The organism is Arthrobacter sp. 18067, assembly GCF_902706295.1.
Lineage (GTDB): Bacteria > Actinomycetota > Actinomycetes > Actinomycetales > Micrococcaceae > Arthrobacter.
Window position 1 is genome coordinate 1 of record NZ_CACSJJ010000007.1, and the last position, 52,969, is coordinate 52,969.

68 protein-coding genes, 2 tRNA genes and 1 pseudogene (1 of these 71 cut by a window edge) are annotated in these 52,969 nt (G+C 62.7%); 60 read left to right on the plus strand and 11 right to left on the minus strand.

The window, feature by feature from the left end:
- Nucleotides 1–218 precede the first annotated feature (218 nt).
- The 35 genes from GVL04_RS08295 (at nucleotide 219) to GVL04_RS08465 (ending at nucleotide 25,881) form a co-directional block, all read left to right on the plus strand.
- Entirely contained in the window at nucleotides 219–449 is a 231-nt protein-coding gene (locus GVL04_RS08295; RefSeq protein ID WP_159702411.1) for a hypothetical protein, read from the plus strand.
- Entirely contained in the window at nucleotides 446–790 is a 345-nt protein-coding gene (locus GVL04_RS08300) for a VRR-NUC domain-containing protein (RefSeq protein ID WP_235036217.1), read from the plus strand. Before GVL04_RS08295 ends, GVL04_RS08300 begins: the two co-directional genes overlap by 4 nt.
- Entirely contained in the window at nucleotides 787–1,602 is an 816-nt protein-coding gene (locus tag GVL04_RS08305; protein ID WP_159702414.1) for a hypothetical protein, read from the plus strand. The genes GVL04_RS08300 and GVL04_RS08305 overlap by 4 nt, the downstream gene beginning before the upstream one ends.
- Nucleotides 1,599–2,084 carry a hypothetical protein gene (locus GVL04_RS08310; RefSeq protein WP_159702417.1) on the plus strand — a complete coding sequence of 162 codons (486 nt, stop codon included), beginning with the start codon at nucleotides 1,599–1,601 and terminating at the stop codon, nucleotides 2,082–2,084. Before GVL04_RS08305 ends, GVL04_RS08310 begins: the two co-directional genes overlap by 4 nt.
- The gene (locus GVL04_RS08315; RefSeq protein WP_159702420.1) at nucleotides 2,078–2,362 is read left to right on the plus strand and encodes a hypothetical protein; all 285 of its coding nucleotides are present in this window, start codon (nucleotides 2,078–2,080) and stop codon (nucleotides 2,360–2,362) included. The genes GVL04_RS08310 and GVL04_RS08315 overlap by 7 nt, the downstream gene beginning before the upstream one ends.
- The gene (locus GVL04_RS08320; protein ID WP_159702423.1) at nucleotides 2,359–2,721 is read left to right on the plus strand and encodes a hypothetical protein; all 363 of its coding nucleotides are present in this window, start codon (nucleotides 2,359–2,361) and stop codon (nucleotides 2,719–2,721) included. The genes GVL04_RS08315 and GVL04_RS08320 overlap by 4 nt, the downstream gene beginning before the upstream one ends.
- Nucleotides 2,718–3,101, plus strand: a complete 384-nt coding sequence (locus GVL04_RS08325) for a hypothetical protein (protein ID WP_159702426.1) — start codon at nucleotides 2,718–2,720, stop codon at nucleotides 3,099–3,101. The genes GVL04_RS08320 and GVL04_RS08325 overlap by 4 nt, the downstream gene beginning before the upstream one ends.
- Nucleotides 3,098–3,337 (plus strand): hypothetical protein, encoded by a 240-nt coding sequence (locus GVL04_RS08330; protein ID WP_159702429.1) that lies wholly within the window; start codon nucleotides 3,098–3,100, stop codon nucleotides 3,335–3,337. The genes GVL04_RS08325 and GVL04_RS08330 overlap by 4 nt, the downstream gene beginning before the upstream one ends.
- Nucleotides 3,334–3,507 (plus strand): hypothetical protein, encoded by a 174-nt coding sequence (locus GVL04_RS08335; RefSeq protein ID WP_159702432.1) that lies wholly within the window; start codon nucleotides 3,334–3,336, stop codon nucleotides 3,505–3,507. The genes GVL04_RS08330 and GVL04_RS08335 overlap by 4 nt, the downstream gene beginning before the upstream one ends.
- The gene (locus tag GVL04_RS08340; protein ID WP_159702435.1) at nucleotides 3,504–4,040 is read left to right on the plus strand and encodes a hypothetical protein; all 537 of its coding nucleotides are present in this window, start codon (nucleotides 3,504–3,506) and stop codon (nucleotides 4,038–4,040) included. Before GVL04_RS08335 ends, GVL04_RS08340 begins: the two co-directional genes overlap by 4 nt.
- Nucleotides 4,037–4,264 (plus strand): hypothetical protein, encoded by a 228-nt coding sequence (locus GVL04_RS08345; protein ID WP_159702438.1) that lies wholly within the window; start codon nucleotides 4,037–4,039, stop codon nucleotides 4,262–4,264. The genes GVL04_RS08340 and GVL04_RS08345 overlap by 4 nt, the downstream gene beginning before the upstream one ends.
- On the plus strand, nucleotides 4,251–4,460 hold the full coding sequence (locus GVL04_RS08350) for a hypothetical protein (RefSeq protein ID WP_159702441.1): 210 nt from the start codon (nucleotides 4,251–4,253) through the stop codon (nucleotides 4,458–4,460). The genes GVL04_RS08345 and GVL04_RS08350 overlap by 14 nt, the downstream gene beginning before the upstream one ends.
- 577 nt (nucleotides 4,461–5,037) lie before the next feature.
- The gene (locus GVL04_RS08360) at nucleotides 5,038–5,229 is read left to right on the plus strand and encodes a hypothetical protein (RefSeq protein ID WP_159702447.1); all 192 of its coding nucleotides are present in this window, start codon (nucleotides 5,038–5,040) and stop codon (nucleotides 5,227–5,229) included.
- Nucleotides 5,230–5,688: 459 nt separating this feature from the next.
- The gene (locus GVL04_RS08365) at nucleotides 5,689–6,063 is read left to right on the plus strand and encodes a hypothetical protein (protein WP_159702450.1); all 375 of its coding nucleotides are present in this window, start codon (nucleotides 5,689–5,691) and stop codon (nucleotides 6,061–6,063) included.
- A gap of 16 nt (nucleotides 6,064–6,079) precedes the next feature.
- Nucleotides 6,080–6,568: a hypothetical protein gene (locus GVL04_RS08370; RefSeq protein WP_159702453.1), complete on the plus strand. Its 489-nt coding sequence runs from the start codon at nucleotides 6,080–6,082 to the stop codon at nucleotides 6,566–6,568.
- A 79-nt stretch (nucleotides 6,569–6,647) separates the two neighbouring features.
- The gene (locus GVL04_RS08375) at nucleotides 6,648–8,000 is read left to right on the plus strand and encodes a hypothetical protein (RefSeq protein WP_159702456.1); all 1,353 of its coding nucleotides are present in this window, start codon (nucleotides 6,648–6,650) and stop codon (nucleotides 7,998–8,000) included.
- 10 nt (nucleotides 8,001–8,010) lie between these two features.
- Nucleotides 8,011–8,154 (plus strand): hypothetical protein, encoded by a 144-nt coding sequence (locus GVL04_RS24505; RefSeq protein WP_200846795.1) that lies wholly within the window; start codon nucleotides 8,011–8,013, stop codon nucleotides 8,152–8,154.
- Nucleotides 8,151–9,326 carry a phage portal protein gene (locus GVL04_RS08380; protein WP_159702459.1) on the plus strand — a complete coding sequence of 392 codons (1,176 nt, stop codon included), beginning with the start codon at nucleotides 8,151–8,153 and terminating at the stop codon, nucleotides 9,324–9,326. The genes GVL04_RS24505 and GVL04_RS08380 overlap by 4 nt, the downstream gene beginning before the upstream one ends.
- A complete protein-coding gene (locus tag GVL04_RS08385) occupies nucleotides 9,319–10,002 on the plus strand; it encodes an HK97 family phage prohead protease (protein ID WP_159702462.1) in 684 nt (227 codons plus the stop codon). Before GVL04_RS08380 ends, GVL04_RS08385 begins: the two co-directional genes overlap by 8 nt.
- 111 nt (nucleotides 10,003–10,113) lie before the next feature.
- A complete protein-coding gene (locus GVL04_RS08390) occupies nucleotides 10,114–11,340 on the plus strand; it encodes a phage major capsid protein (protein WP_159702465.1) in 1,227 nt (408 codons plus the stop codon).
- 97 nt (nucleotides 11,341–11,437) lie between these two features.
- Nucleotides 11,438–11,842, plus strand: a complete 405-nt coding sequence (locus GVL04_RS08395) for a hypothetical protein (protein WP_159702467.1) — start codon at nucleotides 11,438–11,440, stop codon at nucleotides 11,840–11,842.
- Nucleotides 11,842–12,639 carry a hypothetical protein gene (locus GVL04_RS08400; RefSeq protein WP_159702470.1) on the plus strand — a complete coding sequence of 266 codons (798 nt, stop codon included), beginning with the start codon at nucleotides 11,842–11,844 and terminating at the stop codon, nucleotides 12,637–12,639. Before GVL04_RS08395 ends, GVL04_RS08400 begins: the two co-directional genes overlap by 1 nt.
- Nucleotides 12,639–13,121: a hypothetical protein gene (locus tag GVL04_RS08405; RefSeq protein WP_159702473.1), complete on the plus strand. Its 483-nt coding sequence runs from the start codon at nucleotides 12,639–12,641 to the stop codon at nucleotides 13,119–13,121. Before GVL04_RS08400 ends, GVL04_RS08405 begins: the two co-directional genes overlap by 1 nt.
- A 13-nt stretch (nucleotides 13,122–13,134) precedes the next feature.
- Entirely contained in the window at nucleotides 13,135–13,410 is a 276-nt protein-coding gene (locus GVL04_RS08410) for a hypothetical protein (RefSeq protein WP_159702476.1), read from the plus strand.
- Entirely contained in the window at nucleotides 13,407–14,435 is a 1,029-nt protein-coding gene (locus tag GVL04_RS08415) for a phage tail tube protein (RefSeq protein WP_159702479.1), read from the plus strand. The genes GVL04_RS08410 and GVL04_RS08415 overlap by 4 nt, the downstream gene beginning before the upstream one ends.
- Before the next feature lie 6 nt (nucleotides 14,436–14,441).
- A complete protein-coding gene (locus GVL04_RS08420; RefSeq protein WP_159702482.1) occupies nucleotides 14,442–15,035 on the plus strand; it encodes a hypothetical protein in 594 nt (197 codons plus the stop codon).
- A gap of 2 nt (nucleotides 15,036–15,037) precedes the next feature.
- Nucleotides 15,038–15,448: a hypothetical protein gene (locus GVL04_RS08425; protein ID WP_159702485.1), complete on the plus strand. Its 411-nt coding sequence runs from the start codon at nucleotides 15,038–15,040 to the stop codon at nucleotides 15,446–15,448.
- 191 nt (nucleotides 15,449–15,639) lie between these two features.
- Nucleotides 15,640–18,486, plus strand: a complete 2,847-nt coding sequence (locus tag GVL04_RS08430) for a phage tail tape measure protein (RefSeq protein WP_159702488.1) — start codon at nucleotides 15,640–15,642, stop codon at nucleotides 18,484–18,486.
- Nucleotides 18,486–19,289 (plus strand): hypothetical protein, encoded by an 804-nt coding sequence (locus GVL04_RS08435; protein ID WP_159702491.1) that lies wholly within the window; start codon nucleotides 18,486–18,488, stop codon nucleotides 19,287–19,289. Before GVL04_RS08430 ends, GVL04_RS08435 begins: the two co-directional genes overlap by 1 nt.
- Before the next feature lie 5 nt (nucleotides 19,290–19,294).
- Complete coding sequence (locus GVL04_RS08440; protein ID WP_159702494.1) at nucleotides 19,295–21,538, plus strand: hypothetical protein; 2,244 nt, start codon at nucleotides 19,295–19,297, stop codon at nucleotides 21,536–21,538.
- Nucleotides 21,535–23,748: a polysaccharide deacetylase family protein gene (locus tag GVL04_RS08445; protein ID WP_159702497.1), complete on the plus strand. Its 2,214-nt coding sequence runs from the start codon at nucleotides 21,535–21,537 to the stop codon at nucleotides 23,746–23,748. Before GVL04_RS08440 ends, GVL04_RS08445 begins: the two co-directional genes overlap by 4 nt.
- A gap of 15 nt (nucleotides 23,749–23,763) precedes the next feature.
- On the plus strand, nucleotides 23,764–24,237 hold the full coding sequence (locus GVL04_RS08450; RefSeq protein WP_159702500.1) for a hypothetical protein: 474 nt from the start codon (nucleotides 23,764–23,766) through the stop codon (nucleotides 24,235–24,237).
- Nucleotides 24,234–24,683, plus strand: a complete 450-nt coding sequence (locus tag GVL04_RS08455; protein WP_159702503.1) for a hypothetical protein — start codon at nucleotides 24,234–24,236, stop codon at nucleotides 24,681–24,683. Before GVL04_RS08450 ends, GVL04_RS08455 begins: the two co-directional genes overlap by 4 nt.
- A complete protein-coding gene (locus GVL04_RS08460; RefSeq protein WP_159702506.1) occupies nucleotides 24,680–25,588 on the plus strand; it encodes a CHAP domain-containing protein in 909 nt (302 codons plus the stop codon). The genes GVL04_RS08455 and GVL04_RS08460 overlap by 4 nt, the downstream gene beginning before the upstream one ends.
- A gap of 2 nt (nucleotides 25,589–25,590) precedes the next feature.
- On the plus strand, nucleotides 25,591–25,881 hold the full coding sequence (locus tag GVL04_RS08465) for a hypothetical protein (RefSeq protein ID WP_159702509.1): 291 nt from the start codon (nucleotides 25,591–25,593) through the stop codon (nucleotides 25,879–25,881).
- 43 nt (nucleotides 25,882–25,924) lie between these two features.
- Here the strand turns inward: GVL04_RS08465 and GVL04_RS08470 are convergent, their stop codons facing one another.
- The gene (locus GVL04_RS08470) at nucleotides 25,925–27,496 is read right to left on the minus strand and encodes a hypothetical protein (protein ID WP_159702512.1); all 1,572 of its coding nucleotides are present in this window, start codon (nucleotides 27,494–27,496) and stop codon (nucleotides 25,925–25,927) included.
- Between the two features lie 323 nt (nucleotides 27,497–27,819).
- Between GVL04_RS08470 and GVL04_RS08475 the strand changes: the two genes are divergently transcribed.
- A tRNA-Arg gene (locus GVL04_RS08475) sits at nucleotides 27,820–27,892 on the plus strand.
- A 48-nt stretch (nucleotides 27,893–27,940) separates the two neighbouring features.
- Here the strand turns inward: GVL04_RS08475 and GVL04_RS08480 are convergent.
- The 3 genes from GVL04_RS08480 to GVL04_RS08490 all read right to left on the minus strand — a co-directional run bounded on the left by GVL04_RS08480 (nucleotide 27,941) and on the right by GVL04_RS08490 (nucleotide 30,405).
- Nucleotides 27,941–28,846: a site-specific integrase gene (locus tag GVL04_RS08480; protein ID WP_159702515.1), complete on the minus strand. Its 906-nt coding sequence runs from the start codon at nucleotides 28,844–28,846 to the stop codon at nucleotides 27,941–27,943.
- Between the two features lie 691 nt (nucleotides 28,847–29,537).
- Entirely contained in the window at nucleotides 29,538–29,792 is a 255-nt protein-coding gene (locus tag GVL04_RS08485) for a hypothetical protein (RefSeq protein ID WP_159702518.1), read from the minus strand.
- Between the two features lie 175 nt (nucleotides 29,793–29,967).
- Nucleotides 29,968–30,405 (minus strand): SRPBCC domain-containing protein, encoded by a 438-nt coding sequence (locus tag GVL04_RS08490; RefSeq protein WP_159702521.1) that lies wholly within the window; start codon nucleotides 30,403–30,405, stop codon nucleotides 29,968–29,970.
- Nucleotides 30,406–30,501: 96 nt separating this feature from the next.
- Here GVL04_RS08490 and GVL04_RS24645 point away from each other — a divergent pair, with 96 nt between their 5' ends.
- Together GVL04_RS24645 and ettA are read left to right on the plus strand one after the other, a co-directional pair.
- A complete protein-coding gene (locus tag GVL04_RS24645; RefSeq protein ID WP_235036218.1) occupies nucleotides 30,502–30,990 on the plus strand; it encodes a hypothetical protein in 489 nt (162 codons plus the stop codon).
- 56 nt (nucleotides 30,991–31,046) lie between these two features.
- Nucleotides 31,047–32,729, plus strand: a complete 1,683-nt coding sequence (gene ettA / locus GVL04_RS08500) for an energy-dependent translational throttle protein EttA (protein ID WP_105693031.1) — start codon at nucleotides 31,047–31,049, stop codon at nucleotides 32,727–32,729.
- 90 nt (nucleotides 32,730–32,819) lie between these two features.
- On the opposite strand, the gene GVL04_RS08505 is transcribed toward ettA, so the two are convergent.
- Nucleotides 32,820–33,725, minus strand: coding sequence for an acyl-CoA thioesterase II (locus tag GVL04_RS08505; RefSeq protein ID WP_159702524.1), 906 nt, complete (start codon nucleotides 33,723–33,725; stop codon nucleotides 32,820–32,822).
- Between the two features lie 63 nt (nucleotides 33,726–33,788).
- Between GVL04_RS08505 and GVL04_RS08510 the strand changes: the two genes are divergently transcribed.
- Nucleotides 33,789–34,460, plus strand: a complete 672-nt coding sequence (locus GVL04_RS08510) for a hypothetical protein (RefSeq protein ID WP_159702527.1) — start codon at nucleotides 33,789–33,791, stop codon at nucleotides 34,458–34,460.
- Between the two features lie 3 nt (nucleotides 34,461–34,463).
- Here GVL04_RS08510 and GVL04_RS08515 read toward each other — a convergent pair whose 3' ends face one another.
- Nucleotides 34,464–34,940 (minus strand): globin, encoded by a 477-nt coding sequence (locus tag GVL04_RS08515; protein WP_159702530.1) that lies wholly within the window; start codon nucleotides 34,938–34,940, stop codon nucleotides 34,464–34,466.
- Nucleotides 34,933–35,628, minus strand: coding sequence for a mechanosensitive ion channel family protein (locus GVL04_RS08520; protein ID WP_159702533.1), 696 nt, complete (start codon nucleotides 35,626–35,628; stop codon nucleotides 34,933–34,935). The genes GVL04_RS08515 and GVL04_RS08520 overlap by 8 nt, the downstream gene beginning before the upstream one ends.
- A gap of 87 nt (nucleotides 35,629–35,715) precedes the next feature.
- Here GVL04_RS08520 and GVL04_RS08525 point away from each other — a divergent pair, with 87 nt between their 5' ends.
- Entirely contained in the window at nucleotides 35,716–36,714 is a 999-nt protein-coding gene (locus GVL04_RS08525) for an epimerase (RefSeq protein ID WP_159702536.1), read from the plus strand.
- Here the strand turns inward: GVL04_RS08525 and GVL04_RS08530 are convergent.
- Both GVL04_RS08530 and pepN read right to left on the minus strand, forming a co-directional pair.
- The gene (locus GVL04_RS08530) at nucleotides 36,711–37,190 is read right to left on the minus strand and encodes an OsmC family protein (RefSeq protein WP_159702539.1); all 480 of its coding nucleotides are present in this window, start codon (nucleotides 37,188–37,190) and stop codon (nucleotides 36,711–36,713) included. The two genes, GVL04_RS08525 and GVL04_RS08530, sit on opposite strands and share 4 nt — an antisense overlap.
- Before the next feature lie 58 nt (nucleotides 37,191–37,248).
- On the minus strand, nucleotides 37,249–39,810 hold the full coding sequence (gene pepN / locus GVL04_RS08535; protein ID WP_159702542.1) for an aminopeptidase N: 2,562 nt from the start codon (nucleotides 39,808–39,810) through the stop codon (nucleotides 37,249–37,251).
- A 133-nt stretch (nucleotides 39,811–39,943) separates the two neighbouring features.
- Here pepN and GVL04_RS08540 point away from each other — a divergent pair, with 133 nt between their 5' ends.
- Genes GVL04_RS08540 through GVL04_RS08550 form a run of 3 tightly spaced genes read left to right on the plus strand, consistent with a single transcriptional unit; the run spans nucleotide 39,944 to nucleotide 42,397 of the window.
- Nucleotides 39,944–40,939, plus strand: a complete 996-nt coding sequence (locus GVL04_RS08540; RefSeq protein ID WP_159702545.1) for a hypothetical protein — start codon at nucleotides 39,944–39,946, stop codon at nucleotides 40,937–40,939.
- A gap of 52 nt (nucleotides 40,940–40,991) precedes the next feature.
- Nucleotides 40,992–41,510, plus strand: a complete 519-nt coding sequence (locus GVL04_RS08545) for a ribose-5-phosphate isomerase (protein WP_159702548.1) — start codon at nucleotides 40,992–40,994, stop codon at nucleotides 41,508–41,510.
- The gene (locus tag GVL04_RS08550) at nucleotides 41,510–42,397 is read left to right on the plus strand and encodes an Fpg/Nei family DNA glycosylase (RefSeq protein WP_159702551.1); all 888 of its coding nucleotides are present in this window, start codon (nucleotides 41,510–41,512) and stop codon (nucleotides 42,395–42,397) included. The genes GVL04_RS08545 and GVL04_RS08550 overlap by 1 nt, the downstream gene beginning before the upstream one ends.
- Nucleotides 42,398–42,463: 66 nt before the next feature.
- Here the strand turns inward: GVL04_RS08550 and GVL04_RS08555 are convergent.
- A tRNA-Gly gene (locus tag GVL04_RS08555) sits at nucleotides 42,464–42,537 on the minus strand.
- Nucleotides 42,538–42,867: 330 nt separating this feature from the next.
- Between GVL04_RS08555 and GVL04_RS08560 the strand changes: the two genes are divergently transcribed.
- From GVL04_RS08560 to GVL04_RS08630, 15 genes and pseudogenes are all read left to right on the plus strand, one after another.
- Nucleotides 42,868–43,308, plus strand: a complete 441-nt coding sequence (locus GVL04_RS08560; RefSeq protein WP_159702554.1) for a hypothetical protein — start codon at nucleotides 42,868–42,870, stop codon at nucleotides 43,306–43,308.
- 466 nt (nucleotides 43,309–43,774) lie between these two features.
- Nucleotides 43,775–44,839, plus strand: coding sequence for a YqaJ viral recombinase family protein (locus GVL04_RS08565; protein ID WP_159702557.1), 1,065 nt, complete (start codon nucleotides 43,775–43,777; stop codon nucleotides 44,837–44,839).
- Between the two features lie 153 nt (nucleotides 44,840–44,992).
- Complete coding sequence (locus GVL04_RS08570) at nucleotides 44,993–45,598, plus strand: hypothetical protein (RefSeq protein WP_159702560.1); 606 nt, start codon at nucleotides 44,993–44,995, stop codon at nucleotides 45,596–45,598.
- A gap of 59 nt (nucleotides 45,599–45,657) precedes the next feature.
- A complete protein-coding gene (locus GVL04_RS08575) occupies nucleotides 45,658–46,401 on the plus strand; it encodes a hypothetical protein (protein ID WP_159702563.1) in 744 nt (247 codons plus the stop codon).
- Between the two features lie 54 nt (nucleotides 46,402–46,455).
- Complete coding sequence (locus tag GVL04_RS08580; RefSeq protein ID WP_024817003.1) at nucleotides 46,456–47,244, plus strand: DnaB-like helicase C-terminal domain-containing protein; 789 nt, start codon at nucleotides 46,456–46,458, stop codon at nucleotides 47,242–47,244.
- 30 nt (nucleotides 47,245–47,274) lie between these two features.
- Complete coding sequence (locus GVL04_RS08585) at nucleotides 47,275–47,520, plus strand: hypothetical protein (RefSeq protein WP_159702566.1); 246 nt, start codon at nucleotides 47,275–47,277, stop codon at nucleotides 47,518–47,520.
- 286 nt (nucleotides 47,521–47,806) lie between these two features.
- The gene (locus GVL04_RS08590) at nucleotides 47,807–48,319 is read left to right on the plus strand and encodes a Holliday junction endonuclease (protein ID WP_159702569.1); all 513 of its coding nucleotides are present in this window, start codon (nucleotides 47,807–47,809) and stop codon (nucleotides 48,317–48,319) included.
- A pseudogene (locus tag GVL04_RS24945) lies at nucleotides 48,246–48,518 on the plus strand (CHC2 zinc finger domain-containing protein); the annotation flags it as partial. The gene GVL04_RS08590 and the pseudogene GVL04_RS24945, both read left to right, overlap by 74 nt.
- Before the next feature lie 22 nt (nucleotides 48,519–48,540).
- Nucleotides 48,541–49,206: a toprim domain-containing protein gene (locus tag GVL04_RS08600; protein ID WP_235036219.1), complete on the plus strand. Its 666-nt coding sequence runs from the start codon at nucleotides 48,541–48,543 to the stop codon at nucleotides 49,204–49,206.
- Nucleotides 49,207–49,218: 12 nt separating this feature from the next.
- Nucleotides 49,219–49,554, plus strand: coding sequence for a hypothetical protein (locus GVL04_RS08605; RefSeq protein WP_159702578.1), 336 nt, complete (start codon nucleotides 49,219–49,221; stop codon nucleotides 49,552–49,554).
- Nucleotides 49,551–49,889, plus strand: coding sequence for a hypothetical protein (locus GVL04_RS08610; protein ID WP_159702581.1), 339 nt, complete (start codon nucleotides 49,551–49,553; stop codon nucleotides 49,887–49,889). Before GVL04_RS08605 ends, GVL04_RS08610 begins: the two co-directional genes overlap by 4 nt.
- 58 nt (nucleotides 49,890–49,947) lie before the next feature.
- Complete coding sequence (locus GVL04_RS08615; RefSeq protein WP_159702584.1) at nucleotides 49,948–50,247, plus strand: hypothetical protein; 300 nt, start codon at nucleotides 49,948–49,950, stop codon at nucleotides 50,245–50,247.
- Entirely contained in the window at nucleotides 50,244–50,513 is a 270-nt protein-coding gene (locus tag GVL04_RS08620; protein WP_159702587.1) for a hypothetical protein, read from the plus strand. The genes GVL04_RS08615 and GVL04_RS08620 overlap by 4 nt, the downstream gene beginning before the upstream one ends.
- The gene (locus tag GVL04_RS08625) at nucleotides 50,510–51,112 is read left to right on the plus strand and encodes a hypothetical protein (protein WP_159702590.1); all 603 of its coding nucleotides are present in this window, start codon (nucleotides 50,510–50,512) and stop codon (nucleotides 51,110–51,112) included. Before GVL04_RS08620 ends, GVL04_RS08625 begins: the two co-directional genes overlap by 4 nt.
- Nucleotides 51,112–51,339, plus strand: coding sequence for a hypothetical protein (locus GVL04_RS08630; RefSeq protein WP_159702593.1), 228 nt, complete (start codon nucleotides 51,112–51,114; stop codon nucleotides 51,337–51,339). Before GVL04_RS08625 ends, GVL04_RS08630 begins: the two co-directional genes overlap by 1 nt.
- A gap of 113 nt (nucleotides 51,340–51,452) precedes the next feature.
- Here the strand turns inward: GVL04_RS08630 and GVL04_RS08635 are convergent, their stop codons facing one another.
- Nucleotides 51,453–52,043, minus strand: a complete 591-nt coding sequence (locus GVL04_RS08635; RefSeq protein ID WP_159702596.1) for a hypothetical protein — start codon at nucleotides 52,041–52,043, stop codon at nucleotides 51,453–51,455.
- 197 nt (nucleotides 52,044–52,240) lie between these two features.
- Between GVL04_RS08635 and GVL04_RS08640 the strand changes: the two genes are divergently transcribed.
- Nucleotides 52,241–52,504 (plus strand): hypothetical protein, encoded by a 264-nt coding sequence (locus tag GVL04_RS08640; RefSeq protein WP_159702599.1) that lies wholly within the window; start codon nucleotides 52,241–52,243, stop codon nucleotides 52,502–52,504.
- Nucleotides 52,497–52,969, plus strand: the 5' portion of a protein-coding gene (locus GVL04_RS08645) for a hypothetical protein (RefSeq protein ID WP_159702602.1). Its footprint extends 58 nt past the window's final position; the window shows 473 of its 531 coding nt (coding positions 1–473); it begins with the start codon at nucleotides 52,497–52,499; the stop codon falls past the right edge of the window. The genes GVL04_RS08640 and GVL04_RS08645 overlap by 8 nt, the downstream gene beginning before the upstream one ends.

Consider the following 52,969-nt stretch of genomic DNA (forward strand, 5'->3'; position numbering starts at 1 on the left):
CCCGGAAACACGGCCCCCACAAGGGCAAATAACCGATCTGACAGAAATCCGCAGATCCCGCAGAACGACAGACTGCAGGATCTGGAAACGCCGGGACGGGCCGGGTCGGGACGGGTCGGGTCGGTAGTGGCAGGGGCCCCCGCTCCTGCTGCCACTCACACCCACAAGCAAACAAACAACACCAGCCGCACACGGCCACGCAAACGCAAGGGGAACCGATGATCTACCGGGCGCAGTTCGAAGTCATAGACCAGGGCAAACCACTCTCCGAACTCGGAACAGAAGGCCGCCAGAGAATCACGGCTGACATCCTGCAGTTGGGCATGGTTATCGAGGGCCCCATTTCCGAACCGAAACTGATTGATCTCGAGGGGCAGCCCTGGATCCAGCTCGAGGCCGAAGTCCGCGACGCCGGCCAACTGCTCGAATCTGTGGGGGTCAAAGCATGATCACAGCCGCCGAAGCCCGCGCGAAAACCATCCTCGCCTGGTCTGAAATCCAACTGCAGACCCATATCGTCGGCCTCGCCGAGGGGATCGGCTATCTGAGCTATCACACCTACAATTCGCGCCGGTCGAACCCGGGCTATCCCGATCTCCATCTGGTGCATCCCCGCTGGTGCGTCTCGATGTTCCGGGAGCTCAAAAGCCAAAAGGGCCGGATGTCGCCGGATCAAAAAACGTGGGGCGCCGGACTACTGGCGGCCGGCCATGACTTCGGAATATGGCGGCCGTCCGATGTCGTATCGGGAGCGGTCCTGGAACAACTGCAGGCAGGGGCCCGCCGATGACCGAAACAATTCCTGTCCGCCGCCCATCAGCGGCCCGGGCCGCGTGGATCCTCGCCAACGAACGCCGTTACGACATCGAGGGCCCGAACGCTGCCTGGGGTCCGCTGCCCTATTCGCAGGTGAAAAAGTGGATTGCCTACTCGCCCCAGTGCATCGGAAACCACTCCGACCGGGCTCGGCCGCCGGCTGACCGTCACGCCTGGCTCTGCGGCGACTGCACCGACGGGATTCGTCGGGACTTGTTTACCCTGGCTGGCTGCTGGGATTTCCTCGGCGAGATGCTGCAGCGCGGCCCGGGTAAGCAAGGCGAAAGGTCCGGGAGCAACGAAAACGCCGCCGCCCCGCTGGATCTCAACGTCGCCGACGTCCGCCGGCAGATTCAATCCTGGGCCTGCTCGATGCTCGAGCATGTGGCACACGACCTGCCCGCTATGTCGATGCCTGATGAACTCTCAGCACCGAAGATGCTCGCCTGGCTCGGCCGCTGGCACACGTTCTACATCGCGACCCACCCGCAGGACTCATTCCCGGCCGCGGTTCTGGTCGAGCTGTCCGACATGGTCGGCAAGGTCCGGGCGATGTCATTCCCTGACGGCGCCCGCCGCCGGCCGATATCCACCCGGTGCCTGCGATACGTCCCGGCCGTAGAGGACCAGGACCCGGTTATCTGCGGAGGTCGGCTGTCTGCGCTGATCCGCGAGCGAACCGACCCCCGCGGATCCGAAATCGTATGCGAAACAAATCCGAGCCACGTCATCCCCGAATATGAATGGCTCGCACTACTCAAAGCAAAGCAAAGGCGGCAAGCATGACCACCACAGAACAACCGTTCATCCTGCCGGACCACATCGACCCGGCAGAACTCGCCGGCCTCTCGAAAGCAGTCGGGACCGCCCTCGCGAAGCATCCCCAATGGATGCGCGATAACGACGGCCGCGTGATCTGCGCCGGCCGCGGTTGCACCTGGGAAAAGCCCGAGGGCAAGAGCATTCAAGACCGCTGGATCCGTCACCAAACATTCGCCGTATCCTCGGCCGTCCGGACCTGGTACGTCGACGGCATCCTGCCCGAACAAACGAACCTCGACGAAATCGCCGCGCCTGGCGTCTACGCGATCGCGAGGAAATCCGTATCTGCCCTCGCGCCGATAACATCCGTGGCCTACCCGCACACCGACCCGTCAACCGGCATCCAAACACTCGCCGAATTCGACCTAGATGGGAAGCTGCTCCGAACTTTCAAAAAAGCGCCGGACGCCGGCGCGCAGTGGACCGAGGTCGCCGCCACATGCTGAACTTTGAGATCCTGCGGGAATGCGCGAAGTCGTGGCCGAACCGTCCGACGATCGACCCGCGCGAAACTCTCTACACCCCGGACCAGCTCGAGGCGCATATCGACGTTGCAATGCAGCAGTTCGCTGATCTCGCGTCCCCGGAAGCGGTCGAATGGCTGCGGGCCGGCGTCGCCGCGTTCCGCGGGCTGGCCGACGCCGCCGAATCGCTGTTGCCGAAGCCGACCAAGAACCAGCAGCTACCCGCGTTCCGGCGCCCATCCTGGCAGCGCAAAGCATGAAGCCGAACGAGGTCCGCAAATTCGGCGGGACGATCAAACTCAGCGATGAGCAGTATTTCGAAGATATGGGCTGGCGGGATCCGCGTTACCTGCGCATGGGCAAAGTGACCAAAACGCCGGCCACACCCGAAGCCTGGGAACAATACCGGGCAGCAGTTGCCGGCCTCGCCGCGCTCGAGGCATACGACGGGACCCGCTGGGACTACGGCAGCGGCGCGCCGGATATCCCCGAACCTGAGCCGACGTCGACGATCGAATACCTCGAAACCGTCGACGAATGGCTCGACCGATGCCGCGCTATGGCGCACGAGGACGCCGCCAGCCGCAAGACCTCTAGGAGATTGGACCCGAAACCATGAGTCAAGAACCTTACTGCGATCACGGCCCCCTCGACGCCTGCCGATGCCTCGCCCCGGAAATCGTCATTGACTCCCGGCCGGATTCGGTCTACATGCGCGACAAAGTCGAGGCGGCCCGATCGATAACCGTCGAGCAGATTAGCGAAGCATTCCGATTCAGCGAGGCGGAAGCCGTGGCCGCCGGCCTCGCTGCCCACGAGCTATTCGCAACCGAGTACCCGGTCCCCGAACCCGAACCCGGGCCCGACGCTGAGGACATGCACGTCTACGCCCACGAATTCGACCCGATCGGCGGGTTCGTCTGCGGCGAATGCGGGACGCCGACCGAGACCGAACCATGCCAGGAACACCAGCCGATCGCGTACTCGAGGATGACATGAGCGTTACGACGCTGCCCTATATGGACGCGGTCGAGCAGACCGACAGCGTCCGGGAAGGCTGGTACAAACTCGAATGCCAACTGTGCGAGTTTGAGACTTTCGCCGGCGCTTTCCATGTCTGCGAAGATGAAGCGGCCGACCACCTGGACGAGTGCCACCCCAGAAAGCGAAAGCTCGCCGACGACGAGATGCGGGCCCGCCGGGCCCAACTGATCAGCAGGAGGACAACGAATTGAGTACGCAGGTAACACGGGCCACCGACAATAAAGCCGGGATGACGCTCGGGGATCTGATGCAGTTCGTCCAGGAAGCCGAGGCGGCCGGCGTCGACCCGCGCGAAACCGTGTTGGTCCGCGTCGGGTTCACTGCGCAGATCAAGCGGATCACCGTCGGCGGCAAGCTATGACGGCGATCAGCCCGGACTGCCGGGACGGCAACCATCGGAAATGCACCGGCGATGCCTGGGATATGGAGCTGGACAACGTCACGGACTGCCAGTGCCAAGAGTGCTTATGCCGCTACGCTGCGACGTCGGAACAGCACGCCGAGATCGCCGATAAGCTCGACGAATTGAGGCGGGTCATCGCCGCCCGTGAGCTGCAGGATCACATCCTGCGCCGCCGGATCCGGATCCTCGGCGCGATCCTCGCCCGCGATCTGCGGCTGCAGCGGATAGTCGAAGCGATCGACCGACCTGCAAACGCCGCCCTCGGCATCGTCCGGGGCTGGGCATACCGGGCCGGCCGCCGTCCGCTGCCCGGCTCGGTCCTTTACTCGCCGTCGGCAGCGCTGCTCTACGAATTCCGCGACAACTCGCCGGCTGATGCATTCCGTGAGGCATTCGAGCGGGCGAATGCAAGAGTGCGCAACGGTCAGTGTCCCGGCCTATGCCCGGGTAACGAACCCTGGTGTTGCCTCGACGTGGAGGGCCGCGCGTGATCCTTGAGATCGAGCTGCTCGGCGGCCCGCTTGACGGGCAAGTGATGGCGGTCGATGAATCAATGCGGCACGTCGTCATGCTGGTATCGCCGCCCCAGCCCGCGCCGTGTTGGGCGCAACCTGACGACATCTACCCAACACTCGAGGAACTGCCGCGCCTGATCTATAGCGCTCGGGATACCTGGAACCCTCGGACCCGCAGGCGGCAATATGTCCTCGACTGATCAATGGCTCGACATCCAAGCGATCGCAAAGATCACGGGCTGGACGCCGGCCTATGTTCGGAAGCGGTCGAGCATCGACGGCTGGCAAAGGCTGGGCACAAAGCCGCAGCAGTACCGGGCGGCAGACGTCACGCGCTCGGCCGGCACGTCACGCGACACGCGGATTCGGTCGCACTTGCTGGCTAGGCATGGTTGACAAGGGTACGATTACAAATCGACGGTGGATAACTGTCACAAGGACGGAACGGCGTCGAGGACTTAGAGCCTCGGCGCCGTTGTCATGTCCGGGGGAGGGGGCGCGAGTATGCCACCCCTCGACGAATGGGATCCACGCCGAGGCCGGACCGGCCGGCCCTGGCGCCGACTGGTAGCGAGGCATTGCCCGCCCGGTTCGATCTGCGCCTGGTGCGGCGAAGAGATCCAATTTGGTCTACGTCCGCGGCATCCGTTCGGCCCGTCGCTCGATCACATCATCGCCTTGATCGACGGCGGCCACCCGACGGCACCCTGGAACCTGCAGCCGATGCATCTAGGTTGCAATGTGCGAAAAGAAAACGAACGTCGACGCAAAGAAAAGGCATCCGTTCAACCGGTCGGCCGCCCCCGAACAAAGTTGCGGCCTCACTGAAAAATCCGTGAGATCACGCGGAAAATCGCCGAGTTTTTTTGAAATCCGGCGTGTGGGCGACCCGCGCATGTTCCATTTTTTCTCTCCCCTTGGAATCTCCTGATCCGCCCTTTTTAGAAGGGCGACCTTACTGAAACGAGAACACATGTTTTTCTTGCTGCTCGCGCTCGCCATATTCGCCGCCGTGATCGCCGGCCACTCCCTGGCCTTGATCGCCCGCGTCGCACTCGGCGGTCTGAACTGGACCGGCCGCGGCGCGTTCCTTGCCCACGCTGGCTACGTGGCCGGGTTCGGCACTCTCGCCGTATGGCTGTTCCGCCTCGCGCTGGGACTGTAACGATGGGATTCCTCACCCCCGAACCGATCGACGCCCCGCACGAATGCAGCAAGCCGGGCCCGCCTTCTGCCTATGACCTCGGCACCCGCTGGCAGTGCGACGACTGCGGCACGGTTTACCGCGTCGAGCCATACCATGCCCGCGGCGCCGGTGGCCGGAAGTGGGCGAAACGGCCACTACGAGCGGCGGACGTCCTCGACTCTCCACTGCCGGCGGCCGGCTAATGCCCAACATCCGCCCGGCAAAGCGGCCTCACTCCGAATGCTGGCGCCAAGAGCGGCATCGTTTCGGGAAGGTATTCCCTGGCGACGTCCGATATTGCGAGCACGGCAAGCCGCAAGTGCTGACCGAAGTCAGTCCGCACGCTCGCATCCAAGGACCTGGGACGGACTGGTGGCGCACCCTCTCCCCGGTTTGGGACCCGATCACCTATCGCCGCGCAAAGAAAGCGCTCGCCGAATGACGCCCGAGGAAATCGAGGCGCGCCGGGCCGAGGCGAAGGCGTGGGATCTTAAGGTCGCGAATCTCGCGAGTGACCACCTGCGCCACCTGCAGCAGGACGGGCGGCCGCCGGTGTTCGTATTCTTTGGGACCCGGATAGAGCAGCAACGTTTCTGGCGGGCAATGGTCGGCATCCTGAGCCCGCTCCGGGTCCCGCTGCCGGCGCTCGAGGATGTCATTCCCGCGGCGCCCTCCCGCCTCCGTGGCACCAGGCGCCGGCTGATCCCTGTTCACCAGTCCTATCCCTGGCTGCCCGGTCGCCGCGAGGCTGCCGACGCCGCCGACGCTGCCCACCTGATCGACGCGCTGAACCGGTCGAACGGCTGGGCCTGACCGAAAGGATCCGCCCGTGGCTAAGCAGGAACCGGCAATTATCAAGCATGGCGATAAGCCGGGCCTGACGGGCTACAGGAAGGGCTGCCGCTGCGGGACCTGCCGGCAGGCTAAGAGCGACGATAACGCAGCGTACCGGGCGGCGAAGCTGCTCCGCGAGGCGGGCGACACGGCGGCCGCGCAGGGCCTACTGCAGGACGCCCTGCCCGAGCTGCCGCGCTCGGCAATGGCGATCGCCTGGAACGCGCCGGCCGGCCCGATCGAGTCGACGCTCGCGGGCGAACTCGACGACCTGATCGGGGAACCACCGTTCAAAAAGACGCTGCTGGTCCTGGCGAAATACAACGCCCGGGTACTGGATCAGATCCCGCAGCTCGAGCGGCCGGACCTGATCAGCGGAATGCAGTCCCGACTATTCAACGTTTTCGACCGCCTGCGCCGCGTGGAACAGGCACCCGGGGCGCCGGCGTGGGATATGTCCGCGCTGCTCAAGGCGGATGACTGACGCTAGGAACCCGCCCCCTCGATACGCGACCAAAAGAAACCCCGCCCGTAAGACGCTCGGCGGGTCAGTCTGCAAAGTCATGGAAGCATCGGGCCGCGCCCCGATGCCCTGGCAGCGTGACGCGCTCGCGGTCGCGTGTGAGATCGACCCGGAAACGGGCGGGTTCTGGTACGACGTCGTTATCTTTGTCGTGCTGCGCCGCGCTGGAAAGACCACTATCAGCCGGGCAAAGCTCACCCATAGGGCCCTGACAACGGTCGACGGCCGGATGATCTACACCGCGCAGAACAGGCTCAAGGCGCTAAAGCGTCTGCGGGATGATTTCTATCTGCCGCTGAAACGCTCGCCCCTGGCGGAAACGCTCGAGAAACCACGCTGGCGCGGTGGCGAGGAAGCGGTCCGATGGAAGACCGGCGCCGAACTGGCGATCGATACCGTCTCAGAAAACGCCGGCCACGGCGATATGAACCACGAGGCGCACATCGATGAAGCCTACGCGCACCCCGATAACACCCTCGAGGGCGGCCTGCAGCCGACGCTGCTCACGGTCATAGGCTCGCAGCTCTGGATCCTGTCGGCCGCCGGTAACGCGAATTCGGGTTACCTGCGGGACAAGGTCGAGGTAGGGCGGGCGATCGTCGAGTCGAAGCGCGAAACCCGGACTTGCTACATCGAGTATTCGGCGCCCGACGAAGCGGATCCGGACGATCCGGAAACCCTGCTCAACACCCACCCGGGCATCGCACACACGATTAGCGCAGACCGCGTTATGGGTCTGCGGCAAAACTCGAGGGATCTCGCCGAGTGGGAACGTGCCTGGCTGGGCTGGTGGCCGAAACCCAAGACGCCGCCGAGGGTCATCCCGACGGCTGCCTGGGAATCGAACTACACCAGCGGCGACGATGAAACATGGCGCGGGACGCCGTTCTGGTCGATCGACACATCCCCGGACCGTGAGACGACCAGCATCGCAATGGCGGCCGAATCCACCACCGCCGGCAAAACGTGTTACCTCGAGCTGTACGACCAACTGCTCGGGACCGCCGGCGTCGTCCCTGCCCTGGTCAAACTGCGCTCACAGTTCGGCGGGAACCTGGTCGCGCTCGACGGCAACGGCGCGGCGAAGTCACTCCGGAAAGATCTCGAGGCCGAAGGGTTCGAAGTGATCACCGTCCCGGGCCCGTCCAGGATCGACGCCTGCGGCGGATTCTACGATGACGCCCTGGTCGGAGATCTCCGATTCGAAAACGACGAGCTGCTGAATAAGTCAATGGGCAACGCAGTGAAACAGTACGTCGGCGGCCGCGCGTGGATCTTCGCACGTAACCGCACCCTCGCGGATATATCAGGACTTTACGCCGTCGTGTTCGCCCGCTGGCTGCTCAAAGAAAAAGCAGCGGACAACTACAACGCGCTGGATTCAGTGCTCTAAAGGAGATGAAATGCCCGGCTGGCTTACGACCATGCTTGATCTGTTCGGCGCCGCCCTGATCGTGACAGGGATCGCGCTGGTCTACGTACCTGCAGCGCTCGCCGTCGCCGGCCTCGCGTGCCTGGCTGTTTCGTGGAAGGCGACGCGCGCATGAGTGTTTTCTTTGGTGGCACCGAGCAGCGATCGGCCGGCGGCCCGCTGTCGGGAATGTCCTCGGGCGGGTTCGCGTCCGATGGGCCGCTGACGCGCGGCGGCATGAAATCGTCGCTGCGGACGGTCCCGGTCTATGCCGCGTCCTCGCTGATCGCTGACTCGCTCGCCGCGACTCCGGTATCGGCGTTCATTCGGGCGCGGTCCGGCAGTACCATATCGCCGCCGGAACAGCCCGGCCTGGTGACAAACCCGAACCCGAACCCGCTCGGGACGCGGGTCGACTGGATCCACCAGCTAAGCACGTCGCTCGACCTGCGCGGGAACGCCTTTGGGAACATTGTCGACTGGGATCGCTACGGCGCTTCAAAGGTCGAATGGATGCATCCCGACCAGGTCTACGTCGACGAGTCCGGACCCCTGCCGGATTACTACCTGAACGGGAAAAAGCTTGACCGTTCCGGCGTCGTCCATATCGCCGGATATGTTCTGCCCGGATCCGTCGTCGGGCTGTCCCCGATCGAGTTGTTCCGCTCGCAGATCGAGATGGCGCAAAGCGCGCAGCAATTCGGAACGAATGTGTTCCGCCGGTCCGGCGTCCCCTCGGGTCACCTAAAAAATACCGCGCAAAAGCTATCGGCCCTCGAGTCCAGCGTCGTGAAATCCAGGTTCAAATCGTCAGTAGCTAATGGCGATGTCTTTGTCTCGGGCAATGACTGGGATTACGCAAAGCTCGGCCTGACCATGGCCGACGTCCAGTTCCTCGAATCGATCAAGGCAACCGCGAATCAGATCGCCGCGATCTACAAAGTCCCGCCCGAGGAAATCGGCGGCGACTCGGGCAACAGCCTGAAATACACCACCGAGGAACTGAATCAGCTCAAGTTCATTCGGCGGGCCCTGCAGCCGAAAGCAGTCCGGATCGAGGCGCACCTAAACCGGCTGTTGCTCGGCGATACCTACGTGAAATTCAATCTCAACGCGAACGCCCGCGGCGATCTCAAGGCACGTATGGACGCCTACGCGATCGGCCTCCGCAGCGGCGTTTACACGCTCGAGCAGGTCCGCGGGTTCGAAGATTTCGAAATGCTCACGCAGACCGAGATCGAGCAATGGCAGCAGTGGTTCGGCAACATCAAACAAATTCAGAATGGAGATGGTTCGCGCGATGCGTGATCTTGAAAAGCGGCACATAAGCCAGCCCGTGGAATTCCGCGCGACCGACGGCGGCCTCGGCGTCCTGACCGGTTACGCGGCCGTGTTCAATCGGATGTCTCAGAACCTCGGCGGGTTCGTCGAGCAGGTCGACCCCGCCGCGTTTAACAAGTCGATCGCCGACCAGGTCCGTGTCCTGGCGCGTTACAACCACGACGATAACCACCTGCTCGGGACCACCGACGCCGCGACGCTGCGCCTTGAAATCGACGGGACCGGCCTCCGGTACGAGGTCGACCTGCCGGACACCAGCAGCGGCCGCGACGTCGCCGCGCTCGCTAAGCGCGGCGACCTTGTCAAATCGTCCTTTGCGTTCCGGACCGTGTCTGACGACTGGGGCCTGACGCCCGAGGGATTCCCGCTGCGGACCCTGCTCGCCGTCCAGCTGGTCGACGTCGCTCCGGTGAACAACCCGGCCTATCTGGACACCACAACCGGGATGCGTTCCCTCGCTGAACGGCTACACATGGATGTCGCGCAGGTCCGCGACGCCGAACCTGAGGAACTGCGGAAGCTGATCCTCGGGCCCAACGATTCCCGCACCCCTGAGGCGCGGGCCGAGGAACAGGACGAGCAGCGCGCAACGCACCCGAATCTGTCCCTCCACCGGCGCCGGCTGGATCTCCACCGCGCCTAAGCAACGCCCGGGCGGGCAGCGCGCAACGCACCCGCTAAACCTCACACAAAACATTTCAGCCCCGCGGCACATGCCGAGGGGCTTTGTCATTCCCGGAAAGGGGAAACACTCATGAGTGCAACGCTCGCAAAGAAGCTGCTCGAAAAGCGCGCCAACATCCACAAGCAGGGCACGGCAATTCTTGACGCCGCCGAGAAGGAAGGCCGCGCCCTCACGACCGAGGAAGAAAACTCGTTCAACGCAATCACTGCAGAGATGGATTCCCTTCGCTCGCAGTCCGATCGCCTGGTCGCATTCGAGCAGGAACAGCGCGATATCGAGGCCGCCCTCGGCAACGTCCCCGGCCGCGGCGAACAGCGCACGTCCGCGGACTCTGCCGAGGTCCTGCTGCGCAAGGTACTCAACGGCCGTAGCGGTTCCTGGGACTACGCCCCCACCCACGAGGAACGGCAGGAAGTCCGCGCCCTGGTCAAGGGCACCGCGTCCGCCGGCGGCGTCACCGTCCCGACTACGTTCTATGGGCAGCTCATGGAACACGCGATCGATACCTCGGCGATCCTCTCCGCCGGCGCGACGATCCTCTACACCACCAGCGGAGAAGAGATCAGCGTTCCCGTGACAGTGTCCGCCCCCACCGGCGCGCAGGTCGGCGAAGGTCAGACGATCCCGACGTCTGAGCCGGTCCTCGGCAAGCGCTCTCTGTTCGCCTACAAGTACGGCGACCTGCTGCAGATCAGTAAGGAACTCGCCGACGACTCCGCGTTCGACCTCGAGGGATTCATCGCCCGTCAGGCCGGCCGCGCGATCGGTAACGCGTTCGGCGCGAAGCTGGTCGCCGGTACGGGCACCAACGAACCGACCGGCCTGATCACGTCGACCACCCTCGGCAAGACCGGCGCCGCTGCAATCGGCGGCGCTCCGACTTGGGATGACCTGATCGATCTGTTCTACTCCGTGATCGGTCCGTACCGGAACAGCCCGGCCGCTGGCTGGCTGATCAAGGACGGCACCGCCGCGGCGCTGCGCAAGATCAAGGACCTGGAAGGCCGCTACATCTGGCAGCCGTCCGTCATCGCCGGGCAGCCGGACCTGATCGAAGGCAAGCCGGTTTTCACCGATCCGAACATGCCGTCGATCGGCGCCGGTAACAAGTCGATCGCGTTCGGCGACATGTCCGCCTACTTCGCCCGCATCGTCAACGGCGTTCGTTTCGAGCGCTCCGACGACTTCGCATTCGACAAGGACCTGATCACGTACCGCGCGATCATCCGAGGCGACGGCCTGCTGGTCGACCAGACCGGCGCAGTCAAGCACTTCGCCGGTGGCGCAGCGGCCTAAGCAGCCGCCACCTAACCGCGGCGGGCGGGCCCCCACGGCGCCCGCCCGCCGCGTCCCACCCCACCTGCAGGAAACCCTTTCAAAAGGAGCTAAGAGCATGGCTGAAAAAAACAAGACTGTCCGCATGGTTGCCAAGATCTCGGGATCCCGAGACGGCAAGGATTGGCCGAACCCCGGCGAAAAGATCACCCTGCCCGAGGCCGAGGCCGATCAACTGCTGGTAAACGGCATGGCTGTTCTGCCTGACACTCCGGAAACCGCGACCCTGTCCGGCGCCACCGAGACGGCCACCACCCGCGGCAATCAGTCGCTGAGGCAGTCCGCAGCGCAGGCAAAGGCCGACGCCGACGCGCAGGCTGCAGCAAAGGCGCAGGCTGACGCCGACGCCGCGGCCGCTGCGCAGAAGGTCCTCGACGACCAGGCCGAGAAGTCCGCGGCCGACGCCGAGGCCGAGCAGAAGGCAGCCGCCGAAGCTGAGAAGAAAGCCGCGGCCAAGAAGTAATGGCATCGGTCGACCTGGGCGCGCAGGCGTCCGTCAAGTGGGCCACCGCCCCCGAGGCGGGTCCCTACGCGCTCGCGGTCACACGGCCTGATGGTTTGCTGCTGGATCCGGCGCCGGTCCCTACAGGGGCCGGCGCCACCACGGCGGCGGCGTTCGTCCCGACAATGGCCGGCCGCTATCTGCTGTCCTGGTCCGTCGCCGGCGAAGCTGCTTATACCGATGTCCTCGACGTATGGCCGGCGGATCCGGGGTTCCTGATCCCGCTCGAGGAAGTCGCGACCGGGCTGCAACTGCCCGGCAACGTCGACCCCGCGAAGCTGCAGGATCTACGCCTCTACCTCGCAGCAGCGACGCCGGTCATCGAGGACATCACGGGCCCGATGCTCGCCGCAACGAAAACACATACAGCCTGGGCGGGCGACTCCGCTGTGATGCTCCCGCATCTACCGAATCAGATCCTCAGCGTCACAGTCGACGGCGTCCCGGTCCCGAGCTATGTCCCCGATCTGGCATCGGGCATCGTCTACGCCGGCAACGGATCCGCGCTGCAGCCGTTCGGATCCGGCGAGCTGGTCATCACGTACCGGATAGGCGCCCCGATCATCCCGCCAAACATCCGACTCGCTGCCCGCGAGCTGGTCCGCTTTTGGTGGCAGGGCGGAATGCAAGGATCCGGCGGCGGCAACGTCCGCAGCGGCCGCCCCGAGGCTGACACGTTCACACCCTCGGGGTTCGCCGTCCCGCGCCGCGTGATGGAACTCTGCGCCCCGAACCAACAGTTAGGCGGGTTCGCCTGATGTCCCTCGACCTGACACAAGCAACGGCCGCGCTCGAATTCAAAAAGGCATTTTGTTCTGCGATCAAGGCGCTGTTTGCCGACGACCAGGAAACCAGACACGTCTATGTCGTGTACGGGCAGCCGGCGAACTACGAACCCGAGGACATCGTTTCTTTTGGCCGGATCACCACCGGGCAGGAAACGGCGACCCTCAGCACGAACCGCAGCCGTGAGGAAACCCTGACTCTCGAGGTCACGATTTCCTGCTTTATGGGCGGCAACGAAGATGCCGAGATCGCCACCGCCGAACGGGCTTACGACCTGCTGCGCCGAATCGAGCACTTCGCCCGGATGGACGACACCACGATCGGCGGCACCGTCCGAACGTGCTTGCTCACCTCCCACGAGTCCGAAGGCGCAACGCCCGAGGAACTACTCGACCAGGGCCGCGTAACGGAAGTGATCGCGACCTTCACCGCAAAAACCCGGATCCAGGGCTAGGAGAAACCACCTGATGAAACTCAAAAACATATCGCCGCTGGGCGCGCTTGACGTCCCGCTGCTGAGGACCGTCGTCGAAGCCGAGGAAGTCATCACCGTGACTGACGACCAGGCTCGCGTCCTGCTGCTGCAGCCGGACAATTTCGAACCCGCGGACCGACCGGCGAAATCCATTGCTGCCGATCTGCGGGCCGAGCAGGACGCCGACGGGCCCGAGGCGCCCGACGGCGAAGAACAGGACGCAGGGGCCGAAGCTGGCGCCGGTGACACGGAAGGGGCCAGCAAGTGACTACACAAGCCGACTGCTCGATCGGACTCAAGAAGGAAACGACCTACGGGACCGCCGTCGTCGTCGACCGATTCCCCGAATTCGTAGAGGAATCTCTCGCCTGGAACCCGACCTTTGTCCAGGGATCCGGGATGCGCGCCGGCTCCCGCCTCGGCCGATCAAAGCGCCGTGTCCTGACCAAGCAGGGCGCCGGCGGCGACATCGATATCGAGATGGTAAGTAAGGGCCTCGGCCCGTTCCTCGAAGCGCTGTTCGGATCCGGTGTCTCGACTGCAGTCCCGGCGCAGACCGGCGCATTCCAGCAGCTATTCGCCCCGACCACCACGGACCCCCTGCCGTCCTACACGATCCAGAAGGGCATCCCGACTCTCGGCGGCGGCGCCGTCACGGCGATGACATTCCTCGGCGCGGTCTGCGCGTCCGGCGAATTCTCCGCATCGAACGCCGAAATCGTGAAGTTCAAAACGACCTGGGACGCGAAGGAAGTCAAGACCGATGTCGCCTACGCGGCACCGTCCTACGTCGTCGGCGAGGAACTGTTTCACTTCGCACAGGGCGCGATCACGATCGGCGGATCCCAGACCCCGCCGACGGCGACCGCGCTCGCCACCGGTGGAACGGTCGCCGCGACGATCGAGGAATTCAGCGTCTCATTCGACAACAAGATCGACGACTCCGGGTTCAACCTCGGCGGCGGCGGCAAGCGCTCCCGCCGGCCAGTCGCCGGCATCGCCGAAGCAAAGGGCAAGGTCACCGCTGAATACTCCGATACCGTCCTGCGCGACGCGTACCTGAATCAGACCCCGCTCGCGCTGACGCTGACCTTCACCGCGGCGACCACGATCGGGACCAGCGCAAAGCCGACCCTGCAGATCCACCTGCCCGACATCCGCCTCGAGGGCGAACTGCCGAAGTCCGCAGCCGGCGGACCCGTCAAGCAGTCGATCGACTTCACAGTGTTGGACGGCCTCACCGCCGGCGCCCCGTTCTACGTCGCGCTGGTCACCACCGACGCAACGCTGTAACAGGCAATGGCACGCGCTCCACACCAGCGCGGCGGCGGGCCCGATCTCCCCGAGATCACAATCACTTCCCCGAACATTCGGGAAGCGCTCGCGAAAGCGAAGGCGATCGGGCCCGCAGTACAGCGCAACCTGCGCAAGAGCCTGCGCGGCGTCGGCGACGACATCATCGCCGACCAGAGAGCAATCCTCGACGGGGCAAAGCCTGGCAAAGCCATAAAGGCCGGGATGCGCGTAAAGCGGATCAAAGGCAAAGGCAAAGGCAAGGCGTACCTACGCGCCGTCAACGTCTACAAAGCCGAGGACGCCAACCGGAACCGCAGTACCGGGATGCGTAAGCGCATCAAAGCCTCGCTGAAAACCCGCGTCGTCGCCGGCGCCACACGATCCGGGATCAGCATCCGCGCCGACAAATCAACCGGCGGCGTGATGGTCAAGGGCTGGAACAAAAAAGTCATCCGGCACCCCGTGTTCGGCAACAAAGAAACCTACGTCTCGCAGTTCGGCCAGCCCTACTGGTGGGAACCGATCAAGGCCGGACAAACCCAAGCAAAAGACAAAGCGCTCGCCGCGATCAGCGACGCCCTGAACGGAAAAGGCTAAAAGTGAAACTCATTGTTGGGGATAAGAAATACCCGCTGCAGGAAGCTATCCAGGGCGCGACCCTGAATAACCTCTACGCGCTCAAGATGCAGACCAAAGGACCCGGGACCCCCGGGATCGGGATCAAGTCCCTGCGCGACGCATTCCAGCGGATGCAGGACTCGGCCCCCAAAGATGGGACGCCGGCGGATCCCCTCGATTTCCTCGAGGACGCCGAGAACCTGCTCGCCCTGCAAGCGATGGTTTGGCTCTGCAAGCGTCACGCCGGCGAAGCCGTCACCGTGGCCGACGCGAACGATTTCCCGCTCTCAAAGATCGGGTTCGAATCCGAGGAAACGGACGAAGCCGAGGACCCTACGCAAGCCCGGACGGATACCGATCCGGGCGGCGACGTCGAAGCGCCGGCCAGCTAGAGGACATCGAGGACGTCGAGGCGTCGATCTATCGCTGGATCCATATCGTCGCGCACGTGTGGCCGGGCATCACCCCGCTGAACGTGTGGGAACTGCCGTATCTCATGTGGCTGAAATTCGTCAATCATGCCCGGGCCTGGGAAGAAGCGCAGCAGGAAAACGCCCGAAAGCACTAAACCGAAAGGGCCCGCATGGCAACGCAGCAACTGCTGTTCGACATCCTCGCCAACGCTAAGGGCGTCGATAAGACATTCCAGGAAGTAGTCGACTCCGCCGAATCAATGGCCGGAAAGCTCGGCGCCGTAGGGGCGAAAGCAACATCGGCGCTGTTCTCCCCGAAAACGGCGATGGTCGCCGGCGGCATCGCGGGCGCCGCCATAATGCAGGGCCTCGGCACTGCAATCAACATGGACGGCGCCACCCGGAAAATGTCGGCCGGCCTGGCGCTGACCGGCCCCGAATCCGAACGGGCCGGCGCCGCTGCGGGAAAGCTCTACAGCGACGCCTACGGCGAATCATTCGAGGACGTCACCGCCGCAGTGTCCGCGACGATGTCCTCGATCTCAGGGATGCGCGGCGCCTCCGAGGCTGACATCGAGGCGATGACCGGCAGCGTCATGGATCTGTCGAAAGCATTCGAGATCGACGTCACCCGGACGGCGCAGGTCGCCGGGCAAATGATCACCACCGGCCTAGCCAAGAACGGCAAAGAGGCCGCCGACCTGCTGGCGGCCTCACTGTCGAAAGTCCCGGTCAACGTCCGCGAGGACGTCCTCGACGCGATCGACGAATACGGTCCGATGTTTGCCGCCCTCGGAATGTCCGGCGGCGAAGCAATGACACTGCTCGCCGACGCCTCCGCAAAAGGCATGTACGGGATCGATAAGACCGGCGACGCCCTGAAAGAGTTCACGATCCGGGCAACCGACATGTCAAAGGCCACCGGAGACGCCTATAAAACGCTGGGCCTCGACCAGCACACGATGACGACGGACCTGCTCAAAGGCGGCGACACCGCCCGGAAAGCATTCGACACCATCATTAGCGGCCTCGGCGACATGAAGGATCCGGCCGCGCAATCGCAGGCCGCCCTCGCCCTGTTCGGCACACCGATAGAGGACCTGGGAACCTCAGAGATCCCCAAGTTCATCGACTCGCTGCTGAACTCGCAGGAAGCACTCGGCACCGTCGACGGCGCCGCCGCGAAGCTCGGCGACACCATCAACGACGGACCCGGATCCGCGCTCACAACATTCCAACGGACCGCCGAGACAAGCCTCGGCGCCCTCGGCGCGCAGATCCTCCCCGTCCTAACACCCATCCTGCAGGGCCTAACACAGTTCGCCCCGATCATCGGCCCCGCAGTGATCGCCCTCGGCGCGCTCGCCGCTGTGATCGGCGTCGTCAACTTTGTTATGGCAACGAGCCCGGTCGGCTGGATCGTGATCGGCATCGTCGCTCTAATCGCGGCCGTCGTGGCTTTGGTCATGAACTGGGAAACCGTCGTGGCATTCCTGCAGCAGGCATGGGCCGGATTCGTCGGATGGTTCCAGGGCGTCATGGGTGGATTCTTTGGCTGGTGGGACGGCGTCTGGAATGGGTTCATCGGATGGACTCAAGACGTCTGGAACGGATTCGTCGGGTTCCTATCCGATGTCTGGAACGGATTTGTCGGCTGGATCCAGGGCATAGTCGGCGGGTTCGTCGGATGGTGGAACGGCGTCTGGTCTGCAGTCGGGGCGTTCATCTCCGGGATCTGGTCCGGAATTGCTGCTGCAGCAGTGGCCGGATTCCATATGTTCATCGATCCGATCATCGCCGGCATCACTGGTCTGTGGTCCTTTATCTCGACGATCTTCACGAACATCGGGAACTTTATCGCCGGCGTCTGGACGTGGATCTCGAACCTCGCGATCGCGATCATCCAGGCGTTTATCGCTGAACACGGCGCGCAGCTCATGGCGATCTGGAACAACGTCGTCGCGATCTTTACGGCGATCGGTTCGTTCATCGCCGGGATCTGGAACGGCATCGTTGCGACAATCACCGCCGCCGTTACTTGGGTCTGGGGCGTAGTTACCTCGATCTTTACGGCGGTCTGGGGATTCATCTCCACCGTGTTTACAGCGATCGGCGAGTTCTTTGTCGGGATCTGGAACTGGTACGTCACCACAATCACAACCGCGCTGCAGGCCGCGTGGGCTGTGATCTCCGGGATCTTCACCGCTGTTTGGGGATTCATCGCCGGGATCTTTACCGCGATCGGCGGGTTCATCGGGTCGGTCTGGGCGACGATCGTCGGCATCATTTCCGGCGCCGTGTCCGCAGTGTGGGGCGCGATCGTCGGCGGATTCAATGCCGCGTATGGGTTCATCGTCGGGATATTCTCCGCGGTCGGCGGGTTCCTGGGTGGGATCTGGAACAACATCGTTAGCGGCGTGGCCGGGATGATCGGCAATGTCCTGGGCTACCTCGGCGGGCTCGGCGGTCAAATCATGGGAGTCCTGTCCGGCGCCGGATCCTGGCTGTTCGACATCGGCCGGAACATCGTCCAGGGACTCATGAGCGGCATTAGCTCGCTCGCCGGCTCGATCGGCAATTTCTTCCTGAACCTGATCCCCGGCTGGATTGTCGGCCCGTTCAAGGCCGCACTCGGCATCGCGTCGCCGTCAAAGGTATTCGCCGGGTTCGGCGAGAACATCGGCGAAGGCGTCCTAGTTGGTGTCGGCCGGATGCAGTCCAGCCTCGATAACAAAATGTCGAGCCTGGTCACTGTCCCGGACATGCCCGACATCAACGCCGGCGACGTCATCGCAGGGTCCCGCCCCGGCAATGGCAACGGATCATCGGCGGGCGTCCTGCCCGGATCCGGTACTGCAGCCGGCGGCCGGGAAACCGTCGCCGTCCTAAGCGACGAGGACCGGCAACTGATGCGCGATTTCATCGCCGCAGCAGACCGGCCCTTTATCGCGACCCTGAACGATCGCGAGTTCCTGACCGCCTCCCGTGAAGCTGAACGAAAGGGGAACCGCCGCTGATGCCCGCTTACCTCGGAATACCTGGGGCGCTGTTCCCCGTCGAATGTGAAGCGGCAACCGTCGAGGCCGAAACGACCTACAGTTTCGACACCACCCTCGAGGGCAAACGAAAAGGGCAGTATCGCAAGGGCCGGCCCCGGACCTGGTCCGTCGATATGGGACTGTCGTCATCCGAAGAAACCGCCGACGTCCGCGCCCTGGACGCCGGCGAATACGGGCCCGGCCCGTTTCTCTGGATCTCCGAAGAAGCGCAAGCAACAAACGCGCTGCTGCCCGAGGTCGCGACCTGCGGCCCCGCGGCAGCCTTCGGGTCGACGATCACGGTCGCCGGCGCCCTCACCCTGCCCGGGGTCGGGGTCGCCGGCCGGTCGCTGTTCAACAGCAACCCGGCCCTAGTGATGGATTTCGGAACCGTGAAATCACCCGTGATCCCCGGCCAGCAGTTCACGGCCTCGGCCTGGCTGGTCGGGGCAGGGGCAAAAATAACGCTCCGATGGTATGACGCGGCCGGGACCCTGCTCGCCGGCACCGTGACGTCTGCAGGGTCCGGCGTTGGGTCCGTCGCGACCCGGCTGTCTGTCACCGGCACCGCACCGGCGTCCGCGGCGTTATGCCTGCTCCGCGCCACGGGCGCCACCCGCGCCGCCCGGCCCGCGCTGACCTGGTCGGCCGGCCTCGCAGCCTGGGCCCCCGGCGGCGGCTGCGCCGCGGCCGTCGTATCGAAACTCGAAAATTCGCCCGTGATCCTCGGCGCTGCCCGCAGTCACTCAGGCGTCACTTTCACGATTACAGAAGTGGGATAAACACCATGCAAGAAGGTTCCCTGGTCGGCGGCGACGTCATCGAACTATCGAGCAGGATCGTTGTCGGCGGCCTCGACCGGAAGTTCGTCGAGTGGTCGATCGACCGGGAAATCGACGGCGACCTGCCCGAGGCTGTCGTCGGCGGATCCGGGATCAAGCAAGCGACCGGGTCGATCGTCTGGGCCGAAGGGCCCAATCTGTCCGGGACGGCGGCGAACCCGTGGAACTCGGCCGCCGGCTGGCTGCCCGAACAGGGCGAAAGCTGCATCATCTACGTCTCGGACGGCGTTACCGAATGGCCGCAGTTCGTCGGCGTGATCGACGAAAACCGGGGCGACGTCGGCGGCCGGCCGTCCTCGACGATCGTGGACTACATCGATTATCTGAACCGGCCCGTCAGTCACTCGACCGTCCTACGGGTCCACCCACCTAAGACCGAGGGCGGCGATTATCTCTCCGTCGGGATGTCCGCCGGTTACGCCGTCGACCGGACCATGCGGGCCTGCGGATTCTTCGCAACACCGGCGATGGAACCGGGCGTCGTGTGGTCCGTCCCCGCGCAAATGTCCATGTGGCCGGAATACGGGAACGTCACAGCCGCGGGGTCCTATGACGGGATCTCAGCAAACGCCGAGAACTACCGGGCGCCGTGGGGCTGGGCTGTTGCGAACTTCAACTGCACATACACCCCGCAGGGAACAATCGCCCCGACGGACCCCGTCCAGATAACAGCCCTCGCGTCGCCGCTCCACGGCGGCAATTTTGGGATTAGTGCCATGTACGGATCCCAGAATGTGCAGCTGTTCATCTCGACATCCAGGACGGCCCGGGCCCGGCTGAACGGAACCGAGATCTGTAACCTCGCACTCGGCCCGGCGGTTGCTGTAACGCTGCAGGTCAAGGGCGGAACGTGGACGCTGCGAACCAACACCGGCGCGACCTCGACCGGATCCGCGACGATCCCGGCCGGATCGAACCTGAATCAGATCATCGTCACGGGCGATACGAACACCGTCGCCGCCGGAATGCAGATCTCAAAACCTCCCGTCGGATCCGAGTTTCAGGCAGTCAACACCGCGCCGGCGTCCTACTTTCAGGACACGCTGCAGTTCGCGAGCTGGATGGATGTCCTGCCGTCCTACGTCCGCCGGCCCGGGATCGACCTGCTGACCGAGATCAGCAAGGCGAACCTCGCGGCAATGTGGTTCAACGAACGCGGGCAGTTCCAGTTCATCGGATCCGATCGTCTCCGCGGCCGGACGCCCGTCCAGGAAATTACCACGCTGGACGACATCCGTTCCTTGTCCTGGTCTGACGCCCGCCTGGGGATGCGCTCGAGGGTCCGCGTCAAATACCAAATGCCCGTGATCAACAGGTCGAAATATTCAAACATCCTGCTCTGGCAGGGCTCGGGCGAAACGATGGAATCCGGGCAGGAAAAGACGCTGGTCGCCGAGGCGGCCACCGAAGAACATTGGGCCGAGATCGACCACGGCGCAGCCGGCGGCGGATCCCTCGCAGCGTTCAACGCCGGCCGGGCAACATGGGTAGGCGGGTACGTCGAAGCGTCCGATGGAAGTTGGTCCAGCGGTTCCAGCGTCGGCACCTGGGACCCGATCCGCGCAATCGACGACCGCACCCGGGTATTCGGCGTAAAGGTCGGTTCCATGCCGGCCGGGTCAACGTTCGTCCTCGGCACACCCGACGACGCGGCGAACTACTTCCAACGGTTCCGCGGATTCAATCTGCCTGTACTGCGCGGCCGGGCAAAGGTGGTCTACACCGAGGCGGCGGTCGAGTCATCGATCACCGGGCCCTCGGGGTTCCCTCAGCTCGAGCATGACGCCGGCCCCTGGGGCGCGCGGATGGAAGCGGAAAACACGTTGGTTCAAGACCGGCTCGCGGATTTCATCGCCGAGCAGGTCACCGTCCCGGCGCCAACAATCACCGGGATGGAAGTCGGGTACGACCCGCGCCGGCAGCTCGGCGACGTCGTCACGATCACCTCGGAACTGATGGGGATCTCGCTCAAGGCGCTGATCGTCGGCGTCCAGAACACGGCCGGCGACACGTTCAAACAATCGCTGAAAGTCCGGATCATCTCAGCTTTCAGCCCGTTCACCACCTACGCCGATTTCGAGGCAGCGCACGCGGACACGCTGACCTACGAACAGTGGCGCCTGCTGTTCCCGGACACAGCCACATATTCCACCTTCAACAGCGAACCTTTGAGAGGGGCTAGCGCGTGACCACCTACACGAACCCTCATAGCCTGCCGGTACTCGAACCGACCGACAAGATCGCCGCGAGCGATGACGGGCTGCGGCAAGACCTCAACGCCGTTTCCCTCGCCGCGGCTGCCGCGATCACCGCCGAGGGCGGCCGGGCCGAGACTGCCGCGAATGCCTACGCCGACGGCAAGGACACCAGCAACCGGGCAGCATGGGCAGCGGCCGACGCGACGAACCTCGCATCGGCAAAGACCTACGCCGATAGCGGCGACGCGACGAACCTCGCCGCCGCGAAAACCTACGCCGACGGCAAGGACACCAGCAACCGGACAGCATGGGCAGCGGCGGACGTAACGAACCTCGCGGCAGCCGCAACGGATGCGGCCGCGAAGTACTCACCGAAAGCCGTAATCCTGGCTGATGGTACGGATATTGACACGCTCCGGACCTCCGGGACGTTCGTCGTTGCGTCCGCCGCGTCTGCGGCGACAATGATTAACCTGCCGTTCAACGTGCCTGGCGAAATTGTGGTGAGTAAGGCACCGGGCTCGACGCTGGTCACTCAGCATGGAATCGGCATTCCGCTATCGAACGGCAATATCTCGCTGTTTACCCGCACCACCAGGGCGGCGCAGTCCTGGGATACGACGTGGAAATCCGACCGGCAGATCCAGGGGATCGTCCCGGACGGAACCGACCTGAACACGCTCCGGGTCCCTGGAACGTACCTGATCAGCTCGGCGACGTCGGCCGCGACGATGACCAACATGCCGACAATCAACGGCGCGCCCGTGAATAACTCCGCAGTGATCGACGTCGTCACATTCCCCGGCACCAGCACCGGGCAGCACAAGATCGAGATCTACCAATCGGACGGCACGTATGCCCGTTTCAGCCGCATCACCCGTTCGGCGTCATCGTGGCCGACGTGGCAGTACCACGCGGCCGGGTCCGCGCCGGCGCCTACGCTGGATCCGCTGCGCCGGGCCGGCGGCCGTCACGCGCAACTGCAGCAAATGGCCTACGCCCGCCGCGGCGCCCTGGGCGTGCAGGGCAAGGCTGTTGTGTCGCTCCGGTTCGATCACTGGCTCAACGCAATGCGGGCGACTGTTATCCCGCTGCTCGAAAAGTACATGCTTTGCGGGTCGCTTTGCCTAAACGCGGACAACATGGGGATCGATCAAAACCTCGGGACCACCTGGGCGCAGGTAACGGATATGGCGCTGCACAAGGGCGTCGAGATCTGGAACCACGGCGCCGACCACCTGGACCACACCGACGAGGCCGGCATCATAGATACGATCGTCGGCGGGCAGCAACGGCTGCAGGCGGCCGTCGGCCCGAAATTGGTCGTCGACGGTTGGATGAGTAACGGGTCATCCTATTACGACAATTTCAATTTCGGTCGAGGGTTCCCCGCCTGGACTGAGACTGTCGCGGCGGAGGCGATCCGGAACAGCCACGCATTCAGCGACGGAAAAAATACCGGATACCTGCAGCCGCTGGATGGACGGATCAAGCTCGGGGGATCCCACTACAGCGCCGAGTCGGGCGGATCTGCGCCGGCGATCGCGCGGATCGAGGAAGCCAAGAAAAACGGCCGCGGGATCACGGTCTACTTCCACCCCGGATCCATCGACCAGCCGGGCGGGTTTGTCCTGTCTGATCTCGAGGTACTGCTCGCTTACATCGCGGCCGAGCGGGACGCGGGACGGATCGAGGTCCTGACCGTGTCAGGCATGGCCGTTGCAGACTCGACGCACTCGCGCCGCGAGGACCTGCTGACAAACAGGCAATTCGCCGACGGCGCAGCAGGCTGGGGCGTCGGCGCCGGCTGGACGTTCCGGACTGAGGGAGGGAAGCAACTTGCCTCCGCATCGGCAACCGCCGGATCGCTCTACCAAAACGTCAGCCTGGTAACTAATTTCGGCTGGGCGATGGGCGGCATGTGCGAACTCGTGGTCCCGGCCCGGGCGTCAGGCGGCGTCGCGTCTCAGCTCCGGCTGCAGGTGCACGACACCACCGACGACACCCAACTGAAAACCACAAGAGTATTCGACCTGCCGGCCGACGGCTCGACAAAGCCATACCGGATATTTGCCACCATGCCCGCCGAGCTGAACACGGTAACGGGAAGCTTTGTCACTACCTCAGTAAGGGCGACGTTTACCCACGAATCCGGCGGCGCATTCGACCTCATGGATGAACCCCACCTGCGCCCGGTCTAAACGAAAGGCAACACCATGCCGCATAGATTTATCGGCCACCGGCTCGCGAGTCTCTACGCGCAGCCCTTAGAGGCCGGCATCGCGCTAGTCCTGTTCGTCACGGGCGCGCTTGCCACCTATGACGAGAAGTTCACGCCGGCATCGATTAGTGATCTATCGCCGCCCTGGAACATTCTGTTCCGGCTGCTGATGCTGTTGGCCGGCGTACTGATGTTTGCCGGCCTGGTCCGTGGGAAACATCGCTGGTCATTCGGTCTGGAAATGCTCGGGATGGTCCTCGCGGCCGTCGTGTTTCTCACCTATGCCGCGGGCCTGATCTCGAGCATGGCCGAATCCGGGCAACACGGCGCAGCTATGGGCAGCCTGACCTATGCGATCATCGCGGCCGCGTGTGTGGTCAAGGTCCGGGCGCTCTGGATCGAGTCGGGAAACCGGCTGCAGTTGATCAAGGAACTGCCGCTGCCTGGCAGGGAGGACCCCACCAAATGAATGAACTACTGCAATGGATCCTCGGCGGCGGAACCATCACGGCGCTGGTCGCCGGCGCCGGGATCCTGGTCAACCGGCGCAACGTGAAATCCGAGGCAAAAGCGCGTGATCTGAAATCGCCAGCCGAGGTCGACAACCTGGTCGCCACGACGCACCGTTCGAACCTCGAGTCGGTCCTGACTGTGAATGCCGAACTGCGCAGCGATAACAAAGAGCTGCGCGACCGGCTGGACAAAGTCGAGGAAAAGCAGCAGGAGCAGGGCAAGGCGCAGGCCGAACTCGGCGCCTTGGTCGACATGCTGCAGCGCGGGCTCGCGTCGGCCTACGCGTACATCACGACGCTGCTCAAGATCATCGAGGACCACCTGCCGCACGTCGAGATCCCGACGCCGCCCAAGGGCTACAAACCGACCACCGACGCCGACCAGGAAGGAATCCGGACGTGACAGAACTCCGAACTCTCATGCTCGAGATCGCCGACAAACTCGCCGGGACGTATATCAACGTCGACGGGTACGCAGGTAATCAATGCTGGGATTCCGCTGCAAGAGTTTCCCAGCTCATGGGCCTGCCGGTTATCAACACTGGCGGCAAAGGCCGGTGGCCGGGATGGGCCGGGAACATGTGGGACGCGTTCCCGCAGTCACCCGAGATCGACGCGGCATATTACCGGGTCGGGCCGGATCAACCGGCCATGCCCGGCGATAAAGCGATCTGGGGCGATTCCTACTACTACTATCCAGCGACGCACGTCGCGGATGTCATCGCCGACGCCGGCGGCCTGCTGCTCTGCCTATCGCAAAACAGCTCGGCCGCACAGCCTGGGCTGCCCGGCTATGACACAGATTCATCCGGGCCGACGATCATCCAGCACCTACCAAAGCAGGGGCTACTCGGCTACATCCGGCCCCGCGCAGGCGTCGTTCTGCAGGGCGAAATCATCCAAACAGAGGAAGACATCATGGCAACACTCGAGGAAGTCCGGACCGTTGTCCGGGAAGAAATCGCCGCGCTGACTCAGGAAGGCGAAGAAAACAAGCGCAACGCCGGCCCGCTCTTTGGAGTCTCCGGCAACGTCAAAGCTGCCAAGGTAGCGGCCGAGCAGTCTCTCGAACTGCTGCTGCCCGGGCAGGAGAAGGTCCGCTACGCCGGCCCGATCCCGACGATGCTCGCCTCGATCCAAGGCCAACAGGCCGGCCTAATGGAAGCCGTGAAGCAGTTGGCCGCAAAGCCTGGATCACCCGTTGACCTGGCGGCGATCGAGGCAGCATCCGAGCGCGGCGCCGCCTCGGCCCTGGCGGATCTGCAAGCCACGGCAACGACCACTGTCACACTGCAGCAGGAGGGCTAGACGTGACTGGACTCCGGATGCTGGGGATCTCGCTGCTGCGCACGTTCGTATCGTGGATATGGGCGCTGGTCATCGGTTGGCTGCTTGTCGCCCTGCCGATTTTTGAACCGTTCCGCGAGCAGCTACTCGGGCTCTCGGAACTCGCTCTGCCGATCCTGATCGCCGTCATCGGCGCCGCCTGGTATGCACTCTGGCGCTGGCTCGAACCGCGGATGCCTGACTGGCTTACCCGGGCCCTGCTCGGCAGCAGCAAGCAGCCGGTCTATGACGACGAGCCAAAGCACCGAGCCTAATCAGAACAAAGGACCCCACCCGTCCGGGTGGGGTCCTTTGTCGTTAAGAGACCGTTGAAGGGGAATTGCCCGCGATATGCGCAGCCCATGCTTGTGGCTGGTGTTCTTGGCATGGTTCGGACAGGGTGCCTTTTCCACAGATTGCACAGATGAGCCGACCGTTTACGGTGGCGTCCTCGATGTCGTCCGAAGCCCCAAATGTTCCATCATGGTGGGCCCTCGGCGCTAGGTCTACCGCGGGCTCAGGCGCTATCGGGGTGCGCAGTACCCAAGCGACGGTCAGGCAGTAGTTCAGATCCTTTGTTTCAATCCCGTTCGGATGCGAGAATCTTCCGTGAAGGGCGCCGTATTCAAGCGCCGCCCTTGCGTTGGAAATCATCTCCGGCCCTACGAAGCTCTGAACTGCAGGATCATTGACGGCCGCCGCGCCGTCAGCCAGGAACTCGGTAAAGCCGTACTCGCTGCTCTGCTCGGCGAGTCCAGATTCCCAGTCTTCCTGCGCGTACACGGTCCCTGGTTCGATGTTGTCCATGACGTCCAACACAGTAAGGTTTTCGAGGTTCTTGCTGGTGGGTGCTTTGCTGTCCTTGTCATAGGGCATATGCGCGAGCCCCGGCACAAGACTTTCCATCACGTCAAAATACAGCTGTCGGCTTGTGACAACTTCGGGGTAGTCAGCAACGAATTCGAGTTCCGCGCTGTTGAGCATGGAAAGAACGACCGAGCTGTGAGGCCGATGACCGAAATGGAACCTGTTCCGGAACTCCCGATAGTGCGCTTGCATTGGGTCCATCTCAGGAAGCCATGACTTCAAATAGTCCACTGATTCCAAGAAGTCGCCTCGCCAAGCGCCGTAGAAGTGCGCAGGGAAGTCCTGTTCTTGTTTGTCGGCCACTCTCGTGGGCAAGCTACCCGCGTATGCATTCCTGTATATTTCGCCGCCTGCGCCGTGGCAGTGCATCGCGAAGGGGTGGGAGCCTACCTTATTGAAGTACGTCAATAGGTAGTTGCCCATGCAACCATCGCGCCACGATACCGGGGCCCGCCCTTTCCTGAGGCGGGCTCCGATTCTAGCTCCGGGCTTGTTCAACTCGAGCCCGTACTCTTTTGCGATTCCCGACGCGGAAACGAAGTCTTCTGTTTGCTTCTCGTTGCTTCTCAAGTCGATACGGTCCGCAGCGCCCTCAACGGCCGAGGCTGCGGCGCGCACGATAGCGAAGACGGTCCGCGAGTCGATCCCGCCCGACAGATCGCATTCAAGATGCGCCCGACGGTCAGCCAGTATGCCGGCGATGCGGGAAACCCAAAGCTCGAGGAAGTTCGAAAGCCCTTCCGCGTATGTGGCCGGTCGCTTTCCTCTTTCGATTTGGCGGACTTCTAGACGGTCACCGCGAAGGACTATGACATGCCCCGATGGTGCTACTCGGATTCCCTCGAACACGGTGTGGAACGAAGCCATTTGGTCAGTGAGACGGCCCCGGGACCCCAGCCCCGTCAGTTGCGCGTAGTTGGGTCGGATGCGGACGTTATTGTCTCGGAGGTGGTCGGCCAGCGCGGCGAGTGAGGTAGATACCGCCCACACGTCATCGGCCTGGTAGTAAAACAGGCGCGACATGCCCATTGCATCTACGCCGAATTCCCAGTCGTTCCCTGCGCGGCGGACGTTGACGTAGCAGCCATCATTCCCGGGACCAATCGGATGTCCTGTCTCGGTGTTCCTCTGCCGTGCGCCGTAGGGGCCATAGACGTAATCAGCGCCTACGAAGCAATAGCCCTGGAACTGCTCATGGGGAGCGTTCGTAAATGTGGAATACAAGATCATGGTCCCCGGGTGTCCTTCTAATGGCGGTGTCGATGTGACGTCTCCGAAAGCATAACGCGCAAATCGTGCGACTTTTGTCGGCCTTGAGATGGTAGAGCTACACTGTATTGCGCCCGGCCCCAGTAGCTCAGGGGATAGAGCAGAGGCTTTCTAATCCTCCGGTCGGGGGTTCGATTCCCTCCTGGGGCACATGGTAAGGGGCCGGCCACATTTTGTGGCCGGCCCCTTTTCTTGTGCTTAGGCTGCGATCCGTTCAAGCTCGGGACTGCTTTCGGTCTGCCGTTTCCTCCCTGACCGTTCGGGCATGTCAACGGTAGGGAGCGAGTCGAAGCCGTGGCGAATGCCTTCCGGGCGAAGCTTGAGATACACAGTCGTAGTGTCCATGTTGGAATGCCGCATGCTGCGCTGAACAACAAAGTCACTAACGCCGGCGTCGTGCATCTCAGTTGCGAGGGACGCCCGCAAATCGTGAGGACGATGCTTGAGGCCGGCGCGTTTGATCGCCTCGCCGATGAGCCCGGATACTGAGTTGCCAATGATGTGCCCCTCGCCTGGTTCGGGGAACAACCGGTTCGGCGTTCGGTTCGGAAACCAATAGCCGGCCTTCGGCATCTGCAGGAAGTAGGGCCAGATCGCCTCGGGGACGGGCAGGGTCGCCTGTTTCCTTCCTTTGCCGATCGTGGTGAGCGTCTTCGCTGTCCAGTCGATGTCGTCGCCGTTGACCGCCGCGATCTCGGACACGCGCAACCCGAGGTAATAGTGAAGTGCAACCATGACCCGAGTCTTACGGTAGATCCCGCCGTGAAGCAGTGTGTTGATTTCGTCGATGCTGAACGGATTCGGTTCACGCTTGCGAGTGGCAACGCGGGGGAGTCGGTAGGCGGGATTGTCCAGCCGCAGCTCTTCATCCTGCATCCAGGCGAAAAAGGTATGCAGCCCGGAACGCCTGTGAACACGGGTCGAGTTGGACCAATTTTGCTTAGCGGTCCAGTGGATAAGATCACGCCTGGTCACTGTCTCTAGACTCTCGACGTCGCGCGCCAGTTGGCGGATAAAGATCAGGCGCTCCCTGATCGTCTTCGGCGTGAGGTCGGCTGCTTTCATGCAGGCAGTCCAGTAGCTCAGCGTGTCTTCCGTGTTCATTGTTGCCCCCTGGCTATGATTGAAGATTTCAGTATTTTCTACACTGAATTACTCGATCCTGCGGATCGATAATCTGGAAGGTTCCTGATGGTGGGGGATCGGGGCCTGCATCGCAGGCCCTTTGCTTTTGGTTTTGCCGATACCGCAGAGGGAGGGAAGGGAGGGGGAGGGCAGGGGCCTGCCTTGTCAGAACCAAGCAAAAAAAATTTGTTGGTTCGTTCAAGGCAAGCTGTGACTGTGACACCGCGTCGGTCGGTTGGTCGTCGTCGGTTGGCTGCCCGTGAGGGCAGCTAGCAAGGCCTCGGGCATTACTCCGGGGCAGTGGCGGCATGTGCGCACGGATCTGGTGAAACGACATTAGATGTGGCTTCACGATCGGTCTTGGCACTCCTTCGCATGTGCGGCCTTTCGGCTCGCTTTATCAACCCTGCCCGTGCGCTCGAAAAAGGAACTGGCTCTGACCCAGTAAGCAGCCCACAGAATCCGGGCTTAGCGTGTTGTGTGATCGCGTGATGACCAGGCGGGGTAGCCGTACCGCCTCTGTTATGAGGGCGCGATACAGCCACACGGGTATGGAAAATGGGCACGGCAATAGTTAGACTGTTACCGCGAGCAGGGTCCGTAGCCGGGGACTGTTCGCCAAGCCGGTCGGATGTTTGCAGCATCCGACCGGCATTAATCGTTAAGTGGGTTAGATCGGCTCCGAAATGGAGCGATTTGTTTGGAACGACTTCACGCCGGGAAAGCGTTCACGGTTCCGGGCATCTCGTAGCGGGCCAATGATGTCGCCAGTAGCTTCAAAGTCGTAACGCTCGGCGCGGTACAGCCCTGCCCTGTCGAAGAAGTAATCAGGATTCCGTCCTGCCTGGAGGCATTGGGGCCCGAGGGCCGCATAGTGGCCTTCCTCTAGGCGAGCTTCGTTGACGCGCTGCCATACGCTGCTCACGCTGCGATCTCCGAGGGGTGATCTTCGAAGATCGGGCGGCGACGGACGGGGAAGCTTACGACCGTGCCGGGTCCTTCTGAATCTCCAACCTTGTAATCCGCCGGTCGGGGGTTCGATTCCCTCCTGGGGCACAAAATGCATCCCCCTTGGAACAAGCGTCCAAGGGGGATGACGCTTATGGCCTCGACTCAAGAAATTCCTTGAGATTCTGCAGCACCAACTGCCAAGTGGCAGTCGACTGCTCCACCTCTTCATCACTGGAATTGTTGCTCTGACTGATCGTCACCGTTGTTCCGTCAGCTGCTTCGGCCACCCTGTACTCCACAGTGTGGTAATTTTCCGGAGCGTCAGGAAGCCCCGAGGTCGGGCTGTAGTGCGTGGTCTTCAACAACTCCGGGGGATCGAAGGCGAGGATCGTCCCTTTGTCCTCGTAGCCCTTGCCGTTGTACTCCCCGGAGTACGTAATCGGATCGCCTACCTGCCAGGTGGTCGCGACGTTGGTTCCGAGGAAGTACTGCTGGATGAGCGCAGGATCAGTCAGGGCCTCCCACACTCTTTCGGGCGGGGCAGGGACGGTGGTCGATGCGACTGCATCACGTGCTTGTCCGCTCATAGTGCTGCTCTCCATTCCTCAACCCTGACGGCGAAACCATCCGGGAGAAACGCTACGCCGTTCGGGATTCTGTGTGAATGGCACAATGGCTAGGTGATGAGCACGAGAACCGCCCGGATTTGCGGCAGGGCAGCAGATGCAGCGAAAGTCCGCGTCGCCGGATTGGCTTTGGTCATTGCCGCGGCATTGATGATGACGGGCTGCACGGCTTCCCCCGGGTTATCCGCGGGCCAGGAGGCCGCCACGCCGGCACCTTCCACCAGCTCCGACGTCACGGGCACCGTGGATCCCGCCGTTGCCGCGACTACCGCCGCAGTCGAAACGACGTTGAAGAACCTTGTTGCCGGTAATCCCAAACCAGACCGGGAAGCGTTACGGGCGGCCTTGGTTTCTGCCGGCATTCCAAAGGCCAATGTTGAGGTTTCAGTGAGCCGGACGCCAACCGGCCTTGACGTCGACGCAATGGAAGCCGCGGCCCTGACCGGGAAAAGCTGTGTCATGGGGCAGATCCGCGACGGTGGTGTGACAGTAACAGTGCTGCCGGCGCTGGCCACCGGAAAATGCTTCATCGGAGACGCCCGCTAGCTGCACCAAGGTCCTCGAATGTGAGTTATGTACGCCTAGCCATTAGATTTAAGGGCATGGCGGAATTCATTTACACGATGACCAAGGCTCGCAAGGCCGTTGGCGACAAACTTATTCTGGACGATGTCAGCATGTCGTTCTACCCTGGCGCGAAGATCGGTGTCGTGGGACCGAACGGTGCTGGTAAGTCCACCATCCTGAAGATCATGGCCGGACTGGACACCCCTTCAAACGGCGAGGCCCGCCTGAGCCCCGGCTACACCGTGGGCATCCTCCTGCAGGAACCGCCGCTGAACGAGGAAAAGACCGTCTTGGGCAATGTCCAGGAAGGTGTAGGCGAGATCTACGGCAAGATCCAGCGTTTCAACGAGATCTCCGAAGAAATGGCCAACCCGGACGCGGATTACGAGACGCTCCTGGATGAAATGGGCAAGCTGCAGGAAGCCATTGACGCTGCCGACGCATGGGACATCGATTCCCAGCTGGAACAGGCTATGGACGCCTTGCGTTGCCCGCCGGCTGATTCCGACGTCACAGTCCTCTCCGGTGGTGAGCGCCGCCGCGTGGCCCTGTGCAAGCTTCTTCTCCAGAAGCCTGACCTGCTGCTCCTCGATGAGCCCACCAACCACTTGGACGCCGAGAGCGTGCTGTGGCTCGAACAGCACCTCTCCCAGTACCCCGGCGCTGTCCTTGCCGTGACCCACGACCGTTACTTCCTGGACCACGTGGCCGAGTGGATCGCGGAAGTTGACCGCGGCCACCTCTACCCGTATGAAGGCAACTACTCCACCTACCTGGAGAAGAAGAAGGCCCGTCTGGAGGTCCAAGGCAAGAAGGACGCCAAGCTGTCCAAGCGCCTTACCGAGGAACTTGAGTGGGTGCGCTCCAACGCCAAGGGCCGCCAGACCAAGTCCAAGGCCCGTCTTGCCCGCTACGAGGAAATGGCTGCAGAGGCCGATCGCACCCGCAAGCTGGACTTCGAAGAGATTCAGATCCCGCCGGGACCGCGCCTGGGTTCCCTGGTCATCGAGGCCAAGAACCTGAAGAAGGGCTTCGACGACCGCGTCCTGATCGATGGCCTCTCCTTCTCGCTGCCCCGCAACGGCATCGTTGGCGTCATCGGACCCAACGGTGTGGGTAAGTCCACGCTGTTCAAGACGATCGTCGGCATGGAGCCCTTGGACGATGGTGAGCTCAAGATCGGCGAGTCCGTGAAGATCTCTTACGTGGACCAGTCCCGTGGCGGCATCGATCCCAACAAATCCCTCTGGGAAGTTGTTTCGGAAGGCCATGACTTCCTCCAGGTCGGTCATGTCGAAATGCCTTCGCGTGCCTACGTTTCGGCGTTCGGCTTCAAAGGACCGGACCAGCAGAAGAAGGCCGGTGTCCTTTCCGGTGGTGAGCGCAACCGCCTCAACCTTGCCTTGACGCTCAAGCAGGGTGGCAACTTGTTGCTGCTTGACGAACCTACCAACGACCTCGACGTCGAAACCCTGGGCAGCCTTGAAAACGCCCTTCTCGAATTCCCGGGTTGTGCCGTGGTGGTCTCGCACGATCGCTGGTTCCTCGACCGGGTAGCGACCCACATCCTCGCCTACGAAGGTGACGACGAGAACCCCTCCAAGTGGTACTGGTTCGAAGGTAACTTCGACTCCTACGAAGAGAACAAGGTGGAGCGCCTGGGCCCCGATGCTGCCAAGCCGCACCGCGTCACGCACCGCCGCCTGACCCGCGACTAGGAAGTCCAGCCACACAAACAGAAAGGCCGGTCCCACAAGGGACCGGCCTTTCTGTTTAAACTTCCCGCCGTAACACAGCGCCTGGAAAGCCTACGGGATCCGCACCATACCCTCTTGGGCCACGGTGGCAACATGCAGCCCGTCGCGGTTGAAGATGCGGCCAGTGGCGAGTCCTCGCGCGCCTTGGGCGCTGGGAGACTCCTGAACGTAGAGCATCCACTCGTCCACCCGCACCGGACGGTGCCACCACATGGCGTGGTCAAGGCTGGCGACGCTCATTCCCGGCGTCATCCAAGCGAGGCCGTGGGCGCGGAGAATGGGTTCCAACAGCGTGTAGTCGCTGGCATAGGCCAGGGCGGCACGGTGAAGGTTGGGATCATCGGGCAACGGACCCATGGTTTTCATCCACACGGCATTGCTTGCCACGTGCTGGGTGGGCGGGGAAACATAGAGGGCCGGATCAATGTGGCGGACGTCGAAAGGACGTTCGGATGACATATGCCGGGCCATCGGGTGGTCGTAATGGGACAGCAGCTCTGCGGTGCTGGGTAGTGATTCGGGGTCGGGGATGCCTTCGGGCATGGTTGTTTGATGGTCCAGGCCACTGTCTTCCACCTGGAATGAGGCGATCATCGAAAGAATCGGCACACCGTCCTGGTACGCGTGCACCCGGCGGGCAGAGAACGAACGCCCGTCCCGCAGCCTCTCGACGCCGAACGTGATGGGCTTGTTGGCGTCGCCGGGCCGCAGGAAATAGCCGTGCATGGAGTGCGCCGCCCGGTCCAGTTCGACGGTCCGCATCCCGGCCATCATTGACTGCGCCAAAACCTGACCGCCAAAAACACGATGCCGGGGCTGCTTTTGCGACGGGCCCAGGAAGATGTCCTCGTTGGTCCTGGCGCCGTCAAAGTCTCCAAGATCCAGCAGGCCAATCAGCACTTCCATGGGGTCTTCTGCGGGTGCTTCCACCTCGAGGCCAGCGTTCGTCTCAGTCATGGTTCGACTTTAGACGCCGGCCCGACCCCTCTCAACCGGGGACATGCCGGTAGAGTCGATGATGTGACAGACGTCCTGACCCAGTCCTTCCGCTTCGCCGATCCCCGTGACCTCGCAGACCTGCGGACCTTCGTTACCCGGGCAAAAAGCATCGACGACGGAGCCATCCGCCTCCAGGCCGCGGGCAGCGTCCTGGCTGCCTATGTATGTGTCCTGAGGCCGCGAATCCTGGGGGAGTCCACCCCCACAATCCTAGGCCTGCGCACCATGGCCCTCGCCGAGCCTGCCCAAGCAGATGTCACCGTCACCCTGGCCTCCGTCATGGACCGGTTGGCCCGCTCGGGCGCCGAGGACGTAGAACTGCCCATCCCGCCGTCGACCGTTTCTGAGTCCTGGGCGGGGGTTGGCGCCCCTCGAAGCGGTTGGGAGGCCCAGGGCACAATGCACGACGCCGACCTCAAGTCGGCAGCGGAGGCCGGCATCGGGGAGGTGGCCGGCGTGATTCCCGCCTTGGCGGGTGCCGCAGTGGTGAACAGCGCGCGGGCAGCTGTTTGGGGCCGTGAACTTCCCGGCGCTACCGGCCTTCCCGCGGGGGCGGCGTTTGCCGCTTTCGCCCTGGGCTTCCTGGGTGACGCCGAACAGCGGGTGTTCCGTAACGGCCGCTGGTTCCGCCTGAGCGGCCCCCGCGGCCATGTGCTGGTGCGCACCGGCGCAGGCCTGGGACTCGGTTTCTAGGGGTCAGGCGCCAGCCGACGGGTTGTTGATCATTGTCAGCGCTGCGCGCTCCATGTAGTCCCACAGCGTGCCTTCATGCAACGGCGAGAGCTCCAAAGAGTCCACGGCCGTCCGCATGTGGAACAACCATCGGTCTTTGGCCTCCGGGGTCACCCGGAAAGGCATGTGGCGCATGCGTAGCCGAGGATGGCCGCGCTCTTCACCGTAGGTCGTGGGACCACCCCAATACTGCTCCAGGAACATGAGGAAGCGGCGCTTTGCCGGGCCCAGGTCCTCTTCGGGGTACATCGGACGCAGCAACGGGTCCGTGGCCACGCCGTCGTAGAAGACGTCGATGAGCTTGACGAACGTTTCGTGGCCGCCAACTGCGGCGTAGAAGCTGTCCGTGTAGGCGGGCTGGCTGAAGGGATCGTTCTGCATCAGCTGGCGTCGGGGGCCCGCCTGTGGTGCGGGTGGTTGTGCACCGGCATTGTTACTCATTGGACTTCTCCTCGGCCTTGGTAACGCGGGGTGCGCCTGCAGTTACGGGTGCAGCCGCAGCGCCGGGTTCGTTCGTTTCAGGTGTCTCGAGCGGCACATAATCGCCCTGGGAGCGGTTGCCCACTCGCAGGATTTCGCCGTTCCGCAGGTACCAGATCGCCCCGTCCTCAGCGCGGACCCGCGTAATTCGCAGGCCCACGGATTCAACGGTACCAATCACTTCGCTGGTGACGATGACGTCGCCGATTCCGTACTGGTCTTCGATGGTGATGAAGATTCCCGCGAGGAAGTCACGGATCAACTGCTGGGCACCGAAACCGATGGCGACACCCAGGATGCCGACGCTGGTCAACAACGGCGCGACGTCCACGTTCATGTACTTGAGGACGTAGATGATCACAATCACCACCACTACGACGCTCACAAGGCTCGTCAGCAGTGTGCCGATCGTTTCGGCGCGCTGTGAGCGGCGCTCGTGGTCCAGTGCGCGGATGGCTGGTTGCACCCACTTGAAGTGGGCTTTCTTGAAGAAGGAACTTCCCGCAGACACTCTTCGGGTGATGCGCAAAATAACGAACCGCGCCACGATCCACACACCCAGGCCCACGCCTAGGGTGATGAGGATGGAAACGAGGTCGATCTTTTCGGGTTCCAAAGTGACAATTTCTGCCAGGGGGATGGAGGTCAAGGTGGAATAACTCCTTGTCGTCGGCCCGTGTTCGCCGGGCGCGGAACACTCTGTCCACCTACAACCCTATCGCCGTAGCGTGACGGTATGCGCATCCTGGTCCTGGGTGGTACAGCCTTCCTCTCAGCAGAAATCGCACGGCAGGCCGTTGCCGCCGGGCATGATGTCACTTGTTTTGCCCGCGGTACTTCAGCGAACCCGCCCGACGGCGTCACGTGGGTCAGGGGCGACCGGGCCATGGGTGCCGCGGCCTATGAGGAACTCGACGGCGGCTGGGATGCCGTGGTGGACGTGTCGCGGGATCCTGTGCAGGCGCGTGAGGCGTTGGAAGGGCTGGGGCCGGTCTCTGCCCATTGGACCTTCGTCTCAAGTTGCTCCGTCTATGCGGACCACTCTGTCCCCGGCGCCGATGAGAGTGCCGCGCTGTTGGAGCCCTTGCCGGATGGCCAGGCGGGCACTCCGGAGACCTACGGCGAATCCAAGTCGGCAATTGAGCAGACGACGCTGGCCATGGTGGGTGGGAAGGCCCACATCGTCCGGGCGGGGCTCATCGGCGGCCCAGGGGACGGCACGGATCGCTACGGCTACTGGCCTGCCCGTTTCGCGGCCAACGCTGATCCGGTGCTGGTGCCCGATGTCCCGGACGACGCCACACAGATCATTGACGTCCGGGATCTTGCAGGCTGGGTTCTCCAAGCGGTGGAGGATGGGCTGACTGGAACGTTCAACGCCTTGGGAGAAGTGGTGAGGTTCGAGGATTACCTCAAGGAATCGCAAAACGCAGCCGGGGCTGCGGCTGAAGACATTGTCCGGGCTGACGAAGAGTGGCTGCTGGAGCAAGGGGTGGACTACTGGGCAGGGCCGGACTCGCTGCCCTTGTGGTTACCGGCGGACCATGACGGATTCCAAGCGCGGACCAACAGTGCTGCACGGGAGCGGGGGATGATCCTGCGGCCGTGGCAGGAGACGCTTGCGGCGACACTTGAGGATGAGAGGCACAAGGGTCTGAACAGGGACCGCAAAGCCGGGCTGAGCCGCGAAACCGAACAACGGCTCGTGGCGCAGTGGCGGGCTGAACAGCGTTAGGCCGCTGCCGCCGTCGTGCGTGGCTCGTGGTGTACCGGGAAATTGACGCTGCGTGCGATGAAGCAGACCTGGTTGGCTTCGTGGTGTAACTGTGGCATCAAGCCGGCGTGGCCGGGATCGGCAATCGTGACCAGCGGCTTGAGCGTCACGCTCTCGAATTGCCCGCTGCCGTCCCGGTTGAGTTTCATGAGGCCTTCGGCGTTGTCTTCGTAGCCGGTGACCACCACGCCGTGCTTGACGGCAACGTGCAGGAAAGACAACATGTGGCACTGGGACAAGGCCGCGAGAAGCAGTTGCTCCGGGTTATAGCGTGTCCGGTCTCCGTGGAACGTCGGATCTGCTGAACCCTGCAAGGTGGGAAGACCTGGGATTTCGACGTCATGGTCCCGGGAGTATCCCCGGTAGCTGACCGTGCCCTCGCCCAGGTTTCCGGTCCAGCGGACGGTCAGCGCGTAGTGGTGTTCGTTGAGGCCCATGCGGACAGTTTAGCTATGGGGCGTCAACTGTCCGCACGAGCCTCATGCAGTGCCTGGGCTAGACGTCAGCTGCCCGTGCGCGGAGGGCCCGGGCCACGCCGTCGCGGTTTTCCAGCATCATGCGCCTTAAGGCCGCGCTTTCTTCGGGAAGTCCTGCCAGGAACTCGTCCGTGCGGTCCACTGTGCCTTGGGTGGTGAGCTGTGCCGGGTAGAGGCCCACCACGATCTGCTGGGCCAATGCGTGCGTGCGTTCCTTGACGATCCCGGGCACGGCGTCGAAGTACTTGGCAGCGAAAGGTTCCAACAAGGCAGCGTCCGGGACCCTCATAAAGCCAGCGACAGCGGATGCCTGCAAGGCGTTGGATAGCTCTCCGTTGACCACGATCGACTCCCAGGCTGCGGCCTTGGCCTCAGCGGTAGGGATGGCTGCCTTCGCCTGGGCCGCGGCGTTCTGGCCGTTGGAGGTGTTGTCGCGGGCAAGCTCGGCGTCGATGCGCTCCTGGCCTTGGCGTCCGCCCGCCACGAGGGCGGTCAGGAGCTCCCAGCGCATGTCCTGATCGATCGTCAGGCCTTCCAGTGTTTCCGTTCCGTCCAGGAGTGCCTGGATGCGGTCCAGTTGGGCGCCGCTGCGCGCGAGCTGCGCGAAGGACTTGGCGAACTGCAACTGGGCATCCGAGCCGGCTTCTACCGAGGATGCGAGCTCCCGGAGTTTATCGGCAGCCGCAATGGTGGTGTCCAGCTTGTGTTCGGCCGCTACGTAGTAGGTCAGGGTGGTGGCGAGCTGGCGGAGCTGGACCAGGATGACCGAGGAATCCGTTTCGTGGGCGATGTTGGCCAGGATCAGGTCCACGTAGCCGCGGGCCGGGGTTTCGCCGTCGCGTGCTGCGTCCCAGGCCGAGCCCCATACCAAGGTGCGCGGCAGGCTGGCAGCAAAGTCCTTGAGGTGAGCTTTGGCGGCGGCGAGGGAGTGCTCATCGAGGCGGACCTTGGCGTAGGCGAGGTCATCGTCGTTGAGCAGGATCAGGTCCGGCCGGGTGAGTCCCACCAGTGCGGGAACATCGGTGCGGGGGCCGTCGACGTCGAGCTCCTCGCGGTGGGTGCGCTCCAGCTTGCCGTCACCGGACAAGGAATAGAAGCCAACAGCGAGGCGGTGCGGACGGAGGGTGGGCTGTTCGGCGATTGCGGTCTGCAGGATCGCGAATCTGGTGATGGTGCCGTCCCCGGAAACCTCCAGTTCGGGCGCGAGGGTGTTCACGCCGGCAGTTTCCAACCAGAGCTTCCCCCACACATCCAGGTCGCGGCCGGACGCGGCTTCGAGCTCCACCATGAGGTCGGCGAGTTCGGTGTTTTTCCAGGCGTGTTTGGCGAAGTACGTGCGGACTCCAGCCATGAACTGCTCCGGACCCACCCAGGCCACCAACTGCCGCAGCACGGAGGCGCCCTTGGCGTAGGTGATGCCGTCAAAGTTCACCTCCACGTCCTCCAGGTTGTTGATCTCGGCGAAGATCGGGTGCGTGGTGGGCAGTTGGTCCTGCTTATAGGCCCATGACTTCTCCACGGACGCGAACGTGGTCCAAGCCCGGTCGAACTCGGTGTTCTCCACCGCGGCCAGGTGGGACATGTATTCGGCGAAGGACTCGTTGAGCCAGAGGTCGTTCCACCATCGCATGGTCACCAGGTCCCCGAACCACATGTGCGCGAGTTCGTGCAGTACGGTGATGGCACGGCGCTCAATCTGGGCGCCAGTTACTTTGCCGCGGAAGACGTAGCCTTCCAGGATGGTCACTGCTCCGGCGTTTTCCATGGCACCGGCGTTGAATTCCGGGACGAACAACTGATCGTACTTTTCGAACGGGTAGGGGCAACCGAACTGTGCCTCGAAAAACTCAAAACCTTGACGGGTGAGCTCGAAGATGTTGTCCGCGTCGAGGTACTGCATGAGCGACTTCCGGGCGAAGACTCCCAGCGGGATGACGCGGCCGTCGGAGCTGGTGACCTCGGAGCGGACCGACTGGTAGGGCCCGGCGATCAACGCGGTGACGTAGGAGGACAGTCGCGGAGTGGGCGCGAACTCCCACACTGAGCGCGCGCCGCCGTCGCCGGCAGCCGGTGCCTCGACAGGAGCCGGCGTGGGGGAGTTGGAGATGACGTCCCAGTGCGACGGCGCGGTGACGGTGAACGTGAAGCTTGCCTTCAAATCGGGCTGCTCGAAGACGGCGAACATGCGCCGCGAGTCCGGGACTTCGAACTGCGTGTACAGGTACACCTCGCCATCAACAGGGTCAACGAAGCGGTGGAGGCCCTCGCCGGTGTTCATGTAGGGGGCGTCTGCCACGACCACGAGTTCGTTCTCGGCGGCGAGGCCCGGGAGTTGGATGCGGACGCCGTCCGAGACCTCGGCGGGATCGAGTTCGGTGCCGTTCAGCGTCACATTGTGTACTGCATCAGTGATGGCGTCGATGAACGTCGACGATCCCGGCGTCGCAGAAAACTTGACCACGGTGGTTGAGCCGAAGGTTTCGGTTCCCTGGGTGAGGTCCAAGGTGACGTTGTACGACTCGACATTGAGCAGTTGGGCGCGGATCGCGGCTTCGTCGCGCGTAAGGTTCAGGCCTGGCAAGTGGTGCCTCCGGAAGTTTTTGGGATGGCCGGCCGATCGCGGCCGGACCCTGGTGTGAAGCCATTCTTTCACTCCGGGCCGGGAAGGCAAGGAGTGAACACCACAGTGTCGCCCCACGGAGTAGCGTTGGATCATGGGATCGTTCCGGGACACTCTCGATTTCCGCGCACTGAGGTTTGCGGTTGCCTTTCCGTTGCTCCTCGCCGTGGGCTTTCTTGTGTGCGCCCAGATGCTGCGCAACGACCTCCCGAATCCCGTAGCCGTCATGTGGAACTCCGACGGCGGCAGTTCGTTTGCGCCGTTCGGCGCTTACGTCGCGGGCGGCGCAGCGCTCATCACCTTCTGCGGTTGGGCGGTCTTCCTCCAAGCGGTGTCAATTACGCGGCCGGTGGTCATGCGGCGGGTCATGATGGGCGTGGGCCTCATGGTCAGCCTTTTCATCACCACAGTGCTGGCAGCCGGACTGGTCGGCCAGTCGGGGTTGGCTGATGCCCGCCAGTCCCACGTGGACCCGATCATCCTGGCCATGGGCAGTGGGGCGGCGGTTGCCCTGGGCGTCGTCATGATGTTCGCGTTCAAGCCCGACCCGCGGTGGACACGGGAGGACGACGTGGCGCTGCAGGAGGAACTGAGCCTTCTCGAAGATCCCGACCTGGCGCGTGACTCGCTCAGGCTGTGGGTGCATGCCCGTAGTTCGGTATTTGTCATGATCATTGTCTCCGCACTGTTCCCGGCTGCCTTGATAGCGATCGCGGTCCCGTGGCTTGGGGCGTTGGTGGCGGTGGCTGCACTGGGTGGCGCCGGATTCCTGTTCGCCAGAGTACGCGCCGACCGGGGAGGATTGCAGGTGTTTGCCGGCGGCATCGTGCGCGTCCTGACCGTTCCCGCTGTCGATATCGCAACGGCAGCACCCACCGAGGTGAAGGCTGCCGATTATGGCGGGTGGGGCTGGCGGCACCACGACGACGCCACGGCGATGCTCGTCAGCAGTGGCCCGGCCGTCGTCGTCAGGAAACTCAATGGGGGCCGGGTGGCGCTCAGCGCCGGCACAAAGGCCTCAGCGGACAAACTTGCGGGAATTCTGAACCGGGCCGCCCATCGGGCACATGACGACGGGCAGGCCCAGTAACCCGGGTAGCGGTACCCTAGGTAGCGCATCCCTCATCGCCGCGCCCGGCCCTATGCCGTACCCGCGCGCCAGAAAGAATGGACTTCCTGTGACTACACCCCGCGTCCACATCGCTACGGACCACGCCGGCATGGAACTCAGTGCCCACCTGGTCAGCCACCTCACTGCCAAGGGCTATGACGTGGTGGACCACGGTCCCAAGGAGTATGACGCACTGGACGACTACCCGTCGTTCTGCATCAACGCCGGTGTTGCTGTCGTAGCGGACCAGGAAGCCGGTGTCCACGCTCTGGGCATCGTGCTGGGCGGCTCCGGAAACGGCGAACAAATCGCCGCCAACAAGGTAAAGGGTGTTCGCGCTGCGCTGGCATGGAACCTCTCCACTGCAAAGCTGGCCCGCGAGCACAACGACGCCAACGTCATTGCCGTCGGCGGCCGCCAGCATTCCGTTGAAGAAGCCACCGGGCTCATCGAAGCGTTCCTGGAAGAACCGTTCAGCAACGACGAACGCCATGTGCGCCGCATCGGCAAAATTGCCGTGTATGAAACCACCGGCGAAATCGTCGAGTAGTGCCTGAAGGGCACTCGGTCCACCGCCTGGCCCGCCAATTCCAGGATGTGTTTGGCGGCCGGCGCCTGGACGTCTCCAGTCCGCAAGGACGGTTTGCCGCCGGAGCCCAGGTGTTGACCGGGCACACCATGGTTGAGGCCATGGCCCACGGGAAGCAGTTGTTCCTCAGGTTCGACCACGAATTATTCCTGCACGTCCACCTTGGACTGTACGGTGCGTGGAACTTTGGCGGTGACAGCACCTTTACGGGCGCCTCCAGTATTGGTGCTCCCCGTCGCATCGGCGAAAAGGAGTCCGGGCCCGCAGCCGATGACACTGGATACGTCGGACCGCCACCTCCTGTGGGCGCCGTCCGCGTCCGTTTGGTGTCCGACCACGGCTGGGCCGACCTCCGCGGTGCCACGACCTGCGCTGCCATCACCTCGGCTGAGGCTCAAGCCGTGTTGGATCGTTTGGGCCCTGATCCGTTGCACAACAGGGGAGGGGACCGCGACGAGTTCATCCGCCGCCTGCGTCGCCGCAAGACTGCGGTTGCCCTGTTGCTGATGGACCAATCGGTTCTGGCCGGCGTAGGGAACATTTATCGCGCCGAAGTGCTGTTCCGGCAGGCCATGGATCCGTGGACCCCGGGAAGCAGCATCGGCGTGGAATCCGCCGGCCAACTGTGGGACGACACGGTGGACGCCATGTCCGACGGCGTCCGTGACGGACGGATTGTTACGACGCCTCCCACAGTGTGGACCGGTGGCGCTGCGATGGCGCCCGACGCCGATGCCCACTTCGTCTACAAACGGGACGGAATGCCCTGCCGGGCCTGCGGGACGATTGTGGGCATGACGGAAATTGGTGCCCGCAAGCTTTATTGGTGCCCCGGCTGCCAGGTGTAGCCCCAACAAAGCACTTGCAGGAGCGACAAAAAGCGCCCCGATCCTTGGATCGGGGCGCTTTCTTTGTGGAGGGGACGACGGGAATCGAACCCGCGTAATCAGTTTGGAAGACTGAGGCTTTACCATTAAGCTACGTCCCCGTGACTTCGGGCTTCCGCCCGTGGCAACCAGATGATCCTAGCAACCCCTGATTCTGCAAGGCAAATCGCCGTATAGAAGGGGATGGTTTAATGTGTATGTATGACTTGCCTCACGGGCTAATGAGGGGTAATATCTATGCCGTAATGCGATCTAGCTGCGATCGTTTGGGCGGTTCTAGCCGGGTGTTACGACACGAAGTCGCGCGCCAAGATTCGCAGGTTGTTCTAAGTACCTGCGGGTAGCATGGTGAGCGGCCTAGTTAGTAGTGCCTTTTATATACGTTTGTTATACGTGAAGGTCTGCTCAGGCTTGGGGGAGATGGGAGAAAGATGCCAACCAAACGGCTTCTGCCGGATGCGGCAACACTGCGCCGAATGCGCAACAACGACTGGCGTCTCAAGGACATTGCGAAGGAATACGGAGTCACTGAGGCTGCCGTATGGAAGGCCCTAGACCGGGCGAACCTGGTTCAGGGTCGGACTACTTATAGCGAGATTCTTCCTTGGAAGATTCTGCCCGAGCATCGGGCAACGAACATCATGGTCATGTTCCGTCGCATCCTCCGGCAGCGGAAGGGTGAGGTGCTGCCCGAGAATGAGCAGCGCTACCTGGATGCATGGCTCAAGACTCTCAACGACTCGAATGTCGTCGTGAACTATCACCCGGAAGCGCCACCCAATGACGCTTCTAGGAAGGGTGGTTTCTACTACGTCGAGCGCCAGCCAACGGACAAGTGGATCATCCGCGAACCGGACGATCAGGCAGCCTAGAACGGCTGTGACAAGCCTTACTTCGCCCGATTGGATTAACCCGATTCGGGCCATGTACTCTTGAGGCAACAACAGACCAGACGCGGTCGATAGAAGGCTTAGGGGTGACCTCACGGTCACCCCACCTTTTACTGATGATGGTTAAACGTATTTAAACGACTTGAGTAAGCGTTGCTCGAATCGACGCTAATTATTAGGCCCAAAGTTAGGGGAAAACTGGTCTTGGTCTTTATGAAAGCTTCCGATGATTTCGAAGTCATCCACGATGAACCGCGTTTCGCAATCATCCGTGAAGGCTCCGACATTATTGGCGATCTGTACGCCGACGATCTGGAATCAGTTGATATTCAGGGGACCGCGGCTAACTACGGGTTAGAACTGCTGGACATTGTGGAGGTAACCGAAGGGGAGTATCAGCTCTTGTTCGGTTATGTTCCAGCACTTTTGTTGACGGAAAGGAAAACGGATGACAGTTGCTACACCAACCGCCCCCAACTGGGGGGCTCTACCGGAGTCCATGACTGCGGAGCAGATCAACCGAATGATCGAGTTGTTCCTCTCCGATCAGGACCCCGACACCATGGGGCTGATCACTGACAAGCCGGGCACCCGCCTTGGGAACGCCGTGTTGGTGGGCCACTTCGAAGACGACTCTCCGGAGTGGCACCAGGCACGGCGCGCCGGCATCGGCGGCTCGGAAATCGCCAGCATCCTAGGCATCAACTCGTTCAAGTCACGATTCGTTCTGTGGCACGAAAAGTACGGCACCATCCAGCCGGAAGGAATCGACCCGGACTTCGCGGAATGGGGCCATCGGCTGGAGCCGGTAGTGCGTGACAAGTTCGCGGACAACCACCCTGAGTTCGAGGTTCTGCCGGGCGGCTCCTGGGTTCACGTGGACCGACCATGGCACCTGGCCAATCCCGATGGGCGCCTCCTGAACAGGGCCACCGGCGAGGTGGACGGCATCTGGGAAGGCAAGACCAGTGCAACCGGTTATGGCTGGGAGAACGGGTCGGTGCCGGTCAAGTATGTGGCGCAGGTCAGGCACTACCTTGAATGCTTCGGCTTCGAGTACGCGTACATCAGCGTCCTCATCGAGCTGGGTAAGTACAAGGAGTTCGTGATCTACCGCGACCCCATGACCCCGGTGGTGTCCATGCAGCCCGGTGAGAAGGACGTTTGGTACGCCCCTGGCGGGCCAGCAATGCTTGCGACCGCCCAAGAGTTCGTGGACTCGATACACGCCGGCACGCCGCCTCCCATGGACGGGGGAGAGGATAGCCACAAGCTGGTCCGCAAGTTCCACCCGGACATCGACGGCACCACGTTCGACTTGGATGACAAAACTGGGCAGCAGCTCCTCGACGCCAGGCAGGCTGTTAAGGATGCGGAGTCCGAGCACAATCGAATGAAATCGGTGGTGATCGAACAGATGGGCAAAGCCAAGTACGCGTCCCACCGGGGCGTCAATATTGCCCGGAGGCAGGCCAATAAAGCCGGTCCAACGCTGGTTGCAGTGAACTCGTAGGTACGGCTTATGTACAACTTGACAATCACCGTTGAGTTGCGTAAGCTAATTTCATCGCCCCGACGCGGGGCATTCTTTTAGACCTGATGGTTGAATGTTTATAAACCGTATAACTCCGAATCTTGAAAGGTTCGGTTCGAAAGGAATCGCCAAATGACCTTCTTCAACACCTCCGCCAAGAACGCGCCGGCCATCAAGTTCCAGAACATTGGCGATGCATTTGATGGCTTCATCACCGGCCCGATCGCACAGCGTCAGGCACGGGACTTCACCACGAAGCAGCCCAAGTTCTACAAGCCGCGCCCCGGCCAGACTCAGGGCGATCCCATTATGGAAGGCGTCATCCCGGTCACCGACCACCAGGGCGTCTCGGGCACGATCTATGTCACCTCCAAGCTGATGCGCCGAGCAATCGAGGACGCTCTGATCGCAGCCGGTGCTGAGCAGCCTGCTGAGGGTGGCCGCTTGTTCCTCCAGTACAGCGGTACGGACTCGTCGTCCGGCTTCAACGCGAAGGCGTTCACGGCCCGATACGCGGCCCCGGCGGGTGTTGCGCCGGTTGCTGCAGCCCAGGCCGCTCCCGCGCCAGCTGTGGCTCAGGCAGCCCCCGCTGATCACGGGTTCCAGCACGCACCTGCCGCACAGGCCGTAGCGCAGGGCGGATACGCACAGCCCGCCGCCCCCGCTGGTTACGCACAGCCTGCCGGCTACGACACGCAGGCCGCAGCCCCGGCCGGTTACTACCCGCCCGCGTACTAAACACAGCCAACTTCTGTTCGTCCGATTGGAGAACCTTGACGGAACACAACGAAGCACCATTGACCACAACCATTAAGTCCCCCGAACGGGACGGCACCTGGATCGTCATACGCTCCAACAACGCAGCCCACCTCGAAGCCCAATGCGTCGAGCTGGAGAACGGTGCGGCGCTTGTCGCAGTCGGTCGCCTCCAAGCCGCGCTCCGTGCCAAGGCCAACATCGGATCGATCCTTGAGGCCAAGCCGGTCGAACCGCAGGCAAACAACGGTGCATTCAACCAAGCCGCATTCCCTGCAGTCCCAGAGCCGACACCAGACCTGCAACCCGCGCAGTACAGCGAGCCGATGCCCTCCGTGACCCAGCAGCCGCCAGGATGGGGCGCAGCCCCAAACCCCCAGACCCCGCCTGCCTTTGGTGCGCCGGTCAACCATCGGCCCACCCCTGCTCCTGCAACTGCACCTGCTGCAGTTGACCCGTGGGCCACGCCCACTCAGCCGTCAGGCGCCGCAGGCTGGGGGACCGGACCCGCTGACCCATGGACGCCTCCCGCAGCGGCTCAACCGGTCGCCTCAGCTCAACCCGTAGCCGGAGTTCCATCAGGTCCTCCTGCCGCACCTGGTGCCCCTGTCGTGCTCGGCCAGCCAGCCCGTATGGCGAACGGCTCCAGCGCAAAAGGCCCGTGGCATGCATGGGCCGACCCGCGACCGCAGTCAGTGACAGAGGCCATCGAGAACGAAACCGATGACCCGAACCACCCCGGACTCGCAGCCGGCACACACAAGTACTGGGCCTGGATTCGCTGACCAAGGTGAGGGCACCCTCCTGGGTGCCCCGCCTAAGCGTGGAAAGGAGGCTGAATGCTTAGGTTGTCGCAGGGCAGGCGCAAGAACGTCGACGCGGGAGAACCACTCCACTGCCCATTCGGTGTCCTAAACGCCACCGAAACACACATCCGTAAAGGGCAGCTTGCCCTTGTTGCGGGTGGCCCAGGAACGGGCAAGTCGGCTGTCGTTCACGCTTGGTTGCAGCGTGGCGACGATCAGGGCCGACACAACACCACCATGTATTTCTCGGCCGACTCGGACCCATTCACAATGTGGAAGCGGTCCGCGGCCATCGCCACCGGATACACGCTGTCCGACATTGAACGGATGGTGAAGGAAGGCAACACGCAAGGTTTGGATGCCGAAGTGGATGCCGCAACCAAGCACATGTGGTTCGACTACCGGTCATCACCGACCGAGTCGGACGTGCTGGACGAAGTGAACGCCTACTACACGGTGTACGGGCAGGACCCGGAAGTGATTGTCCTCGACAATCTCAAAAACCTTTGGCAGGACATGGGCGAGTTTGAGGCCCTAGAACAGTCCTGCATGTTCCTGCACGACCTGGCGCGGGACACGAACGCCGCGATCATCGCACTCCACCACGTGGTTGGTGCAGCGGAAGACGGCATTAGCGCGATTCCACTGTCCGGCCTGCGAGGCAAGGTGTCGAAGACCCCTGAGGTGGTCCTCACCTTGCACCGCTCCGACAGTCAACTGAACGTGTCGCCGGTCAAGAACCGTAACGGACGCGCACAAGCATCCGGTTCCTGGATTCTGCCGCTCCAAGCGGACATGAGTCGCATGCACTACCAGGGCTAGAAGCCCTGCCCAACGATTGAGGAGGATGAATTGGGCAAGACAATCTTTGAAACAGAACACCTCGTTGAATTCGATGACGACGGGTTGCCGGTTAAGACCGCACGAATGACGTTCAACCTGGACGAACTCGCGCTCATCCGGTCGGGCCTGAACTTCGGCACGGACCAGATGATCAGCGACGGGTACCCGGAAGGCAGGATCACTCCTGTGGTGACGGTAGCACGAGCGTTCTTCGATGCCGAAACTTGGGTTCGCGGGGCAGGTGACTGCGAATGACGTCATTCACTGAACGCCTTGTAGAGGCAGGAGCGCCTGCGCTTCCGAACGATCATTGGTACGCGTGTTCAGTATCTGTGAGTTCGGATGAATGGTCGGTCGCACTCAAGCTCGGCAGGGGTGGGAGGCCGAACGCCCATGCAATTGCCCGGCTAGACCAGGACTATAGCCACAGTCCGACAGTGGACGAGATTGTGAAGCAGGCCGAGCAGGTTCATCGCCAAGCATTTCCTGAGGCAAATTTCCGCCCCGAAGTGCAGGTATTGCTTCTCGGGATGGAGGTTGAATGCGAGTTGTCGGCATAGACCCAAGCCTGTCCGCGACAGGCGTGGCCGACGATCACGGCCAGTTGCACGTGCTGAAGCAGAAACCTGCTGACGGTGACCAGCGCCTGGTCAATATCCGGGAGGGTGTTGCGCGCTTCACTCTGCACGCCGACCTGATCGTCATGGAGGACCTACCAAGGAATGCCATGGCAGCAGGTGTGACAGGAATGGTTCAGGGCGTCATCCGGGAGTACCTGCAGCAGCACTCGATCCCGTACGTCACAGTCACGCCGGCCACTCTCAAAAAGTTTGCATCGGGTAAGGGCAACGCCCAGAAGCCTCAGATGCGGGCCGCGTGGCTCAGCTACAGCGGTGACGACGTGGCTGATGACAACAAGGTGGACGCCGCCTGGCTCCGAGTCATCGGCCTTCACTTGGCCGGCCAGCTCCCGGCAAACCATGAGCACTGGTCGTGTGTCGAGACTCTTAGGCCACAGGTGGACGCGATCCGGTCCGGGTTCAACCTCAACTAGGAAAGGTGGGGTAGTGGCCGTCACCAAATTTCCGATCCGAACAGTGCTGGAACATTTCGGAGCCGAACACCTGCCCCACCGCGGCGGCTGGGTGAAGATTCGGTGCGTCATTCACGACGACAACCAGCCGTCCGCCCAGTTCCACGACACCGAGCAGCGGTTCCGCTGCTTCTCGTGCAACTTTTCCGGGGACGCAATCGACCTGATCCAACTGAAAGAGGGTGCCGACTATCACACGGCTGTCCAACGCTGTGAAGAAATCACTGGCCAGGAGGGTGGAGGCGTATCAGCAGCAGCTGTACGACCCGCCCGGGCACGCCCAGCTCGACTATCTGATCGAGGAACGCGGCCTGACGCCGGACACCATCGCGAAGTTCCGGCTGGGGTGCGTCGCAGACCCCGTCGAATCGGATGAGCCCGCCCGCGGGCGTATCGCAATCCCGTACCTGACACCCACGGGGCCGGTTAGCTTGCGGTTCCGGAAGATGCCGGAAGACCCGCACCCCGCCAAGTACTGGCAGCCCGCTGGTTCCACGCTGACCCTGTTCAACACTCCAGTGATCACTGAACCGCGTGACTGGATTTGCATCACTGAAGGCGAGATTGACTGCATGACAGCAGTGCAGGCTGGCCTGCCGGCGGTTGGTTTACCGGGGGTTTCGTCGTGGCAGGACCACTACTACGCCATCTTCAACGGATATGAGCGGGTGTTGATCCTTGCGGACAACGACGACAAGGCCGGGCAGGGTGCGAAGTTCGCGGACCAGGTGGCCAAGAAAGTGCCAGGACCTGCGGTGTTCCTCATGCCGGACGGGCATGACGTGAACAGCTTCTACAAGGCGCATGGCGCGCAGGCCTTGAAAGACCTGCTCAAGATCAAGCATTAGAAAGAGGACCAAATGACTCAGAAGACTGAACTGCAGACCTTGCAGGCGTTCCTTGAAGACGACTTCATGGAATTCACCAACATCAAATGGGGCTACGCCGAAGGCGATGATCTGCCTGGAGGCGCCCCCGGGGAATACCGCACAATCCACGTCGAGCACGACGAACCACGCAGGTGGTCCCGCTTCGGAAACGTCGTGACCCGGGTGCCATCTGGAGCCCTGTATCAGTGGCAGTACGACGAGGCGCTGACCGAGATGGGCGAGCACTCCTTCCTCGGCAACCTCACCGAGGTGCGCGAGGAGCGCGAAACCGTAGTCGTCACCAAGTACTTGGAGGTGGGCAAGTGAATATCGCTGACACCGAGTTCCGGAAAAGTGACCGCGTCGAACTGCTGGCCGATCTTGGCCCGCTGAAAGCTGGTGCTTCCGGCGTTGTCGTGGAGGTGTACGAGCCCGGCGGCATGCCAGCAGACGCTGAATACGTTCGAGCATCCGAATGGCCGACCGACTCCGAGTTCGCTGTCGCAGTGGCCTTCCCCACCCTGCGACTCGCACTCCCGCCCGAGGGCCTTGGCTGGGTCTGCGATGGCCTGGACACCAGCGAATTGCACCCGTGCGACGTGATTCCGATCCGCGCCTCGGAGGTCAAGGTCACCGGCAACATCGAAGCCGAAGGCTACTAGACCCGGCGTACTCATGCGCCGAAAGTTCAACGTTTAGAAACATTTGGAAAGGTAACTCATGAAATTCAGCATCAAGAAGAAGTCCATCCCCGCAGCAACCGTCGAGTACGTCACCGACGAACCCACGTTGGAGCAGCGGGTCAGCGCGGCCAACATCTCCGCTGACGCATATGTCGGCATGTTCGAGTCCGCGATCAGCGGCTTGGAAGGTTCGGCCCGCTCTCTGCAGCACGCATCGCAGGAGGCACGCAGCGAGGCGGCCTCACTCACGGACCTGGCCGACGACGCCGAGATTGCAGCCGACCTGCGCTTCGAGCAGGCAGCCAACATTCGCGCGCTGATCGGTGCCAGCAAGTGACAGGCCAGCGCCAACTGCCCACGGTGGACCTCCGGAAGGTTCACCTGACGATCATCCCCGGGCGATCCGGTGCGGACGAAAAGCTGCATCGGACGCTGGGCCTCGCCAAGCAGGCAGTCAGCTACCAGTGCGGCAGCTATGGCCGGCACCATCCCATGTCGATCTGGGCGTGGGACTTCGAAAAGGGGGAGTGGTCGCTGCTGTACGACATTCCTGCCAAGACCAACCAGGCGGACTTGCCTTGGAAGAAGGAAAACACTCTTTGATCATCATTGGTTTGACCGGCTACAAGCGGGCCGGCAAGGACACTGTCGCTGACTATTTGGTGGACCTGCACGGCTTCACAAAGTTGTCCATGGCGGCGCCGTTGAAACGCATGCTTCGCAGCCTCAACCCGCTACTGGGTGGCGGCACGCGTCTCATGGACATTTGGGACGACACAGAAACTGTCCAGAAGAATGAGGAATGGATCAAGGGGTCCATCTACGCGGACGAGTACCGCCGCCTCCTCCAACTGCTCGGAACCGACTGTGTCCGCACGATTGATTCGGACTTCTGGGTCCGCGCAATGGTGAAGGAAATTGAGGAGTCCGGCGCCGACCGGGTCGTCATTTCCGATGTTCGCTTCCCCAACGAGGGTGAGCTGATCTGGAACCCCCAGCGGTTCCAGCTGCGAAAGGTCAGCCCCAGCAGCCTCCTCCTGCAAGTGGACCGGGACGGAGTCGAGTACGACCCCGCAGGTCACGAGTCGGAACAGTGGGTTGGGGCGATGGGGGAGCACGCGGTCATCCACAACGACGGCGTCATGGGCGGCGACCTGTTCGACAACGTCGAGGACATTCTCTCCGAGTTCGGGGTCCTCTAATGAGCCTTGTCACCCTGCTCGAAAGGGGCGGCAGCCGACGAGGAACCGACAAAGTCCAGGCAGCGTACGACGCGATGCCCGAGGAGGAACGCAAGGCGTTCCGCACCATCATCAAAGACCAGGAACAGTTCACCGCGCCGGAAGTGGCCGCTCACATGGGTGGCGTCACCGGGGACCAGGTGAAGCGGTTCAGGCAGAAACTCAGGGAAGGCAGGGCGCAGCTCTGAGCCTCAACCAACTACTTGAAACCAAGCAAGCCGAACAACTTGCCAAAGAACAGGTCGCTGCGCCGACTGGCTGGGAGCGCGGCAACGAACGGACCGGCGACCGCGGGTTCGGATCAACAGGGCCACTGGAGCCGGGAGCCAACGTTACCGACAAGCTCCTGCTGGAGCGGGCCGGGTTTGACCCGAAGGAGTGGGAAATCATCCCGCCCATCCAGTACCGCGAATGGGACGCCAACGTGGGTGGCGGAACCATCAAGACCTTGCAATACAGGCGCTTTAGCGTCAAACGCATCACCGCCTCCGGGCTGAACTTTGAGGAGCTGATCCAGCATGTTGGCCGACGAAACAGCGAACCGAATCCAGGTACTGGTGCGGGCACTTTCCACTTCGCTAATGGAGATTGGCAGCTTGGTAAAGCGGATGGTGACGGCACTGCGGGAACTGTGGACCGGATTCTCGCGTCCATCGACAACGGTGTGGCCGCTTTCAAACAGGCTCGCAGGAAAGAGGCCGCTTTCGCTCACCTCACATTCTTGGGCGATTGCATGGAAGGGTTCGTCAGTCAGGGCGGCAAGAATGCTTGGCGCACCGAGCTGACCCTTACAGAACAGCTGCGGCTCATGCGTCGTCTGTTCCTCCACGCGATCGACAGCTTCGCCCCCTACACCGAACGGCTCACTGTCGTTTCCGTCCCGGGCAATCATGACGAGGCAGTCCGAATGCCGGGCATCACCACCTACGACGACAGCTTCGCCGTCGATGCCCTAGTGGCTGTGACGGACGCGATGAAGCTGAACGAGGCAGCGTACTCCCACGTGGAGACGTTCGTGCCGAAACGGGACTCGCTCACCGTCACCTTGGACGTGAACGGGACGGTCCTGACGCACGCTCACGGCCACCAGTGGCGAACGAACAAGCACTGGGACTGGTGGAGAAGGGGCAAGCGTTCGAACCAGGCTCTGACATTGGCAAAGCGGACATGCTGCTTGCTGCTCACGGCCACCACCTGCACATCGAGCAGAAGGGCTCCCGGACCTACATCATGAACCCGGCTCAGGAATCTGAGTCGACGTGGTGGAAGAACCAGACCGGCGACCATGGCGCCCCCGGGGCGCTCACATTCATTACCGAAGACGGGAAGGGACGGGGCTACACCGTTGTCTAACATGACCACCGAGTTCTACGAACTGCACGCCGAGACAGTGCAGAGGGTCGCCAAGAACCAGCACAAGCAGTCCACCATCTTTGAGGTGGACGACATTGAACAGGCCATCTGGCTGTTCTTTGCGGAGAACTGGTCCACGATCAGGGGCTACGACGAGGCCGGGATTAAGACGCTCGCAGGCAAGGCCGCGGTCAAGTTCTGTAGGGAACAGCGCAACGACTTCATGTACTTCACCGGCGCGTTCGTGTACACGCCGGACATGGTGGAGCGCATCCTCGAAGAGTCGGTCTGGGTTGACCTGGGACCCGGGGTTGACGTCGAGGGCCGGGTCGATGTGCAGGACCGGTTCGGTCAGCTCAAGGACTCCTACCAGCAGAACCTTTACCTCAAGTACGGGGCCAAAGAGGACTTGACTGACGCGCAGCGGAAGTCCGCGGAGCGTGGACTCAACGACCTGACCCACCG

What these genes read in the sequence shown, in the direction of transcription:
- GVL04_RS08295 (WP_159702411.1), top strand. Translation starts at nt 219, where the DNA reads ATGATCTACCGGGCGCAGTTCGAAGTCATAGACCAGGGCAAACCACTC.
- GVL04_RS08300 (WP_235036217.1), top strand. Translation starts at nt 446, where the DNA reads ATGATCACAGCCGCCGAAGCCCGCGCGAAAACCATCCTCGCCTGGTCT.
- GVL04_RS08305 (WP_159702414.1), top strand. Translation starts at nt 787, where the DNA reads ATGACCGAAACAATTCCTGTCCGCCGCCCATCAGCGGCCCGGGCCGCG.
- GVL04_RS08310 (WP_159702417.1), top strand. Translation starts at nt 1,599, where the DNA reads ATGACCACCACAGAACAACCGTTCATCCTGCCGGACCACATCGACCCG.
- GVL04_RS08315 (WP_159702420.1), top strand. Translation starts at nt 2,078, where the DNA reads ATGCTGAACTTTGAGATCCTGCGGGAATGCGCGAAGTCGTGGCCGAAC.
- GVL04_RS08320 (WP_159702423.1), top strand. Translation starts at nt 2,359, where the DNA reads ATGAAGCCGAACGAGGTCCGCAAATTCGGCGGGACGATCAAACTCAGC.
- GVL04_RS08325 (WP_159702426.1), top strand. Translation starts at nt 2,718, where the DNA reads ATGAGTCAAGAACCTTACTGCGATCACGGCCCCCTCGACGCCTGCCGA.
- GVL04_RS08330 (WP_159702429.1), top strand. Translation starts at nt 3,098, where the DNA reads ATGAGCGTTACGACGCTGCCCTATATGGACGCGGTCGAGCAGACCGAC.
- GVL04_RS08340 (WP_159702435.1), top strand. Translation starts at nt 3,504, where the DNA reads ATGACGGCGATCAGCCCGGACTGCCGGGACGGCAACCATCGGAAATGC.
- GVL04_RS08350 (WP_159702441.1), top strand. Translation starts at nt 4,251, where the DNA reads ATGTCCTCGACTGATCAATGGCTCGACATCCAAGCGATCGCAAAGATC.
- GVL04_RS08360 (WP_159702447.1), top strand. Translation starts at nt 5,038, where the DNA reads ATGTTTTTCTTGCTGCTCGCGCTCGCCATATTCGCCGCCGTGATCGCC.
- GVL04_RS08365 (WP_159702450.1), top strand. Translation starts at nt 5,689, where the DNA reads ATGACGCCCGAGGAAATCGAGGCGCGCCGGGCCGAGGCGAAGGCGTGG.
- GVL04_RS08375 (WP_159702456.1), top strand. Translation starts at nt 6,648, where the DNA reads ATGGAAGCATCGGGCCGCGCCCCGATGCCCTGGCAGCGTGACGCGCTC.
- GVL04_RS24505 (WP_200846795.1), top strand. Translation starts at nt 8,011, where the DNA reads ATGCCCGGCTGGCTTACGACCATGCTTGATCTGTTCGGCGCCGCCCTG.
- GVL04_RS08380 (WP_159702459.1), top strand. Translation starts at nt 8,151, where the DNA reads ATGAGTGTTTTCTTTGGTGGCACCGAGCAGCGATCGGCCGGCGGCCCG.
- GVL04_RS08385 (WP_159702462.1), top strand. Translation starts at nt 9,319, where the DNA reads ATGCGTGATCTTGAAAAGCGGCACATAAGCCAGCCCGTGGAATTCCGC.
- GVL04_RS08390 (WP_159702465.1), top strand. Translation starts at nt 10,114, where the DNA reads ATGAGTGCAACGCTCGCAAAGAAGCTGCTCGAAAAGCGCGCCAACATC.
- GVL04_RS08395 (WP_159702467.1), top strand. Translation starts at nt 11,438, where the DNA reads ATGGCTGAAAAAAACAAGACTGTCCGCATGGTTGCCAAGATCTCGGGA.
- GVL04_RS08400 (WP_159702470.1), top strand. Translation starts at nt 11,842, where the DNA reads ATGGCATCGGTCGACCTGGGCGCGCAGGCGTCCGTCAAGTGGGCCACC.
- GVL04_RS08405 (WP_159702473.1), top strand. Translation starts at nt 12,639, where the DNA reads ATGTCCCTCGACCTGACACAAGCAACGGCCGCGCTCGAATTCAAAAAG.
- GVL04_RS08410 (WP_159702476.1), top strand. Translation starts at nt 13,135, where the DNA reads ATGAAACTCAAAAACATATCGCCGCTGGGCGCGCTTGACGTCCCGCTG.
- GVL04_RS08420 (WP_159702482.1), top strand. Translation starts at nt 14,442, where the DNA reads ATGGCACGCGCTCCACACCAGCGCGGCGGCGGGCCCGATCTCCCCGAG.
- GVL04_RS08430 (WP_159702488.1), top strand. Translation starts at nt 15,640, where the DNA reads ATGGCAACGCAGCAACTGCTGTTCGACATCCTCGCCAACGCTAAGGGC.
- GVL04_RS08435 (WP_159702491.1), top strand. Translation starts at nt 18,486, where the DNA reads ATGCCCGCTTACCTCGGAATACCTGGGGCGCTGTTCCCCGTCGAATGT.
- GVL04_RS08440 (WP_159702494.1), top strand. Translation starts at nt 19,295, where the DNA reads ATGCAAGAAGGTTCCCTGGTCGGCGGCGACGTCATCGAACTATCGAGC.
- GVL04_RS08450 (WP_159702500.1), top strand. Translation starts at nt 23,764, where the DNA reads ATGCCGCATAGATTTATCGGCCACCGGCTCGCGAGTCTCTACGCGCAG.
- GVL04_RS08455 (WP_159702503.1), top strand. Translation starts at nt 24,234, where the DNA reads ATGAATGAACTACTGCAATGGATCCTCGGCGGCGGAACCATCACGGCG.
- GVL04_RS08470 (WP_159702512.1), bottom strand. Translation starts at nt 27,496, where the DNA reads ATGTCGCGCCTGTTTTACTACCAGGCCGATGACGTGTGGGCGGTATCT.
- GVL04_RS08480 (WP_159702515.1), bottom strand. Translation starts at nt 28,846, where the DNA reads ATGAACACGGAAGACACGCTGAGCTACTGGACTGCCTGCATGAAAGCA.
- GVL04_RS08490 (WP_159702521.1), bottom strand. Translation starts at nt 30,405, where the DNA reads ATGAGCGGACAAGCACGTGATGCAGTCGCATCGACCACCGTCCCTGCC.
- GVL04_RS24645 (WP_235036218.1), top strand. Translation starts at nt 30,502, where the DNA reads ATGAGCACGAGAACCGCCCGGATTTGCGGCAGGGCAGCAGATGCAGCG.
- ettA (WP_105693031.1), top strand. Translation starts at nt 31,047, where the DNA reads ATGGCGGAATTCATTTACACGATGACCAAGGCTCGCAAGGCCGTTGGC.
- GVL04_RS08505 (WP_159702524.1), bottom strand. Translation starts at nt 33,725, where the DNA reads ATGACTGAGACGAACGCTGGCCTCGAGGTGGAAGCACCCGCAGAAGAC.
- GVL04_RS08515 (WP_159702530.1), bottom strand. Translation starts at nt 34,940, where the DNA reads ATGAGTAACAATGCCGGTGCACAACCACCCGCACCACAGGCGGGCCCC.
- GVL04_RS08525 (WP_159702536.1), top strand. Translation starts at nt 35,716, where the DNA reads ATGCGCATCCTGGTCCTGGGTGGTACAGCCTTCCTCTCAGCAGAAATC.
- GVL04_RS08530 (WP_159702539.1), bottom strand. Translation starts at nt 37,190, where the DNA reads ATGGGCCTCAACGAACACCACTACGCGCTGACCGTCCGCTGGACCGGA.
- GVL04_RS08540 (WP_159702545.1), top strand. Translation starts at nt 39,944, where the DNA reads ATGGGATCGTTCCGGGACACTCTCGATTTCCGCGCACTGAGGTTTGCG.
- GVL04_RS08545 (WP_159702548.1), top strand. Translation starts at nt 40,992, where the DNA reads ATGCCGTACCCGCGCGCCAGAAAGAATGGACTTCCTGTGACTACACCC.
- GVL04_RS08560 (WP_159702554.1), top strand. Translation starts at nt 42,868, where the DNA reads ATGCCAACCAAACGGCTTCTGCCGGATGCGGCAACACTGCGCCGAATG.
- GVL04_RS08565 (WP_159702557.1), top strand. Translation starts at nt 43,775, where the DNA reads ATGACAGTTGCTACACCAACCGCCCCCAACTGGGGGGCTCTACCGGAG.
- GVL04_RS08570 (WP_159702560.1), top strand. Translation starts at nt 44,993, where the DNA reads ATGACCTTCTTCAACACCTCCGCCAAGAACGCGCCGGCCATCAAGTTC.
- GVL04_RS08580 (WP_024817003.1), top strand. Translation starts at nt 46,456, where the DNA reads ATGCTTAGGTTGTCGCAGGGCAGGCGCAAGAACGTCGACGCGGGAGAA.
- GVL04_RS08590 (WP_159702569.1), top strand. Translation starts at nt 47,807, where the DNA reads ATGCGAGTTGTCGGCATAGACCCAAGCCTGTCCGCGACAGGCGTGGCC.
- GVL04_RS08605 (WP_159702578.1), top strand. Translation starts at nt 49,219, where the DNA reads ATGACTCAGAAGACTGAACTGCAGACCTTGCAGGCGTTCCTTGAAGAC.
- GVL04_RS08615 (WP_159702584.1), top strand. Translation starts at nt 49,948, where the DNA reads ATGAAATTCAGCATCAAGAAGAAGTCCATCCCCGCAGCAACCGTCGAG.
- GVL04_RS08630 (WP_159702593.1), top strand. Translation starts at nt 51,112, where the DNA reads ATGAGCCTTGTCACCCTGCTCGAAAGGGGCGGCAGCCGACGAGGAACC.
- GVL04_RS08635 (WP_159702596.1), bottom strand. Translation starts at nt 52,043, where the DNA reads ATGATTGCCCGGGACGGAAACGACAGTGAGCCGTTCGGTGTAGGGGGC.